This is a genomic window from Bradyrhizobium sp. USDA 4506, from assembly GCF_054058795.1.
In genome coordinates this window covers 5776889-5831173 of the sequence record NZ_JBSSBM010000002.1, presented here as the reverse complement: position 1 = coordinate 5831173, position 54285 = coordinate 5776889, and the positions used below count along the sequence as shown (strand labels likewise).

Sequence of the window (54285 nt, the reverse complement as noted above, 5' to 3'; positions counted from 1 at the left end):
CGGCTTCGCGCCATCGGCCGGGGGCTGGGTGTTCGCGGCGGTGCTGCTGGTGATTCTGTTCGGCACCGTGTTCGCGGCCGTCCACCATGCCGAGATGATCGCCGAGCGGATCGGCGAGCCGTTCGGCACGCTGCTCCTGACGCTCGCGGTGACGATCATCGAGGTGGCGCTGATCTCGACCATCATGCTGGGCGACACGCCGGCGCCGACCCTGGCGCGCGACACCGTGTTCGCGGTGGTGATGATCGTCTGCAACGGCCTGGTCGGGCTCTGCATCTTCATCGGCGGCATCCGCTACCGCGAGCAGGATTTTCAGATCACCGGCGCCAACCTCTACCTCAGCGTGCTGTTCGTGCTCGCGACCATCACGCTCGATATGCCGAATTTCACGCTCACCGCGCCGGGCCCGATCTATTCCACGGCCCAGCTCGCGGTGATCAGCGTCGTGACCCTGCTGCTTTATGCGGTGTTCCTTTATACCCAGACCATCCGTCACCGCGATTATTTCGTCAGCGACGCCAACGAGGCGGCGGCGCATGGCGAGGTGATGTCGGACCGCATGACGGCGATCAGCGTTGCGCTGTTGCTGGTTTCGCTGCTGGCGGTGGTGCTGCTGGCGAAGAAATTCTCGCTGGTGGTCGATGTCGTCACCGTCAAGATCGGCGCGCCGCCGGCCTTTGCCGGCCTGGTGGTGGCGGCCCTGATCCTGTTGCCGGAGAGCGTTGCCGCTGTGTCGGCGGCGCGCAAGAACGACCTGCAGAAGAGCATCAACCTCGCGCTCGGCTCGTCGATCGCCACCATCGGGCTCACGGTTCCCGCGGTGGCGGTAGCCGCCTATGCGCTCGACAAGCAATTGGTGCTCGGGCTCAGCAACCAGCATATGCTGATCCTGCTGCTCACCTTCATGGTCAGCATGCTCACCTTCGGAACCGGCCGCACCAACATCCTGTTCGGGCTGGTTCACATGGTGGTGTTCGCCGTGTTCGTGTTCATGGTTTTCGTGCCGTAGAGCATGATCCGCTTAAAAAAATTGGAGAAAATGACGATGCTCAGTGCCAAATCGGATGTGCAGGTGGATACGGCGGAAGTCCGGGTGACCGAATGGCGCCTCGCGCCGGGCAGCGCCACCGGCCACCACACCCATGAGATGGACTATGTCATCGTTCCGATCACGGCGGGCGAGATGACGATCGTGGCGCCGAACGGCGAGCGCTCGAAGGCGCAGCTCGGAGCCGGCAAATCCTATTTCCGCAAGGCCGGGGTCCAGCACGACGTGCTCAACGAGACGGCCAGCGAGATCGTGTTCCTCGAGGTCGAACTCAAGCCCTGACGCGGCGCGAGAACCAAGCAAGGAACCCTGCACCCGCCGAATGGCAGGTCCGAGCCGGCGCGGCTGTGGAAATTCATAACCCGTTAACGGCTGCGCGATGATCTAGCAGGCGGATGCGGCCTGCGCAGGGGACGCCTCCGGCTGAAACCAAAGCGACACCAAAGGTGACGTCGGAACGGGGGTTTGCCACCGATCCGACGCAGTTGATCCCTGAATGTGCCTCAAAGTTCCAGCATGTAATACCGGGGTGGGGAGTGGCAGGTCATGCTGAGTTACCTGAAGAAATTTGTGATGGACATCTTACCCTCGGTGGCAGCGACCATCATCGGGGCGTACATCGTTAATCACTACATCGTGGCCAAGCCGGAAGCACCGTCAGCCGCAGCCGTGACCGCCGCAGTCAATCCCAAGGCAGATCCGAAAGCCGCCGCCAAGCCCGCCACCGTCGTCAGCAGCCTCCCCGAAGCCGGTGTGAAGGCCAAGGGCATGTCCGAGCGCACGCTGATCGAGCGGTCGGCGTCCGAGAAGGCCACCGTCACCGAGAAGCCTGCCGAGAAATCGGCCGAACCCAAATCGGCCGACGCAAAGCCTGACGTGCCGGCCGATACCGCCAGCATCCCGGCCGACACCCGCCATCATCCGGCGGCGCCGAAGGCCGTCGCGAAGGTCGCGCCCGCCGCGCCGCAGCCGGCCGCGCCCGCGACGTCAGCCGCACCGGTCGAGGCTGCTGTGACGCCTGAGGAAAGCCGCGACGCCAACGACCTCGCGCGCGCCGCCATCGAGCGGCTGCGCAAGGAGCGTCCGCAGGAGGCAGCGCGGTCCCAGGATGCCACGCGCACCGATCTCGCTCGCCTGCCTGAGGCGCAGCGTCCGGCAGCCACATCGGCGATCCGGCCGTTGCCGCCGCCGATCATGGTGTCGAGCCCGTCCACTGACAATGTCGATCAATCCTCGCAGCCGCGTCCGCCCTATGCCGGCGGCGGCCAGGATTCCAACCGGCTGACGCCGCCGGCCGACATTCCGGTCCCGGTGGTGCAGGCCCCGCTCGACCTGCGCGCCGAGGCGATCATGCCGGCGCAGAAGAACGAGCGCACGTCGGTGACCGACGACATGTTCTCCGGCATGAAGTCGATGTTCCACGCCGTCCTGCCGAAGTAGCCGCAGCGCCGCTCGATCGTTCCTGACGGGTTGTCTTCACGCCAAGCGCTAGCCGCCGGTGCGCGCCAGTCCGCTGCGCGCATTGCCGTCGCCTGGCCGCAGCGCGAGCGCGCGATTGTAGGACGCCGCCGCCTTGGCCTTGTCGCCGAGCCGCTCATAGGCCTGGCCGCGCGTGCTCCACGCCGCAACATTGCCGGGATCGGCCTGCACCGCCTCGTCGAGATCGCTGGCGGCCTGCTTGGCCTTGTCGAGCGCGAGGTAGCTGGTGGCACGGCCGATCAGGGGCTCGGCCTTCTGCGGCGACAGCCCGCTGGCTGCCGTGAAATCGTCGATCGCCTGCTGATGCTGTCCGCGGACCTGATAGATCAGGGCGCGGCCGTAGAGCGCCTGGATGTTGTAAGGGTCGGCCGCCAGCGCCTGTTCAAACTCCGCCATCGCCTCGTCGAGCTTGCCGGAGCGCGCCAGCACCTGAGCACGCGTGGTGTGATCCTTGGCGCTGTTGACGTCTTGCGGGGTGATGGTGTCGGCGGCGGGCTTGTCGGCGGTGGCAGCGGGCTTCGGCTTGTCGTCCGAGGAGCCCCATGAACCGAGGTCGAAGGAGCAGCCGCCGAGCGGCAGGCCGAGAACCACTGCAATGATGACGAGATGCGGCGCGCAACGGCGGTGCGCGGGTCCTGGAAAGAGCGGGCGGGATACCGGATCAGCCGTCATGCAAAATGCTCTTGCCGGTCGCTTTGCATGGGTACCCCGGAACGCGGCGTGCTTCAAAACGACAACGCGGGCCCGTGGCCCGCGCTGTTAGACTTCCATACAGGCAAAACGGTTCAGCGAGGGCCGCGACCGGCGCCTGCACCGCCCGGACGGCCGCCGCGGTCGCCACCGGGGCCAGCGCCGAACACTGGCTTCGGCTTCATCGGCAGCAGGCCTTCGCGCTGCAGCTTCTTGCGCGCCAGCTTGCGTGCGCGGCGCACGGCTTCGGCCTTTTCGCGGGCCTTCTTCTCAGACGGCTTTTCGTAATGACCGCGGAGCTTCATCTCGCGGAAAATGCCCTCGCGCTGCATCTTCTTCTTCAGCGCCTTCAGGGCTTGGTCGACATTGTTATCGCGGACGAGAACCTGCACGCGGCATCCTCTTTTGAATTGATCGGTTCGGAATTCTGGCGAGGTGAAGGGGCGGCAAAAGGCCTGCCTCTTAACCCTAGGCGCGCGCATGTATCAGACAAACGCGCAGATGTCCACCGGTCGAGTGACTTTCGGGCCTAGTAAAGCCACGAAATAGGGCGAAAATGCCATTGTGCGGCCCCGATTTGGGTGGTTTGGCGCCCAGATGAGGGCCGCTCCCGGCGTTTTGGATAACCCGGACATTGGAAATAGGGGAGATGCGAGATGGAGATGAAGAAATACGCTGCCGAGGCCATCGGTACGTTCTGGCTCACATTCGCTGGTTGCGGCAGCGCGGTGATCGCGGCCGGCTTTCCGCAGGTCGGGATCGGCCTGGTCGGCGTGTCACTGGCCTTCGGGCTGAGCGTGGTGACCATGGCCTATGCGATCGGCCATATCTCGGGTTGCCACCTCAACCCGGCGGTGACCGTCGGGCTCGCCGCGGGTGGGCGTTTCCCGGGCGGCCAGGTGCTGCCCTACATCATCGCGCAGGTTGTGGGCGCGATCATCGCGGCCTGGCTGCTCTATGTGATCGCGAGCGGCGCGCCCGGCTTCGATGTCAGCAAGGGCTTTGCCTCCAACGGCTATGACGCGCATTCACCCGGCCAGTACAACATGGTGGTGTGCTTCATCACCGAGGTGGTGATGACCATGATGTTCCTGTTCATCATCATGGGATCGACCCATGGCAAGGCGCCCGCCGGCTTCGCACCGCTCGCCATCGGCCTCGCGCTGGTGATGATCCATCTCGTCAGCATTCCCGTCACCAACACTTCGGTGAATCCGGCGCGCAGCACCGGGCCGGCGCTGTTCGTCGGCGGCTGGGCGCTGGGACAGCTCTGGCTGTTCTGGGTCGCACCGCTGATCGGCGGCGCGCTCGGCGGCGTAATCTATCGCTGGCTCAGCGACGAACCGACCGGCATCGTCGCCGGCGCGAAGACGGCGTGATCGGCGAGAGCGTTTTCGAGCGAAGTGGACGCCGGTTCGCGTGAAGAAAACGCGTAAGCAAAAATCCAGAATATCGGTTCTGATTGAATCAGAACCGATGCTCTAATGGATCGTGGTTGCCACGATCCCATTTCCATCGATGCGACGAAGGCGGCTATGGGCCGCGTGTGGAATTATCCCTTGCGGGCCGGCGTCACTTCGGTGACGTGCCCCATCTTGCGGCCGGGGCGCGGCGTGCCCTTGCCGTACAGATGCACCGTGGCGCCGGGAACGGTGAGCCACTGCTCGTAGCTCAGGATGTCGTCGCCGATCAGGTTGGTCATGACGACCTCGCCGTGGCGCACCGGCTTGCCCAGCGGCCAGCCGGCGATCGCGCGGATGTGCTGCTCGAACTGTGAGATCGAGGCGCCGTCGAGCGTCCAGTGACCGGAATTGTGCACGCGCGGCGCGATCTCATTGACCAGCACCGTCGCCTTGCTGCCGTTGCCGGGCACCGCGAACATCTCCACCGCGAGCACGCCGACATAATCGAGCGCCGAGGCGATCTTTTCGGCGATCGCGCGCGCCTGCACGGCAAGCTCATCGGGGATTGCGGCCGGCGCGCGGGAAATTTTCAGGATGTGGTCACGATGCTCGTTCTCGGTGACGTCGAAGCATTCGACTTCGCCTGAAGCGGAGCGGGCCGCGATCACCGAGATCTCGCGCTCGAACGGCACGAAGGCCTCGAGGATGGCCGACTTGGTGCCGAGGTCCTCCCAGACCTGCTCGAGATCGTCGCCGTCGCGGATGATGGCCTGGCCCTTGCCGTCATAGCCGAAGCGGCGGGTCTTGATCACCGCTGGCAGGCCGATGCGTTCGATTGCCGTGCGCAGCGTGTCGACCGAGGACACGTCGGCGTAGTTGGCGGTGCCGATGCCGAGCTTGCTGATGAAATCCTTCTCGATCAGCCGGTCCTGCGTGGTCTCCAGGATTTTGTAGGCCGGCAGCACCGGGCGCCGCGCGGCGAGCACCATCGCGGTCGCGGCCGGGACATTCTCGAATTCATAGGTGACGACGTCGACGTCGTTGGCGAACAGTTCGAGCGCCTCGACGTCGGCATATTCCGCGCAGGTCGCGTTCTGCACCACGTCGAACGCCGGGGAGTCCGGATCCGGCGAAAACACCTGGCAGCGGAGCCCGAGGCGCGCCGCGGCCATCGCCAGCATCCGGCCCAATTGTCCGCCGCCGAGGATTCCAATGGTGTCGCCCGGCTTCAGCTTCACTGCGTTCGAAGCCGTCACGCCGCGCCCTCCGGATGCTCGTTGACCGCGTCGGTCTGCTGCTTGCGCCAGGACGCAAGGCGGGCCGACAGAGCCGGATCGTTGAGTGCGAGCACGCTCGCCGCGAGCAATGCGGCATTGATCGCGCCGGCCTTGCCGATCGCCAGCGTCCCGACCGGGACGCCGGCCGGCATCTGCACGATCGAATAGAGCGAATCGACGCCTGACAGCGCCTTCGACTCGACGGGAACCCCGAACACCGGAAGCTCGGTCAGCGCGGCCGTCATGCCCGGCAAATGGGCGGCGCCGCCGGCGCCGGCAATGATCACCTTGTGGCCGGCTGCCTTGGCGCCCTTGGCAAAGGCATAGAGCCGATCCGGGGTGCGGTGGGCCGAAACGATGCGCGTTTCGCAGGCCACACCGAGCGCAGCCAGCGTCTCGGCGGCATGGCGCATGGTTTCCCAGTCGGACTGACTTCCCATGATGATGGCGATCGGAGCGGTCATCTCTTCAATTCTGTGCAGGAATCCAAAAGCATAGGCCGATTATAGGGACGGCCCGGGCGTCATCCAAGGCGTGGCAAGGGAGTTAGAATGGACTATCCTGTCTTGGTGAATCCCGGCAAGCCTTCATAAGCAGGCCTCAACAAGGATGCGCATGAAGAAGAAGACGACGTCGGCCGCCTCCGGGGCCGCGAAACGACGGAAAGGCGCGCCCGCCGCGCGCAAATCCAGGCCGGGCAAGACTGCAGCCAAGCGGGCTGGCACCAAACGGGCTGGAACCGGAGCTTCCACGCGAGGCGCGGTCGCATCCGGCGACAAATCGACCATCCGCAGCTTGCGGGCGCAGCTGGCGCGGGCGCAGGCCCGGATCGAGGAGCTGCAGGCCTCCGCCGAGACCGACTTCCTGCTCGACATCTTCAACCGGCGCGGATTCGAGCGCGAGCTCGCCCGTTCGCTCTCCTTCATCAAGCGCTATCAGGCCTCCGGTGCGCTGATCGTGCTCGACGTCGATCGCCTCAAGCCGATCAACGATGCCTTCGGCCACGCGGCGGGCGACGAGGTGCTGAAGGCGATCGTTGCCGCGATATCGGATCAGGTGCGCGCTTCCGATGTGATCGGCCGTCTCGGCGGTGACGAGTTCGCCGTGCTGCTGTGGAATCTCAGCGAGATCGATGCCCGGGCCAAGGCGGCTGCGCTGGAAGAGGCGATCGATCGGTTGACCTTCATGTTCCGTGACAGCCAGGTCACCGCAGGCGCCTCCGCGGGCGTTGCGATCCTCACAGCACATTCGGATATCGATCGCGTGCTCGATGAGGCCGACCGTGCGATGTATGTGCGCAAGGCGCAGCGGCGCCACGAATCCCGAGAATTATAGCGTGCTGAGATCCTCCGGCACATTGCCGTAGGCCCGCAACAGCTTGGCATCGCCGAATTCGCCGATCGCGGGATCGCCGGTGCGGCTGAACGCGACGGCGCCGATGCTGCCGGGCATCCGCGACATGGTCTCCGCGCGGCGCAGCGCGACCGCCGAGCTCTGGCATTCCTCGGCATTGCCGGCGACCGGCGTGCCGTCGTCGTCCTGCATGAAGGGCAGTGCCACGTAGTAGGTCACATCGGCCATCGCTGTGCTCCCGAAGGGTTAGAGCGTTTTCGAGCGAAGTGGGTACCGGTTCGCGTGAAGAAAACGCGCCAAAACAAAAATCCAGAGCCTCCGTTTCGTTTCAATCGAAACGGAAGCTCTAGGCGGCGTCGCTCGCCGCCCGGGTCTGCGCCGGCACGCAGCCGGCGGTGATCGCGGCCTGCAATTCCTCAAGCTCGGCTTCCAGATATTCGTTGGCCATGATCAGCGCCTTGATGGTGCTGCGCAGGTTGCCGTCGCACATCGCGATCGCCTGATCGCAGGCCTTCTCGTAGCGGCTGTTGTCGGGCAGGGAAGGCGGTGCGGACATGGCGAAACTCCGTCTGATGGCTGGCGGCTGGGCCGGCATGTTCTCTTTTTGTTCATGTGGAGTCAAGCGCCGGGAAACCGCCTTGCGTCCGTTGCCGCGAACGTGAAGCCGGCGAGGCGCTGTGGATGACGGGGAAAACCGCCGCCCGGTCTGAACCGGAAGCGCCGAAGCGCGAAGGCCCGCGCCGCGGCACGCGTCAGGCAATGATGTCGGGCGTGATCTGGTCTTCGATAAAGGCGATGCGATCGCGCAGTTGCAGCTTCCGCTTCTTCAAGCGTTGCAGCATCAAGAGATCCGGCGCCGGCGACTGATGCAGCGCGTCGATCGCGGCATCGAGGTCGCGGTGCTCTTGTTGCAGCCGCGCGAGCTCGGCGATTAGTTCGCGCTCATCCTGATCGTTCATGGTTGTGTATTAACTGATAAGCACGATGAGGTTGTTACGGCGGAAGTCGCCGCTCGCCGGAATATCCTCCTTGAACGCGCGCCGCGCAAGCCGGACCGGTTCCATAGTCACGATTGGTTACAGATAAACCGAAATGAGTGCGTGCGGCATTTCGCGTCCCCCATCGACAGCGCCGTCCACTCGTGTACACTCGGCGGTCCGGATCGAACCTGAGGTTTAACGCACCGAGGAGTGTTCGCAATGGCAATACAGGCCCATCTCATTGAGCTGGAGCGTAAACACAAAATACTCGAGAACGAACTGCACGAAGCGCTCGTTCACCCCTCTGTAGACGACCTGCATATTTGCGAGCTGAAGCGCCGCAAGTTGATGGTCAAGGATCAAATCGAGCGGTTGAGACTGTCCGCCGACGACACGGTCCACTAGACCGCCCCCCTGCAAATTAGCAAATAGCCTGGCCTTTCACCGAGGGATGAACGCCCAAGCGCGCGCGCATCCCCCGGGAGGCCTTACTGTATTTGCTCAGAGTTCCGCCAGCTCGCCGACATGGTCGGCGACCGCGAGCGATGACGTCAGTCCGGGCGATTCGATGCCGAACAGGTTGATCAGGCCCGCGACGCCGTGATCGGCCGGCCCCTGGATCAGGAAGTCCTGGGTCGCCACCGCCGGCGGCACGATCTTGGGGCGGATTCCCGAATAGCTCGGCATCAGCGCGCCGTCCGGCAGGGCCGGCCAGTATTTCCGGATCGCCGGATAGAACCGCTCGGCCCGATCGGGGTCGACGGCGTAATCGATGTGATCGATCCATTGGACGTCGGGCCCGAACCTCGCCTGACCGGCCATGTCGAGCGTCAGGTGCACGCCGAGCCCGCCGGGTTCTGGCACCGGATAGATCAGCCGCGAGAACGGCGCCTTGGCGCTGCAACTGAAATAATTGCCCTTGGCCAAATAGGCCGTTGGAATCAATTCGATCGGCATGCCCTCGACGTTGCGCGCGACTGCCGTCGCGCCGAGTCCGGCGGCATTGACCAGGATATCGCAGGCCAGTGTCATCGGCGCCGCGCCGCCGGCCTCGATCTCGAAGCCGTCGGCGGTGGCCCTGGCGTGGAGCAGCGGCGTATGGAAGGCGAACGCCGCCCCGGCCGCCTCGGCGTCACCGCGCAGCGCCAGCATGTAAGCATGGCTGTCGATGATCCCGGTCGAGGGCGACAGCAGCGCTGCGTCGCAATTCAGCGCCGGTTCCAGCGCGCGCGCCGCCTCGCCGGACAACAGCTGCATGTCGTCGACGCCGTTGGCCTCGGCATGCGCGCGGATCGACTGCAGCTTCTCGGTCTCCGCAGGCGTGGTGGCCACGATCAGCTTGCCGCAATTCTTGTGCGGGATGCCGTGCTCGGCGCAGTAGCGGTAGAGCGCCCGCTTGCCGCTGACGCACATCCGCGCCATCAGGCTGCCGGCGCGGTAGTAGATGCCGGCGTGGATCACCTCGCTGTTTCGCGACGAGGTCACCGTGCCGATCCCCTCGGCCTCCTCGAGCACAATCACTTCGCGGCCGGCCTGTGCCAGCCGCCGCGCCACGGCGAGGCCGATCACCCCCGCACCGACGATCACGCAATCAACCCTGTCCATCTCGTCCTTCAGGTCCGAAAATTTCCGCCCGGCCACGCCATGACCGTTGCCGCCAACATCGTTCAGCCGATCCGGTCGCTTTGGGCAAGTGCTTATTAGGCAAGTGCTTGGGCCATCTCAAAAAGTTGGGAGGCCATGCCCTGTTAGTGGAGCATTAATCATGTCAGGGCAATTGCCATAAATTAAGTCAGCATTTTCCGGTTGCATCAGTACGCGTTTACCCGATCCAAACCGCCGGAGCCGGACACTCGCTCCGGAAATCCGCGGGTGATCGATGGCTGGCAGGAAGGTGCAGGCGGGCGGGAAGAATTCGATTCCGGCAAGGGCCGTGCTCTGCCTGATTGCCGCCGTCGCGCCGTGCGCTGCAGCCCGGGCCGGCACCGGTGCGTTCGCGCCGTCGAGCTATCTAGGCAGCCTCGATCCCGGCCTGGTCTGGGAGCTCCTGATCGGCAGCGTGGTGGTCGCGTCCTTTTTCGGCGCGGTCGGGCTGTGGATCCTTTCGGCGCTGCGCAAGGCCAAGCGCGCGCAATTGCGGCGCAACGCCTTCGTCTCGTCGGCCCTCAACCATTTGAACCAGGGCGTGGTGATGACCGATGCGCAGGAGCGCATCGTGTTCTGCAACGACCGCTATCTCGACATCTACGGCCTGTCGCGTGCCGACATCAGGCGCAACATGACCGGCGTCGAACTGCTGGAACTGCGCCGCGACCGCGGCGTGCTCGACCTCAGCGCCGAGGATTTCTTCGTCAGGGCCGCGGCGCCCGACGGACTGGTTACCGAGCTGCCCGGCGGCAGGTCGGTGCTGGTGAAGTATTTTCCATTGCCGAACGGCGGCTCGGTCGCGACCCATCTCGATTGCACCGACCAGCGCAAGCTGTCGCGCAAGCTCGCCTCGACCACGCAATTCCTGGAATCGGTGCTCGACAATGTTCCCGTCTGCGTCGCGGCCAAGAACATCGAGGACGGCCGCTACATCTTCGCCAACCGCGCATTCGAGCGCTTCTCGCGCTTCTCGCGCGATCACATCGTGGGCAAGCGCGCCGACGAGATCTTCCGCCCCGAGACCGCCGCCAGCATCGACACCGCCGACCGCGCGGCGCTGAACGCGGCGGAAGGCTATCACCGCAGCGAATTCTTCGTCGAACGCGGTTCGGACAAGCGGATCCTCGCCTCCAACCGCGTGATCGCCCGCAACGAGGCCGGCGAGCCGGAATTCCTGATCGCGCTGTTCGAGGACGTCACCGACCGCCGCTCGCTGTCGCGCGAGCTCGAGAACAACAAGAAGTTCCTCGAGCTCGTGGTCGACAACATCCCGGTCTCGCTGATCGTGCAGCGGGTCAGCGACGGCCGCTACCTCCTGGCCAACCGCAGCGCCGAGACGATCCTCAATCGCCGCCGCGAGGACGCCGCCGGCCTGACCGCGTCCGACATCTTCAATGCGCGTGAAGCCAAGCTGATCATCGCCCGCGACGAGGCCGCGATCAGGAAGCGCAGCATGATCGCCGAGGAGCATCCGATCTCGACCAAGGACGGCCTGCGGCTGTTCCTGACCCGCCGCATGACCGTGCTCGACGATGTCGGCGAGCCGCAATATCTGATCAAGACCCATGAGGACGTCACCGACCGGCGCCAGACCGAGTCGCGGATGGCGCACATGGCCTATCATGACGGCCTGACCGATCTGCCGAACCGCGCCGCCTTCCTGCAGGCGCTGACCCAGATGATCGAGGCCTGCGATGGCACCGACGAGGAGTTCGCCGTGCTCTGCGTCGATCTCGACGGGCTGAAGGAGATCAACGACGTCTACGGCCATGCGATGGGCGACAAGGTGCTGGTCGAGGTCGCGCAGCGTCTGCAGGCCGTGGCGCGCGGCGGCGTGGTGGCGCGGCTGTCCGGCGACGAATTCGGCCTCATCATCGACGGCAAGCAGCCGGTGGCCGGCATCGCGCTGGCCGAGCAGGCCGCCGAGGCGCTCGGGCAGGATTTCCTGATCGACGGCAAGTCGGTGCGGACCGGCCTCACCACAGGGATCGCGGTGTTCCCGGACAACGGATCCGACGCGGCGTCGCTGCTGGCCAATTCCGGCGCGGCGCTGTTTCGCGCCAAGGCGAAGTCGCGCGGCACGATCTCGATCTTCGAACCGGAGATGGACCAGCAGATCCGCGATCGCCGCGTGCTGCACCAGGAGCTGTCGGTCGCGATCAAGAATGGCGAATTGTCGCTCTACTACCAGCCGCAGGCCGCCGCGGGCGGCAGCGTAGCGGCCAGCCAGATCATCGGCTTCGAGGCGCTGGCGCGGTGGCACCATCCGGTGCGCGGCTTCGTGCCGCCCGGCGACTTCATTCCGCTCGCGGAAGAAAGCGGCCTGATCGTTGAAATGGGCGAATGGATCCTGCGCGAAGCCTGCCGGGAGGCGGCCTCCTGGGCGATCCCGCTGCAGGTCGCGGTGAACCTGTCGCCGGCGCAATTCACCCATGGCGACCTCGTCGGCCTCGTGCATTCGATCCTGCTCGAGACCGGGCTCACGCCGGACCGGCTCGAGCTCGAAATCACCGAGGGCGTGCTGATCGAGGATTTCGACCGCGGCCTGTCGCTGCTGCGGCGGCTGAAGGCGCTCGGTGTCCGCATCTCGATGGACGATTTCGGCAGCGGCTATTCCTCGCTGAGCTATCTGCAGGCGTTTCCGTTCGACAAGATCAAGATCGACCGCGCCTTCGTCATCAATCTCGGCCGCAACCCGCAATCGGCCGCGATCGTGCGCGCGGTGATCGATCTCGGCCACGGCCTTGAAATGTCGATCGTCGCCGAAGGCGTCGAGACCGAGGCGCAGCTCGACTTCCTCGCCGAAGAGGGCTGCGACGCGGTGCAGGGCTATCTGATCGGCAGGCCGGCTCCGATCGGTCAATTCGCCGCGCTGGTCGGTGGCGACCAGCTTGCCGAAACCGTGCGCAGAGCCGGGTAATTTGGCCTGAATGGTCGGGCTGGCACGGCCGGCTGTGCTTGCCATCCGCTGCATGCCCGGCTACATCTCGGCCCACCACTTCATTTCAGCCGAGAAAGGAGGGCCGCGTCGTGGCGAGATACACCGATCCCCACCTCAAGCGTGGCCCCGTCAACGCCCTGCAGATGCGTTTGCAGGGCTGACCGGAAACTCGCGCTAAATCCTTCCTGGTCTGCCCTTCGTGGCCGTGCAGCGTCGAACGTTTGAGCGTTCGCGCCTGCACATCAATCCCTCGCCGCGCTTCGACCCGCACATCCGATGATGGCTGGACGCCTCGGGATGTTGCGATTGCCGGCAAGACCAGAGAATTGATCGTGACCCTCATCAATGTCCGTAGTCTCGGCGTGACGCTGAACGCGCCGCTGTTTTCCGAACTGAATTTTGTCGTTAATGCCGGCGACCGGATCGGCCTCGTGGCCGCCAACGGCCGCGGCAAATCCACGCTGCTGCGCTGTATCGCAGATGCGATGGAGCCTAACGAAGGCGATATCACCCGTGCGCGCGGACTGACCGTCGGCCATGTCGAGCAGGATGCGCCGCCCAAACTCCTGGATACGCCGTTCCATGCCGCCGTGCTCGAGGCGCTTCCCGGCGAGCAGCGCGCCAGCGAGGGCTGGCGGGTCGACGTCGCCTTGCAGTCGCTCGAGGTGCCGGAGGAGCTGTGGACGAGACCGCTGAAGCAGCTGAGCGGCGGATGGCTGCGGCTTGCGGTGCTCGCCCGCGTGCTGGTGACCGAGCCCGATGTGCTGCTGCTCGATGAGCCGACCAACCATCTCGACCTCGCCAAGATCGGCCGGCTTGAGGCCTGGCTGAACGCACTGCCGCGCGAGATGCCGGTGGTGATCGCAAGCCATGATCGCGCCTTCCTCGATGCGACGACCAACCGGACGCTGTTCCTGCGCCCGGAGCGGTCGCAGCTGTTCGCGCTGCCCTATACCGCGGCGCGCGCTGCGCTCGACGAATTCGATGCTTCGGACGAGCGGCGCTATCGGCGCGACATGAAGGCCGTGCGGCAACTGCGGCAGCAGGCCGCGAAGCTCAACAACCTCGGCATCAATTCCGGCAGCGACCTTCTGCTGTCGAAGACCAGGCAATTGAAGCAGCGCGCCGAGAGACTGGAGGAGACGGCGAAGCCCGCGCATCTGGAACGCTCGGCCGGAACGATTCGGCTCGCCAACCGCGACACCCATGCCAAGGTCCTGATCAGGCTGAACAACGCCGGGATCGCCACGCCCGATGGCAGGCTGTTGTTCGGGACCGGGCAGCAGTTCATCTGCAAGGGCGACCGGATTGCGCTGCTCGGGCCGAATGGCGCCGGCAAGACCCGGTTCGTCGCGGCGCTGCGGCTGGCGATCGAGAATGCCGCAGCGGCACCGGCCGAGATCCGGGCCACCGAGTCATTGGTGCTTGGCTATTGCGACCAGGCACTGGCGGATCTCGCCGATAGCGACACGCCGATGCGCATGCTGACGCGGCGCTTCGAGGTCGGTGATCAGCGGGCGCGCGGCCTGCTCGCCGGTGCCGGGCTCTCGATCGAGATGCAGGGCCGTCCGATCGGACAGCTGTCGGGCGGGCAGAAGGCCCGCCTCGGCATGCTGGTGCTGCGGCTCACCCAGCCGAACTTCTATCTGCTCGACGAGCCGACCAACCACCTCGACATCGAGGGTCAGGAGGCGCTGGAAGACGAGTTGATGGAACAGCAGGCCAGCTGCCTCCTGGTGTCGCACGACCGCCAGTTCATGCGCACGGTGGCCAACCGGTTCTGGGTGATCGACGGCAGGAAGCTGATCGAGGTCGATGGACCGGAACAGTTCTTTGCCGCGGCCGGCGCGGACTAGCGCGTGATGGAGTCAGGTTGGATAGCCGTCGCGAAGACGGTGTGCCTCTCCCGCTTGCGGGGCCGTCGCAGGAGGAGCGCTGCCAAAATATCGAAAACAACCCCATGCAAAGTAGCCGGCGGCGGCCGGCGTTCGGGCAGGTTACTTGACACGTCGGGCCACTCAGGGGCATTATTCCAATATTCCGAAATCATGCAAGCGTACGCACGTCCCCGGCAAGCGGGAAGGTGAGTGTGCCGTGATTCACCCGGACATCATGTCGTTCAGCGCCGCGCCTTGACGCATTTTTCGTGCGAACCCGTCTTTTGTTCGCATGAAAATGCGATAGGCGTTGCGCATGGCGGACTATGACGTCGCGATCATCGGCGGTGGCCTGAACGGCACGAGCATTGCCCGTGATGCCGCCGGCCGCGGCCTGCGCGTGATCCTGCTGGAGCAGGGCGATCTCGGTTCCGGCGCATCGCAGGCTTCGCCGCGGCTGGTCCATGGCGATCTGGCCGGGCTGGAACGGCGGGAGTTCTTCCGCGTCCGCAGGGCATTGAGGGAACGCGACGTGTTGCTGCGCATCGCGCCGCATCTGGTGCGGCCGGTGCGCTTCGTGATCCCGGCGCATGCCGAGGAGCGGCCGCCGTGGCAGCTGCGGTCGTTGCTGCTGCTCTATGAGCGGCTGACTTCGCGCAGCGGTCTGCCGCGCTCGGCGACGCTCGATGTCACCCACCATCCGGTCGGCAATGCGCTGAAGCGGCCGTTCGGAACCGCGTTCGAATATTCCGACTGCGTCGTCGACGATTCCCGGCTCGTCGTGCTCGCCGCCGTCGATGCCGCAGCGCGCGGCGCCGATATCCGCACCGGCGCGCGCGTGACCCGGGGCGAGCGCGGCGAGACCTGGCGGCTGGTCGCGATCGACCGCGGCTACCGGCGGGCGATCACGGCGCGGGCACTGGTCAACGCGACCGGCGCGTGGACCGCCTCGGTCGCCGACATCGTGCTGCGCGTGCCCGCGCCGCAGCTTGCGACCGTGCAGATCAGCCAGATCGTGGTGCGCCGCCTGTTCGACTGCGACAACGTCTATGTGTTTCAGAACCCTGACGGCCGGTTGATCTTCGCCAGTCCCTACGAGCGCGACTTCACCCTGATCGGCAGCGTCAGTCATCCCTTCAAGGGTGATCCGGCGGTTGTCGCAATTGATGTGCGCGAGGAGGCCTATCTCTGCGACGCCGCCAATCGCTACTTTCGCGAGCAGATCGCCCCAGTGGATGTGCTGCGGACCGCCTCCGGCGCCAATTCCGTGGTCGCGCCCGCGCGCCGGCACTTGAGCGATGGCGCAACACTGCTCGATGTCAGGCGCGGCAAGGCGCCGCTGCTCACGATCTTCGGCGGCGACGTCACCACCGCGCGGCGCCGCGCCGAGCGGGCGGTGTCGGAGTTCACGCGGTTCTATCCGATGACGCCGCGATGGACCGCAACGGCGCCGCTGCCGGGCGGCGAATTCGCGTGGCAGCGCTTCGAGACCGAGGTCGACATCGCCCGCGACCGCTGGCGCTTCCTCGGCGAGGCGCAGGCGCGGCGGCTGGTGGCCGCCTATGGGCTGAATGTGAAGGACATTTTGGGAGACGCCAAAGAGAAGGCCGATCTCGGCCCGGCCTTCGGTCCCGAACTGACCGGCGCCGAGGTGGGTTACCTCATGCGCAAGGAATGGGCGCGCTTTGCTGACGATATCCTGTGGCGCCGCTCCAAGCTCGGGCTGACCATGCCGCAAGCCGCTCGCGACGCGCTTGCGGCGTTCATGGCGAAGGTGGATTAAGCCCCGCTATTTACTGCCGGGCCGCCTCCTGTGACCAGGCGAGGTCGCGCCGGGACGGACGGCGATGCAGCCGCTCCGAGATCAGGCTCGTTGCCTGCCGGCCCTGGCCGGCGCGCAGGCACGCGACGATGAAGGTATCCTCCCACAATTCGCGTTGCGCATGGCTGCCGCCGATCCGCACCAGTTCGGGCATCAGCGGCGCAAGGATCCGCACGGCGTCGTGGTGATCGCCGGCGGCGAAGGCCGCGATCCCGCGGCCGAGCCCGATCGCCGCGGGGCCGGGCGCCAATCTGCCGTCGGCGTCGCGCGTGGCCATCTCGACCAGCCGCGCCTCGAGCGCGTCGTTGTTCGTCGTCGCTGCGACCAGCGCGTGGTGCACGTCGGCGAAATGTGCGCCGGCCTTCGGGAAGTAGCCGTCGCCATAGGCGGCGACATCCTTCCAGTGCTGCTCGAGACCGGTCTTGCCGGCGACCGTCAGCCGCCAGAGCAGCGAGGCCGTGTCGGTGAAGATATTGAGCGGCGGATAGGGGCGGCCCGCCGGCTTGATGTGCTGCTCGTAAATGTCGAGCGCGCTGTCGGCGTCGCCTTCCTCGATCGCGATCAAGGCGAGGTGCCAGGCGAGATGGCCCTGCAGGAAGCTGGTGCGATCATTCGCCGGCAGCCAGGCGGAGAGGAAGCTGCGGCCTTCCGCCGCGTCGCCCTGCTCGAACAACGCATGCGCGATGGCGTGCGCGGCGCCGGCGTTCTCCGGCTTCAGCGCATAGCCGCGCTCGGTGATGGCGCGGCCGGACACGACATCGCCGGCCTCGGTCTTCGACCAGCCGAGATAGGTGAGGAACCACCAATCGTCGCCATAGACGCCGGCGTAACGTTCGCAGACGGCAAGCCGTGCGGGTCATGATCGGGCCGGCCGGAGAACGCATAGAGGCCGAAGGCGCCGAGCAACAGCGACAGCACCTGCGCATCACGCGGATATTCGGTGAGATGCCGTTCGGCTTCCGTCACCGCCTTCCTGGGCTGGCTCTCGATCACGGACGCCAAGATCTCGATGTGCTGGCGCTCGCGCGGGCTTGCGGCCGCGGCCAGCTGCCGTGCATCGGCCGCCTTGGCGCGGGCCTTGGCGCCTTCCATGTTGAGCTGGTGCACGCGGGCACGGCCGATATGGGCCAATGCGAAATCGGGGTCCTCGGCGATCGCCGCCTCGAACGCCGCATCGGCGCCGTGCAGCGCCGCCAGCATGCGATCGACGCCGTCGACATAGTAGGCGGCGGCGCGGTCCGAGCTCGTCGTCAGCGGCAGGCCGTAGCGGTCGTGAATCATCGGTTGCCCCTCGAATTGGCTGCGAAGTCTAGCAGAGGCGTGGACGCCGACAATATTGCGGGAGATGTCCGTGAGGCGGTTGAGCCGGTGGCGATCCGCCGCTAGCTTGCCGCCAGAATCGGACCTTACGGGGAATCGGGGCTGACGGACGTGACATCGGGCGAAGCGAGTGCGGATGCGGCAAGGCCGTTGCCTGAACCGGCCGTCCCGGACATGCCGCTGCTGCGGATCGAGGGTGTCGCCAAGTCGTTCGGCAATTTCCGCGCGGTCGACAAGCTCTCGCTCGATATCCGCGCCGGCGAGTTCTTCGCGCTGCTCGGCCCGAGCGGCTGCGGCAAGACCACGCTGCTGCGCATGCTCGCCGGCTTCGAGACGCCGGAGGAGGGCCGCATCCTGCTTGGCGGCAGCGACATTGCCCAGGTGCTGCCGCATGAGCGGCCCGTCAACATGATGTTCCAGAACTACGCGCTGTTCCCGCATCTGTCGGTGCGCGACAACATCGCCTTCGGTCTGAGGCGTGCCGGCATGGCGCGCGGCGATATCGCGGCCCGCGTCGCCGAGATGGTGGCGCTCGTCAAGCTTGAGGGGATGGAGAAGCGCAAGCCCGACCAGCTCTCCGGCGGACAGCGGCAGCGCGTCGCGCTGGCGCGCTCGCTGGCGCGGCGCCCGCAGGTGCTGCTGCTCGACGAGCCGCTCGCCGCGCTCGACAAGAAGCTGCGCGAGAGCACGCAGGCCGAATTGATGGAGCTGCAGCGCCGGCTCGGCATGACCTTCATCATCGTCACCCACGACCAGGAGGAGGCGATGACGATGGCCGGCCGCATCGGGGTGATGGATGCCGGCCGTCTGGTTCAGGTCGCAACCCCGCGCAATCTCTACGAGGCGCCGGCCTCGCGCTGGATCGCCGAGTTCGTCGGCGACATCAACCTGTTCAACGGCGAGGTCACGTCCCGCGAGAACGGGCGCCTGACGGTCGCGACGGCTGATGCGGGCAGGCTGGCGGTCAGCGAGCTGTGGCCGCCGGTGACCAGGCAGGTCGTCGCCGTCGCGATCCGCCCCGAGAAGGTGAAGCTGTCGCGCCGCGCGCCGGCAACGGACGGCGGCGCGTCGCAGGCGATCAACTGGCTGGAGGGCGTCGTCACCGACGTCAACTATCTCGGCGGCGTGACCAGCTATCGGGTGAAGCTGGAGACGGGCGCGGTGGTGCGCGCGTCGATGGCCAATACCGCGCGGCTCGACGTCGATGCCTATCTCGCCGGCCAGCGCGTGGTGGCATGGTTCACCGCCGACGATTGCCTGGTGCTCGAGCAATGAGCGCGCGCCGCATCTTCGCCCGGCCGGCGCGGCTCGCCGCGATCGCGCCCTATCTGTGGATGGTGCTGTTCTTCCTGGTGCCGTTCGGCTTCGTGCTGAAGATCAGCCTGTCGCAGACCGCGATCGCGCAGCCGCCCTATACGCCGGTGTTCGATTTCACCGAGGGCCGCGCCGCGCTGGCCGCGGCGTTCGCGCAATTGTCGTTCGACAATTTCCGCCTGCTGATGTCGGACAATCTCTACATCCTATCCTATCTGCGCAGCCTCGTCGTCGCGGTGACCGCGACGCTGATCCTGCTCCTGATCGGCTATCCCATAGCCTACGGCATGGCGCGATTGCCGCAGCGTTGGCAGGGCGTGGCGATGATGCTGGTCATCGTGCCGTTCTGGACCTCGTTCCTGATCCGCATCTATGCCTGGATCAATATCCTGCAGCATGACGGCCTGCTCAACCAGGTTCTGCTGGCGCTGCACATCGTGTCCGCGCCGGTGGTCTGGCTGTCGACCGACAGCGCGATGTATCTCGGCATCGTCTATTCCTACCTGCCGTTCATGATCCTGCCGCTCTATGCGACGCTCTCCAGGATGGACGCGTCGCTGCTGGAGGCCGCGGGCGATCTCGGCGCCTCGCCGTTGCAGGCGTTCTGGCTGGTGACGTTCCCGCTGTCGCTGCCCGGCGTCGGCGCCGGCGCGCTGCTCTGCTTCATTCCTGTTGTCGGCGAGTTCGTGATCCCCGACCTGCTCGCGGGTTCCAACTCGCTGATGATCGGACAGACGCTGTGGCTCGAGTTCTTCACCAACAAGGACTGGCCGGTCGCATCGGCCGCCGCGGTCGCCTTGTTGCTCCTGCTGGTGCCGCCGCTCGTGCTCTACGATCGCCTGCAGCGGCGTCAGCTCGAGGCGGGCCGCTGATGGCGCGCACCGTCACCAGGCTCACCCGCTTCAACATGACGTCGCTGGCGCTCGGGCTGGCGTTCCTCTATCTGCCGATCGTCATCCTCGTGATCTACTCGTTCAACGCCTCGCGGCTGGTGACGGTGTGGGGCGGATGGTCGTTGCGCTGGTACCGCGAGTTCTTTGGCGACCGCGCCATGCTGGAGGCGGCGTGGATGAGCCTGTCGGTCGCCGCGGTGTCGGCGACGCTGGCGACACTGCTGGGCACGCTGGCGGCGGTCGGGCTGGCGCGCGGCGAGCGGTTCCGGGGGCGGGCGCTGTTCTCCGGCATGCTGTATTCGCCGCTGGTCATGCCGGAGGTGATCTCCGGCCTGTCGCTGCTGCTCCTGTTCGTGGCGCTCAATGCCGAGCGCGGGTTCTGGACGGTGACGATCGCCCACACCACGCTGACGATGTGCTTCGTCACCGTCGTGGTGCAGTCGCGCCTCGCCACGCTCGACCGCAGTCTGGAGGAGGCCGCGATGGACCTCGGCTGCGATCCGGTGCGAGCGTTCCTCCTGGTGACGCTGCCGCTGATCGTGCCGGCGATCGTCGCCGGCTGGATGCTGGCCTTTACGCTGTCGCTCGACGACGTCGTGATCGCGAGCTTCACCACCGGCCCGGGCTCGGCGACGCTGCCGATCCGGATCTATTCCGAGGTCCGGCTCGGCGTGAAACCCGAGATCAACGCGATCTGCACGCTGGTGATCGCGCTGATCGCCGTGATCATCGTGATCGCCTCGTTCGCCTCGAAACTGTCGAGCGCGCGCGGCGAGAGCGCCGCGCCGCTGTAGTTTCCGTCATTCCGGGGCGATGTGAAACATCGAACCCGGAATCTCGAGATTCCGGGTCTGGTGCTAGCGCACCATCCCGGAATGACAGCGCGTCACGACTTGACGGCGCCGGCGGTCAATCCGCCCACCATGTAGCGCTTGAAGGCGTAATAGACCGCGGCCGGCGGCAGCGCGTAGATGAAGCCGGTGGTCATCAGGAGCTCCCACGGCGAGTCGTCCGCGGCGAGGAAGTTGCCGAGCGCGACCGGCAGCGTGATGTCGGTGTCCTTCGACAGCAGCAGGAAGGCGTAGAGATATTCGTTCCACGCGAGCAGGATCGCGTAGGTGCCGACCGCGACCAGCGACGGCATCATCAAGGGCACGTAGACCAGGCGGAACAGCTGCAGCGTGGTGGCGCCGTCCATCGTCGCGGCCTCGTCGAGCTCGACCGGCAGCTTGTCGGAGGCCTGCTTCAAGACCCAGATCGCGTAGGGCGCGGCGATCGTCACCATCGCGAGGATCAGCGACCAGTGATTGTTGAGCAGGCCGTAATTGCCCATGGTGCGGTACATCGGCACGGCGAGGAACGCGGCCGGAATGAAGTAGGTGAACAGCGCCATGTTCATGACGGCGCGGCCGCCCGGCACGCGCAGCCGCGAGATCGAGAACGCGGCGGCGGTGGCGACGAACAGCGTCAGCGCGCCGACCGCGAGCGCGATCACGGTCGAATTCCAGAACTGGATCCAGAAGTCGCGCAGGAAGTAGTGCTGCTGATTGAACACGATCTCGAAATTGTGCAGCGTCGGATGCGTCGGCCACAGCTTGCCGGAGAACGCGTCCTCCTTGGGCGAGATCGCGAACACGAACATGTGGTAGATCGGGATCATGGTCCAGATGAAGACCGGGATGCCGATCAGGAGCAGCTTGGCTTCGGTGCCGACTTCGCGGAGGGTGGGCAGCTTCATCGCGACAACCGTTTCATCATGTAATAGACCAGCGGCAGCACGAACGGCATCGCGCAGACGATCGAGGCCATCGCCAGCGAGAGCTGGTCGAGGCGCAGATAGCGGATGCCGAGGGTCGACAGCACGTGGGTGAGGTCGGCGGGCCCGCCGCCGGTGAGCAAATAGACGCTGTTGAAGTCGCCGAGCGTCCAGATCATCGAGAGCAGCGTGCACGTGACGTAGAGCGTCTGCATCGACGGCCAGGTGATGTAGCGGAATTTCTGCCACCAATTGGCGCCGTCGACGTCGGAGGCCTCGTACAGATCGTGCGAGATGGCGAGCCGTCCGGTCAGCAGGATCAGCGTCCAGAACGGCAACGACTTCCAGATGTGCACGCCGATCGCCATCGCCAATGCGACCGACGGATCGTTCAGCCAGTTCGGGCCGTCGTCGCCGGTGAACTTGAAGATCAGCTGGTTGACCACGCCCCATTCCGGATTGAGCATGAAGCGCACCGACAGGATGGTCGGGATCGAGGGTACCGCCCAGGGCAGGATGAAGATGACAGACAGCCACCTGATCCAGGGCCGCTGCTGGGCGAAGAAGCCGGACAGGAACAATGCGATCAGCATCTTGATGTTGATGCCGATGACCAGGAAGATCAGCGTGTTGATCGCCGCGCGCGCGAAGATCGGGTCGTGATAGAGCGCGACATAGCTCGCAGGATGGCGCGCCAGCCACAGGCCGTAGCCGACCGGATAGACCACGAAGGCGAGGAAGACGAGCAGATAGGGCGCGAGCAGCACGATGCCCCAGACCTGCGGCGGCGACAGCCGCGCCGACAACGGCGGCGAGGGGACATCGGATGCGGAGAGTGTGATCGCCATTCGGTTACTCTAAGATGTCGCTTACGTCGTCGATGTCGCCTACGTCGTCGTCCCGGCGAAGGCCGGGACCCATAACCACAGGGCCCGGCCGTTGCCAGAAAGCCGTCGACCAGCCTGCTCCCAAATTACTGCCTCGGCGTATGGGTCCCGGCTTTCGCCGGGACGACGCGGAGCAAGTGTCGGCAGTGCCGGTCATCGTTGATGTTACCCCGCGACCTGCTTGATGCGGGCGATCAGTTCGTCGACGGCCTTGTCCACCGGCACCTTTTCGCTGACGACGCGGTTCATGGCCTTGGCCCAGACGTTCTCGTTGTTGAGGATGGTGAACTTCCAGTTCTTGGTAAAGTCGAACGGCGCAGTGCCGCCGGTGAACTGGGTCCAGACCGCTTTGCGATGCCGGTCGGCCTGCCAGAACGGGCTCGCCTGGCTGGCCTTGGTCACCGGGAACCAGCGGCCGAGCGCACCCTCGATATAGGGCCGCACGTTGTCTTCTTCGAGCAGGAAACTGATGAACTGCTTGGCCTCGGCCTTGTTCTTGGCATTGGCGAAGATCAGCCCGGTCTTGACGTCGGAGCGGTAGCGGATGGTCGATCCGTCCGGCGCCTTCGGGAAGGACGCCGTGATGATGTCCTGTTCATAGGCCTGCTTGCCGGCGGCGCGCTGCGCATCGGTCAGCGCCGGGTTGGTGGAATCCTCGAACCACTTCGCCGCGATCGAGATCGTGAAATTGTGGGTCATCACGATCGTCTTGTTGTGGAAGGCGACGTTGTTGTCCGGGTCCTTCCAGGTCGTCGAGGAGGGCGGCGTGCAGCCCTTGATGTAGGTGTCGGTGTAATCCTTCAGCGCGTGGATCAGGCCGTCGCGCACCTTGGGATCGTCGACCAGGAGCTTGCCGTCGTCGTCGACCAGCTTGATGTGGTAGGCGTCCATGAAGGTGTAGAACGACTGGAAGGAGTCGGTGGATTCCACGCCCATCGGCTGGCCGACTGCATAGATGCGCTGGCCGGTGGCCTTGCGGATCGCGGGCTGCACCTTGTCGCACCAGAACGTCCAGTAACCGTTCCAGTCGTTCGGGATGTCGCTCTGCTTGAAGCCGGCCTTCTCCAGCATGTCCTTCCAGATCTGGACGTGCATGCTCTGCTGCTTCAGCGGGAAGCCGTAATAGGACCGCTTCTTGGCGACATCGTCATAGAGCTTCGACGCTTCCAGCGTGTTCGGCGCAAACCGATCCTGGATCGGTGTCATGACGTCCGAGAGGTCCTCGAGCTTGCCCTCGTAGGCCCACTTGCCCTGGGCCTGCACGTCGTAGGTGTCGGAATAGGCGACGTCGGGCACGGTGCCGGAATCGAGCGCGGCGACCGTCTTCGGAATCATGTCCTGGATCGCGTATTGCGACAGTTCGACCTTGATGCCGGTCTTGGCTTCGAATTTCTTGATCGTCTCGAGCAGCGCGTCGTCTTCGGATTTGTAAAATCCCTTGCCCCACCAGACGGTGATCGTCTTGCCCTGGGCGAGAGCGGGTGCAGTTGCGGCGAACAGGCCGACCGCGGCGACCGCAATTGATAGCGCACCGATAACCTTGGATCTCACGTTGTTCTCCCTCATGAGGCCGGCTTTTTAACCGGTTGGAGAAAACACTAGCGCATGCCCGTGACCCGATAAAGATGTCGCGCCGCCGACTTGTGTAGGGGTTTGCGGCGAGCGCGTGGATCGGTCCCGGTGCATCGATGCGCAAAGTGAATGGATTCGATCAGTTCGACTTCGCATTCTCGGCCGACGCCGCCGGTGCGCCGCCGGGCGCGCCTGCCGCAGCATCGGGCGCCGCCGCGGGCCGTGCGGCTCCTCCGCCGGTGAAGCGCTCGATCACCGAGCGCACCGCGTCGCGGGTCTTGCGATCCTTCACCGCATCGAGCAGCGGGGCGGAGGCCGGCGAGCGGCGGATCAGGCTTTCCGGATCGGGGAAGATCAGCGGATCGTCCCACGGCCCCTGGATCACGAAGGGCAGATCGAAACCGTTGCCGCCGGCCGATGCCGAGGTCAGGCTGGCGACGCCCTTGAGATCGTATTCGCGCGACGGCACCGAGGCCGTGCCGGTCAGCGTGATCTTCGCCGTGGGGCTTTCGACATGAATGTCGTCAGCGGTCGCGACGCCGTCGGCGAATTTCACCGAGATGCTGAGATTGTCGTAGGGCGTCGAGCCGGAGCGGAAATTGCCGCCGCCGGACAGCGGCCGCTTCTCCAGCCGCTTCAACAGCTGCTCGACATTGAAGCCCGCGATCGCGCCGTCATGTCCATTCAGCGTCGCGGTGCCGTCGAGCGACGACGCGAGCCCGAACGGGCTCGAGCCCGAGGCGGTCAGCGAGACGTTCAGGTTGCCGCGGCCGGACAGCTTGTTGATGCCGAACAATTCGCTGGCGCAGGCCTGCAGATCGACATCGGTGAACTGGAATTGCGCCCGGACATCGGCGACCGCATCCGAGCGCGCGATCGCGAACGAGCCCTTGGCGATGCCGCCATACATCTGCGCCTCGCCGACGCTGAGCGCCAGCGCGCCGCCGCGCAGATTGGCGCCGAACGCGGTGCGGCCGAGCTTGGACGGGCCGACCGTGACCTTGGCCGCCGACAGGCGCATGTCGAGATCGGTCGACGACAGCGAGGAAAGGTCGAACAGCTGCCTGTTCCAGTCGCGCTGGCCGCTGGCCAGCAGGCGGAACGTCGAGATGTAAGGCGTGAAATCGAGGTTGCCGGCGGCAAGCGTCGCCTGCAGCGTCTGCCGGCCGTTATTGGCGTAGGTCATCACGCCCTCGGCGACGTTGCCGTCGAGCTCGACATTGACATTGGTGAGCGCGACCGAGCCGCCGACCACATTGGCGCGGGCCTTCAGCGCGAAGCGGCCGAAGCCGCCACCGCCGCCGGGCGGGGCCTGGCCCATCCAGCGCAACGCGTTGCGCAGCGACGGTGAGTCCATGGTGGCGACGCCTTCCATCATCAGGCTGGTGCGGTTGGCGACGGTTCCGTCGAAAGCAACTTTCAGCGGCGCGCTGGCGAGCCGTGCCTTCAGGCCGGAGCGGTCGCCCGACAGCAACGCGACGAAGTCGCTGGCGCTGATCGAGCCGTCGACGCGTTCGCCGCGCCAGTCGAACTGGCCGGTTGCGGCAAAGGAACGCGAGATCGAGGGCCAGGCCAGCGACAGGTCGATATCGCCGAGCTGCTCGGAGATGTTGTTGGTGCCGTCCTGGTAGTTCAGCTCGCCGTCCTGGATCCGGATTTCGGAGAACGACACCTGGTTCTCGGCGCCGGGCGTCATCGCCTTGGCGATGGTCTCGACGAACGGCGTCCAGTTGCTCTCGCCGGCGCCGTCGCGGACCACATGGATATGGGGACGGAGCATCATGACGTCGGCAATCTCGAACCGCCGCAGCAACAGCGGCAGCAGGCGCAGATTGGCGGTCAGCACGTCGACCTGCAGGGCGGGACCGATGGTATCGGCGCCCTTCAGCCCGACATTATGAAAGGAGACGTAGCTGCCCGGAAAAACCGAGACGTCGATCGGGCCGTTGACGACGAGTTCGAGCCCGGTCACGGCGCGGATCTGCGCCTCCACCGCGCGCTGCAGCGCGTCCCGGTTGAGGAACCACGACGTTCCGACCAGCCCGACCAGCGCCAGGCCGAAAAGCGCCGCGATCGGCATCCCCAGGCGCTTAATTCCTTGGGCCATCGTCAATGACATATCCGGGTCGGGTTGAATTTTGTCGGGTCGTCGTCGAACACAGCGGGCTCTCGCCGGAGGCCCCTGCCAACCCACGCAACTTGAAGGGTTTTCTTGTCGCTTTCAAGGCCATGTTGCTGCCGCGGGCCGCCGCCCGTCGCCGCACCGGGCCGTGATTGACGCATTGCGAAGATTTCGCCTAATAATCCGGTTTGCCACAGCCGTTCCGCGCCCTCCATCAGGTATTCGCTGCATGAACAAAGTTTATCCCGACGCCAAATCGGCACTCGATGGTCTCCTCAAGGACGGCATGATGATCATGTCGGGCGGCTTCGGCCTCTGCGGCATCGCCGAGACCCTGTCCGACGCGATCCGCGAGTCCGGCGTCAAGGGCCTCACCGTCGTCTCCAACAATGCCGGCGTCGACGGCATCGGCCTCAGCCGGCTGCTGGAGACCCGCCAGATCAAGAAGATGATCTCGTCCTATGTCGGCGAGAACAAGCTGTTCGCTCAGCAGTATCTCGCCGGCGAGCTCGAGCTCGAGTTCAACCCGCAGGGCACGCTGGCCGAGCGCATCCGCGCCGGCGGCGCCGGAATCCCGGCCTTCTACACCAAGACCGGCGTCGGCACGCTGATCGCCGAGGGCAAGGAAGTGAAGGAATTCGACGGCGAGAAGTACATCATGGAGCGCGGCCTGTTCGCCGACGTCGCCATCGTCCATGCCTGGAAGGGCGATACCGCCGGCAACCTGGTCTACCGCAAGACCGCGCGCAACTTTAACCCGATGATGGCCACCGCGGCGAAGGTCACCGTCGCCGAGGTCGAGCACCTGGTGCCGGCCGGCGAGATCGATCCGGACCACATCCACACCCCCGGCATCTTCGTCAAGCGCATCATCGAGGTCGGGACCGGCACGAAGCGGATCGAGTTCCGCAACACCCGACCGCGCCCCGCTGCCTAAAACCCATTTCTTCAGGAGAGCCTCATGGCCTGGACCCGTGAACAGATGGCCGCCCGCGCCGCCAAGGAGTTGCGCGACGGCTATTACGTCAATCTCGGCATCGGCATTCCGACGCTGGTTTCGAACTACATTCCCGACGGTATCGACGTCAGCCTGCAGAGCGAGAACGGCATGCTCGGCATGGGCCCGTTCCCCTATGAGGACGAGGTGGACGCCGACCTCATCAATGCCGGGAAGCAGACGGTGAGCGAGCTGCCCTCGACCAGCTATTTCTCGTCGGCCGATTCCTTCGGCATGGTGCGCGGCGGCCATATCGATCTGTCGATCCTCGGCGCCATGCAGGTGGCGCAGAACGGCGACCTCGCCAACTGGATGATCCCCGGCAAGATGGTGAAGGGCATGGGCGGCGCCATGGACCTCGTCGCCGGCGTCAAGCGCGTCGTGGTCGTGATGGAGCATTCCGCCAAGGACGGCCCGAAGCTGCTCAAGCAGTGCAACCTGCCGCTGACCGGCGAGCGCGTGGTCGACATGGTCGTCACGGATTTGGCGGTGTTCACCATCGACAAGCACGGCAAGGACGGCATGGCGCTGATCGAGCTCGCTGACGGCGTCACGCTCGACGAGGTCAAGGCCAAGACCGAGGCCGAATTCCGCGTCGCGCTGAAGAACACCTGAGATGATCGGCGCGGGACGATCCTCGATCCGTCCCGCACGATCCGACGACGCCGGCTTCATCGCCCGCACTGTCCTGGCCGCGCAGCGCGGCCAGTTGCCGCGCGGCTGGTTCGACATCGCGCTCGACCGGGGCGAGGCGGAATGCCTGGCGTTCATGACACGGCTCGCCGTGGCGCGGGTGCGGTCATGGTATCACGTCGCCCATTTCCTGATTGCTGAAGTCGATGGCGTGCCGGCCGCCGCGCTGTGCGCGATGCCGGCATCCGGAACCGTCGTCGCGGCACGTGCGGCGATCGACGAAGTCGCAGCAGAGACCGGCACCGATGCCGATGCCATCGTCGCGCGCGGCGGCTATGCCCGCAACTGCTGGGTGCAAGGCGGCGAGGGCGACTGGCTGATCGAGCATGTCGCCCGACAAGCGTCCCATCGCAGCGGCGGCCTGGTGCAGGACTTGATCCGCCGCGCACTCGCCGACGGCAAGGCGGCCGGTTACACGCAGGCATCGATCTCGTTCCTGATCGGCAACGACGCGGCCGAACGCTGCTACGCCAGGGCCGGCTTCGCCTTCGCCGAAGAGAAGTGCGACGCCGCCTTCGAGGCGATGACCGGCGCGCCTGGCTTTCGCAGATTTGCGCGGGCGATGTGAGTGGGGCGCACGACGACCGGCCCGCATATACATCTGTCGTCCCGGCCTAGTGCGCAATTGCGCACGGGGGCCGGGACCCATACGCCGCGGCGGATGTTGCAGGCGGGACTCGTCGTTGCAATCGCGCATGACAATTCGCATCGGTGGTTATGGGTCCCGGCCTTCGCCGGGACGACGGTGAGTGTGCGGCACGGTCCGTAAGTCAACGCCCGCATTCTCGCGACATGGTTTGTCCGAGTTGACAGGTTTTTGCTGAGTTGCGCGTCGGGCAGTAGCACGGCGCTTCACATTCGGCGCCCGCCGTCGCCGGCTTGTCCGGTCGTCCATGCAATGGCAGAATTGCACCATGTTGTGCAAAATCGGACACGGGCCATGCCACTCATCCGGATCTGGGTCTATGACGGCATCCTCGCTTCGGGCGTGGCGGGGATTGTCGACGTGTTCACCGCCGCCAACTCGGTGACGGCACGGCGGCCGCGACGTCGCAACGGCATGCCGTCACAGCTGCGGTGGCGCGTCGAATCATTGAATGGCCGGCCGGTCCAGACGGCATCAGGCCAGGTCATCGGCGTCGATGGGCCGATCGGCGCGCGGTCTTCGGCAGACGCGGTGGTGATCCCGGGACCCTTCGTCGGCGATATCGAACGCTTCTTCGCCCGGCTCGATACCGTCGAGCCGCTGCTCGCGGCGCTGCGCCGGCAGCATGAGCGCGGTACCCTGCTCGCGTCCTATTGCACCGGCAGCTTCATCCTCGCCGAGGCCGGCCTGCTCGACGGCAGGGTTGCGACCACCCATTGGGCGAAGGGACGGACATTCGCGATGCGCTACCCGGCGGTGGATCTGCGCGTCGCCGAGATCCTCACCGAGCAGAACCGGATTGTCTGCTCGGGCGCGGTGACCACCTCGCTCAATCTCGCGCTTCGGCTGGTCGAGAAGTTCGCCGGTGCCGATGTCGCCGCCGAGACCGGCAAGCTGATGCTGATCGACAGCAATCGCATCTCGCAGGCACCCTATGCCAGCCGCGCGCGCGACACGCAGCACTCCGACGCGCTGGTGGCGCGGGCGCAGAGCATGATGGAGAAGTCGCTACAGCGAGGCTTCAGCCTTGCCAGGCTGGCCCGGGACCTTTCGGTCAGCGAGCGGACCCTGAACCGCCGCTTCAAGCTGGCGGTCGGCGAGGCGCCCCTGCAATATCTCCAGGCGCTGCGGGTGGATGTCGCCAAGCGCCTGATCGAAACCACGCGGCTGAAGCTCGACGCGGTCAGCGCGCGCGTCGGCTACAACGATCTGTCGACCTTCCGTCGGCTGTTCAAGCGCGAAACCGGGCTTTCGCCCCGCGAATACCAGCGCCGGTTCGTGCGCAAGGCTCCCGCCGCCTGAGAAGGCCGTGTCCGAATTTGCCCTGAAAATGGCGATACTGCCACTGCTGCCGGGAGTGCGCCGCGCATAGACCTCCTGCTGTCAACAACAGGAGGTCGCCTCAATGCCGATGATCGACGTGACAATTCCCGAAGGAGCCCTGAAGCCGGAAGCGGAAGCGCGGCTCATCAAGGAGCTCGGCGATATCCTGATCGGCCACGAGGGGTTCGATCCGGCGAACAAGGTTGCGCAAGGCGTCACCGTTGTCTTCCTGCATCGGCCGGCCGCCGTTTATGTGGCGGGCCAGCCATCGCCATCGCCACGATTTCGCATCGTCCCGACGGTCCCCGAGGGGCAGTACACCGAAGCCTCGCGCGCGGCCTTGGTGAAGGACGTCACCGACGCGGTGGTGCGCGCTGCCGGCGGTTCGTTCGAGGATGTGGCGCCGCAGGTCTGGGTGTTTCCGACCGAGATCCCCGACGGCCAGTGGGGCAGCCGTGGCGTCATTCGTCCGCTGCCGGACATCCAGGCCTTCATCGCCGGCGAGCACGAGCGCAAGGTCGGCGAGGCGCGTCTGGCGCGACGGCGGCGCGTCAAGGCGCTGGAGTTGCTTGCGGGCGCGCTCGACGCTGCCCGCAAGGGCGTCGACTGACGCGGGCACAACCATGACATCCGACACGCATTTCAGGCTCGCGGCGGTCCAGGCCGCCGCGGTGCCATTCGATCGCGACGCCTCGCTGGAGAAGGCCTGCCGCCTGATCGGCGAGGCCGGCGCCATGGGCGCGACGATTGCCGCCTTCGGCGAGACATGGCTGCCCGGCTATCCCTTCTTCTGTCACGCGCCGACCGGGCCGAACACGTTTCGCGCGATGGCCGAATATCTCGACAACGCGGTCGAGATTCCCTCGCCCGCGACCGATCGGCTCTGCGTCGCCGCCGAGGCCGCGGGACTGGATGTCGTGATCGGCGTTGCCGAACGTGATGCCGTGACCAAGGGGACGGTCTACTGCACGCTGCTGTTCATCGGCCGCGAGGGACGGCTGCTCGGCCGCCATCGCAAGCTGAAGCCCACCTTCAACGAGCGCTCGGTGTGGGCCGATGGCGACGCGGCGGGCCTGCGCGTGCATGAGCGGCCCTATGGCCGGATCAGCGGCCTCAATTGCTGGGAGCACAACACGATGCTGCCCGGCTATGCGCTGGCCGCGCAGGGAACGCAGATCCACGTCGCTGCGTGGCCGGGGCGGGAGCCCGCGGTGGCGCCACCGTCGCCGACGCCGCTCTGGCCGCGGCAGTTGTTGCTGTCGCGCGCGTTCGCCTCACAAGCCGGCTGCTACGTCATCGCGGTCGGCGGCATGCGCTCGCACGAAATCACGCCGGAACGTTACCGCGAACTCTCGACGATCGAGTACAGCGGTGACAGCGTCATCATCGATCCGCGCGGCGAGGTCATCGCCGGTCCGGCGCAGGGCGAGACCATCCTGATCGCGGACGGCTCGCGGGAGGCCGTGCTCGCCGCCAAGGCGCTGTGCGATATCGGCGGCCATTATTCGCGCCCCGACCTACTGCGGCTGATCGTGGATCGCAATCCGCAGGAGCGGGTCATCGACTGCGGCTTCGCCGGGCGTGTCACGCCTGAGATGTGGGAGTGACGCGACGGCGCGGGTAGCCCGCGCCGTCAAGCTTGTCGCGAGAAAGGTCGCTCCGCCTCACGAAGCTTCCTGCGGAATTGCGGATGGTGATTCCTCGCCCTTGAGCTCCTCGAGGCTGCGGTGCCGCGGCTCGATGCCGAGCGCCCATACGGTGATGATCTGCACGACGAGCAGTCCGATCATCAGGGCCATCACGCCGGCGACGCCGCGCGCTTCGAACAGCATCACGACCAGGAATGGTGTCACGATGGTGGCACCTCGACCGAGTGTGTTGACGATGCCGGATGCCCGCAGCCGCACCTCGGTCGGGAACAGTTCGGGAATATAGATGCCGAACAACAGCGCGACCAAGACATAGATCGGCACGGTCAGCGCGAAGCCGACGGCCGGCAGCAGGAACGGATCCGAGATCATCGGATAGATGACGCCGAGGATGATCGAGATCAGCGATGCGCCGATGATCGTGGGCTTGCGGCCCCAGCGGTCGGCGGTCAGGGCGCCGATCGCCGAGCCGATCGGCGCGCCAAGCGCCATCAGCAGCGAGTAGCCGAACGAGGTCGCGACGGACAGGCCCTGCTTGATGAAGAACACCGGCAGCCAGGTCACGAAACCGTAGAGCAGCGTATTGATGGTAATCAGGCATACCGCGCCGACGATCATGCGGGACAGCAGCGGCGCAGCGAACAGCGTGGCGAGATCGGGCGACACCGGTGCCGGCGTTGCAGCCGCGGGCGCCGGCAAGGGCTGACCCCGGGAAGCTTCCTTCTCGATCGCCTGCATCAGCGCCTCGGCCTCGGCGGTGCGTCCCACCGCCTCCAGCCAGCGCGGCGACTCCGGCAGCGACTTGCGCAGGTACCAGACGATCAAGGCGCCGACGCCGCCCAGCACAAACATCGCGCGCCAGCCGAATTGCGGGACGACGACTGATGCGACCAGCAGTGCGATGGGCAGGCCGGTCACGACGCAGACGGCGGTGAAGCCGAGCCACTTGCCGCGGCTCCGGGCCGGCACGAACTCGGTCATCGTGGAGTAGCCGACAACATTTTCGGCGCCGAGACCGACGCCCATCACGAAACGGCAGGCAATCAGAAAGGCCATGTTTGGCGCAAACGCCGCCGCCAGGGACGCGATGCCGAACAGCAGCAGATTGAACTGGTAGGTGAAACGCCGACCGTAACGGTCGCCGAGGAAGCCGGTGCCGAAAGATCCGAGCATCATGCCGACGAAGGTTGCGGAGATGAACGCGGCGTTTTGGGCGAGCGTCGAGAATCCGGTTTTCAGCGTCACGCCGAGCACGGTGCCGGCGATATAGATGTCGAAGCCGTCGAAGAACATTCCGATCCCGATCAGGATCATGATCCGGCGATGGAATGGTCCGATCGGTAGCCGATCGAGGCGGCTCCCGGCATTGACCGATGTCGACATATGCGCTCTCCCCTTGACTGTTTCCTCGGTGATGCGGCCCGCCATCTGTGGGCGATTTGCCGCTTTGCTCGACTGCGGCTAGTTCAACCGGCGCTGGCTGGCCGTGTCGCGGTACCAATCGAACGGCTGTTCGTGGGTCGCGACCATCACGCTCTTGGTGTTGAAATGGTCGTCGAAGCTCTCAGTGCCGCATTCCCGGCCGATGCCGGAATCGTCAACGCCGCCCCAGGGCGAGGCCGGATCGAGCCGGTGGTGGTCGTTGATCCAGACGATCCCGGCCTTGACCGCCGCGGCCACGCGATGCGCGCGCGCGACGTCGCGGGTGCGAATGGCGGCGGCGAGGCCAAAGGGAGAGTCGTTGGCGAGCCGGAGCGCGTCGGCCTCGTCCTTGAAGGGGGTCACCGAGGTGAAGGGACCGAACACCTCCTCCTGGAAGATCCGCATGTCGGATTTGACGTCGGCGAACACGGTCGGTTCGACGAAATAACCGTTGTCGTGGCCCGCGACCTTTGCGGCCACGCCGCCGGTGAGCAGCCGCGCGCCGTCTTCATGACCGTAGCGCGCATAGCTGAGAACGCGGTCGCGCTGGCGTGCCGAGATCACCGGCCCAAGTTGTGTGTTCGGATCGAACGGATCGCCAATGCGGATGGCGCGGGTCTTGGCCTGCAGCTTTTCGACGAACTCATCGTAGATCGAGGCCTGCACGATATGGCGCGACGCGCAAACGCAGGTTTGGCCGGCGCCGATGAAGGCGCCGAACGCGGCGTAGTTGACGGCGCGGTCGACGTCGAAATCGTCGAATATCATCACCGGCGTCTTGCCGCCGAGCTCCATGGTCTGGTGCGCGAACACCTTCGCTGCGGCACTGCCCGCGATGCGGCCGGCTTCGGTCCCGCCGGTCAGCACAAGCTTGTTGATGTCGCCATGCTCAGCGAGCATCTTGCCGGCGCTCTGGCCGAGGCCAAGCACGATGTTGAAGACGCCGGGAGGCAGTCCGGCCTCGCTGAAGATCTGGGCGAGCTTCAGTGTCGTCAGCGGCGTGTATTCCGATGGCTTGACCACGGTGACGCACCCGGTCGCCAGCACGACGGCAAGCGACTTGCACAGGATCATGAGCGGGTGATTGAAGGGCGTGCAGTTGGCGACGATTCCGATCGGCGTGCGCAGGGTGTAGTTCAGGTACGCGCCTTCGACCGGGATGACGGAATCACGGCGCGACAGCGCCAGTCCGGCGAAGTAGCGGAGGAAATCCGGCAGGCGCGACAGCTGCGCGCGGGTTTCGTTGACGGGACGGCCGTTGTTCAACGTCTCCAGCCGGTACAGCGTGTCGAGATTGGCCTCGAACGCGTCGGCGAGCCTGTTGACGAGCCGGGCGCGCGCCCTCGTGTCCATCCCGCCCCACGCCTTGCCTTCGAATGCAGCGCGCGCGCTCCTCATCGCGCGGTCGATATCCGCGGCGGTCGAATTCGGAATCCGGGCGATGACGTCGCCGGTCGCGGGATTGCGGACGTCGAGCATCTCGCCGTCTCCGGCCTCGACCTCGCGTCCGTCGATGAAGTTGCCGTGGATCTCGACGTCGATCGTCGCGGGCTTCGACGGAATGTTCATGATGACCTCTCTTCGACGATGACGGCGTTGCGCTTGAGTGCCGGCAGCACGCGCTTTTCGGTTGCCGCGATGTGAGCCTTGATGATGCGGGCCGCGGTGCGTGCCTCGCGCCGCTGCATGGCGTCGATCAATGCGACATGCTCGGCGACGAGCTTCGCCGGGTCGTGGCCCTTCAGATTGGAGATGCTGACGCGCACCAGCCGATCGGCCTGGCCGATCAGGTCGCAGAGCGTGGTCGCCATGCGGCGGTTGCCCGATGCGTGCGCCAGCGCCGAGTGGAAGCCGCGATTGTAGGTGATGAAGTCCTCATGGCTGCCGGAGAAGCGGCGGAATTCATCGAGTGATTTCAGGATGCTGTCGGGCGCGCTCTCGATTGCTTCGGCGACGCAGGCCGGTTCGAGCGCAAGGCGGAAGCGCAGCAGATCGCGGGCGTCGGACAGCGAGATCGGATTCACCCGGTAGCCCTGGCGGGGCTGCACCGTCACGAGGTGCTCGCGCTCGAGCCGCAGCAGGGCGTCCCGGACCGGCTGGCGGCTGACGGCGTAACGCTCCGCCAAATCCTGCTCTCGTATTTCATCACCGGGAGCAAGCTGACACGATAAAATATCAGATCGCAGGCTTTCGTAGATATTCTCGCGGAGAAGGATCATCTTATTGGATCTCCTGCCCAGTAAATGCAGCTTGTGAAATATCACGTCAAGCTGAAATCCTTGAAATCCGGGTGATTTGATTTATCAATCGTCCGCAGGGGCGCTTTGGAGCCCCGATGCGCGAATTTCGGGCGCAATTTGAAAGAGAGCGACGATGGACAGGCTTTTGGCCAACCGCACAGTCAACGCAGCCCAGTCGGGCGAAGGGCCGCCGCTGGTCCTGTTTCACTCGCTGCTGTCGGATCGCGCGAGCTTCGATGCGATCGTGCCGGAACTTGCCCGGTCGTTTCGGACCATCGTGCCGGAACTGCCGGGATTTGGTCGGTCGAGCGCGGTTGAGGGTGGCCTTGCCGCGATTGCCGACCGGATGGCGGACGCGGTGCATGACGCGGCTGATGGCACGCCGGCCGTCGTGCTCGGCAATGGTTATGGCGGGTTCGTCGCGCTGCAGATGGCAATCCGCCACCCGGCGATCGCGAGCCGGCTGATCCTCGCCGACAGCGGTGCGGCGTTCTCCGAGCCGGGCCGCGAGGCGTTTCGCAACATGGCCAGGGTTTCACGCGAGAAGGGGCTCGCCGCGATCACCGACATTGCAATGCGCCGGCTGTTCGCACCGGATTTCCAGGCACAGCATCCCCCGCTGATGCAGGATCGCCGCGACGCATTCCTGCGCACCGATCTCAACGTGTTCTGCGCGGCCTGTGACGCGCTGGCGAGCCTCGATCTTCGTGCCGAACTACGCAGCGTGACCGTACCGACACTCGTCGTGGTCGGCGAATATGACGAGGCGACGCCGCCGCCGATGTCATACGAATTGGCAGGCGGCCTGCCGAGAGCCAAGCTGAGGGTCATTCCGGGATGTGCGCATGTCCCGCAACTGCAATCGCCAAAACTGTTCCTCGATACGATCGGCGATTTCCTGGCGATCAAGCATAACGCGCCCGCCTGAGGCACGCACAAACGGCTGGATCGCGCCGCGGGTCACGCGGCGGCGTGCCGACAATTTGGGCAGAACGCCCAGCTAATGCCGTTTGACGCGACAGCATCTCTGCCTAGTCTGACTGGAGACGGAGATGAAACATGCGAGCGATCCTTGATCACTGCACCGGCGGTCGCAGGCGCAGCTTGCCGGCGGGCACGGATTTCATCGAGGAGGGCGGCAAGACCGGTCATCTGTTCGTGCTGCTCGAGGGCAAGGTGGAAGTCGTCAAGGGCGACAGCCTGGTCGCCGTCATCGACGAGCCCGGCGCGGTGTTCGGCGAGATGAGCGTGCTGCTCGACCGGGCGCACAGCGCCAAGGTGCGCACGGCCTCGGATTGCGTCTTGTACGAGTTCGACGATGCGGCCTCGTTCCTGCGCCAGCAGCCGGCGGTGGCGCTGCTGATCGCGCAGCTGCTGGCGCAACGGCTTCATGTCGCCACGACCTATCTTGCCGACCTGATGCACCAATATGCCGATCACGGCACCCACCTGGCGATGGTCGGCGAGGTGCTGCAGAGCATGATCAACCTGCCGCCGATGCAGGTCGCGCCAGGCTCGGATCGGCAATCCGATCCAAGGATATGAGCCAGTCCGGCGCCTCGTGCACGGGAGCCGCCGGCCGCGACAGCGGCGCCTTGAGATCGATCATCTGCGCATCGCCGGCGGCGAGCCAGAACGCCTTGTCCTGTGCGAGATCGAGCACGATGTAGACCGGTGGACGGCCGGGCTGCAGGCCGGTGTTGAACACCCAGGTCGCTCCGATCCGGTCGAACCACGAGCCGCTCTGGATGAACGGCGACTGATGCACATGGCCCGAGATCACCAGCGCCGGATGGTGGCGCTCGATCCAGCCGAGCAGCTCGGCGTCGCCGAAGAAGCGCTTGCCGCCCCAGCTGGTCGGCGAATCCGCCGGCGGGGCGTGATGGACCCAGACCCAGCGGCGGTGCGGCACCGCGGCTGCCGCGCGAAGCTGCTCGTCGATCCGCGCCTTGACCAGCGGGCCGTCCCACCACGGGCACACCGTGAACAGCGTGTCGCCGATCGTCAGGTTGTCGCCGTCGCAGGCGACGCCGAACTCCCTGATGCCGGCGACCCAGCGCGCGATCTTCTCGCCCTCCGGGTTGCGCTCGTCGAGGTCGTGATTGCCTGAACAGAAGATCACCCGCGTGAGATCGGCGAGCCGCGACAGGTATTTCGTGACGACGACGATCTGGGCGCGGAAATCGACCGCCGAGCCGAGGTTGAGCGCATCGCCGGCGAAGATCACGAGATCGAATTGCGGTGCCGCCGCCAGCAGCCAGTCGAACTGCGGCAACGAGTAATGCAGATCGGCGACGACAAGACAGCGCATCGGTGAAATCCGAATGCCCGGAAAACGGGCGGGGCCGCACGGCAATGAATTCAAACAAGCCGAATCGCAGCAAGATCTATGCCGCGCCGCGCGGATCCGACGCGACAGATGTTCGCAGTGTCCTGGAATCGGCCGGCAAGAGCGCGAAGGGCGGATCGCGGCTCACGCCCTTGCTGTGGCGTGGGCGAAGGTCACCTCGATCAGCGTGCCGGTGCGGCCGCCGGTCCGGATCTGGAATTTGGCGCGATTGGCTTCGACCAGCGCCTTGGTCAGCGACAGGCTGACGCCGCCGGAGCCGGCCTGATCTGAAGGCGTCGGGGCGCGGAACGGCTCCAGCGCGGCGGCGACCTCGTTGTCGTTGAGACTCTGCCCGGTGTCGCGCACGCGCAACATCACCTCGCCGAAATCCGACAGCGCGGTCGAGACGATCACCTGGCCGCCGGCATTGGCGAGATGGATCGAGTTGCCGATCAGGTTCAGCGTGATCTGGCGCAACGCGCGGGCGTCGGCGACCACAGGCGGCAGCGTGTGGGCGAGCGAGGTGCGGATGATGATGCGCTCGCGGTTGGCTTGCGGCTGCATGACCGCGACGCAGCTCTCCACCATCTCGTTGAGGTTCTGGCTGGTGAAGGCGAGGTCGAGCTTGCCGGTCTCGATCCGCGACAGGTCGAGCAGATCGTTGACGATCGCGATCACCCGCTCGCCGGAGGCGCGGATGTCCTTCATGTATTCGACATAGCGCTCGTTGCCGAGCGCGCCGAAGCGCTCGCCGATCATCACCTCGGCAAATCCGATGATGGCGTTGAGCGGCGTGCGCAGCTCGTGGCTGATCCGCGCCAGCATGTCGGACTTGGCGTTGGCGGCGCGTTCGGCGAGCCGCCGCGCCTCGCGCAATTCGCCCTCGCTCTTCTTCGTTTGCGACAGATCACGGAACACCGCGAAGAAGTTCGGTCCATCGGCGCGGGTGCGGCCCATCGTCGCCGACAGCGGGATGATGCCGCCCTGGCGGACGCGGCCGAGCGTCTCGCGGCCATGGTCGAGCAGGCTGGCGACGCCGGCCGATTTCAGGCTGGCAAGATAGTCGAAGATGCCGTGCTGGCTTTCCGGCGCGAACAGATCGGCGAGCTTGCGGGTGACGAACTCGTCGCCGTCATAGCCGAACAGCGCCTCGGCGCTGCGGTTGCAGGAATGGATGTTGCCGTCGGCATCGAACATGATGATGCCTTCGGCGGCGGTGTCGAGGATCGCGCCGAGCTCTTCGGCGTCGGCCTGGCCGGCTTGCGGCTCAGCCGGCGCAAGCAGCGGCTCGGCGGCCGCCGCAGGCTCCGGCTCGGACAGCGCGGCGGCGATCGAGGCATCCTCGTCCAGCGTGCGCGAGAAGATCAGCGCCAGCGCGGAATCGTCGTCCCAGGTGATGGTGTGCAGCCGCGCCTCCGCGGACACCGACTGCGCACCGTGCTCGGTGCTCTGGTTCGCGGAGATCGTCACCGGCGTGCCGGTGCCCGACGTGCTGCTCGCCTGCGAGACGCCGGGCTCGACATAGAGCGCGTCGAGGCCGCCGGCGGCTTCCAGCGCGTGCAGGCTGTCATGGCCCATGCGCGAGAGGAAGGCGCGGTTGGCATAGAGCAGGCGGTCGAGCCGGTAGATCAGGATGCCGACCGGCAACAGATCGAGCAGCGCGCGGTCGCGCCGGGAATCTGCGCGCGGCGCCGGCTCCGCCGCAGTCAGCCAGCTGGCCTTTGGCGGATCGGCCGGCGGCTCCAGCTGCGCGACCGTCTCCTGCAGTGCCACCGCCGCTTCCTGCGGCGGTTCGGTTGCGGGCGGCGCTTCGGCGAGCGGCTCGGCCGGCACGCTGTCGTCCGTTGTCGCGGCGAGGCCGGCCTCGTTTTCGAGCCGCGCCGACAATTGACGGGCGAGCTCGTTGAAGGCGTTGTTCTCGACCGGCGTCAGCGACGGCGGCCGGGTGTCGCCGGCGGGACGGAACGGCACCACATTCGGTGGCGGGTCGTGACGCACTTCGTGCGTTTCCTCGTGCGTTTCCACGGCGTGATCCGGATCGGCTCGGTGTGAAGTCTCTGCGGCTGTCGGCTCGGTCAATTCCTCGGGTGGTGCTATGGCGGTCGTGTCGGGCGGCGGCTCCGCGTGAGGCGGAGGATTGTCCTGTGGCGCGGCGGGCCCGGGCGGCGCAACGGTGCGCGGCGCCGGCGCGACATCGGCCGACAGCGATTGCGGCGCGAGCGTGCCGCTGAAGAACTCATAGCGGCGCAATGCGGCGAGTCGCGCAAGCCCGTCGAGGTCGCGACACACACCAAAGCCGCGGTAGCCGGCGAAATTCCTGGCACGATCGAACACCGGCAGGCCGGACAGTTCGACCGGCAGCCGGCCGCCACCGTCGACCGGCCAGTGCAGCGTGATGCCGCTCCAGGTGTCGTGGCTGGCGAACGCCTGCATGACGCGGCCCTCGGGATCGAGGCCAAAGCTCTCGGCGATGTCGCTCCACAGCCGGCCGAAGCCCGCCGCGGTGTGCAGGCCGATCAGGCGGGTGAATTCATCGGAGCCGAGCGAGAAGCGGGCCTCGTGGTCCATCTGCCACATGAAGCGCAGCGGATGGCGCCGCACCGGCAACGGCTCGTCGAGCCAGGATGGTGGTGGCACCGGCGCCAATGTCGCGGGCTCCGGCTCGGCGGCGGGCGGCGGCGCGGGCGCATCCGCGATCGCATAAGGCGAGGGGGCGGGATCGGCCGGGGGCGCCGATATTTCCGGCGCGTGCGTGCGTGCCGTCTCTGCGAGATCAGGCGCAGGCTGTTCGACCGGCGCTTCAGCGGGTGCTTCGATCAGCGCTTCCGACAGCGGCTCCTCGACGGCGGGGCTTTCGTCGGGCGTGGTGTCGAGAGGTGCAGTCTCGACGGGCGTCGGCTCTGAATGCGTGAGTTCTGCCGACGCAAGTGGCGGGGCAAGAGGCGTAGGCTCTTCGATCTGCGCGCCGTCCGTCACTTCGATCAGTGCTTCCGACAGCGGTTCCTCGGCGGCAGGTGTTTCGTCTTGCGTGGTGTCGAGAGCTGCGGTCTCGACGGGCGCCTCTACGTGCGCCGCCTCTGCTGCCACGGCAGATGGAGCAGCATTCTCAGGTTCGGATTTGGCCGCGCTGACGATCGGCTCGATCGTGACGCGCTCTTCCATCTGCGGATCCAGCGCGTCGAACAGTGTGAACGCGATCGGTGCTGCGCAGGCCGTCGCGGGCGCTTCGTCATGCGCAACGGCTTGTTCGATAACTGCAGGTGCTGGCGGCGGCTCTACGGCCATGGCCTCTTGCTGCGCTGGCGCTGCGGGAGCCGGTGCTTCGCGCGCCGGCGTCTCCGGCTCAACCGGCGCAGGCACGATCGGCGCCGGCCTTGCGGCGAGATGCGCCGCCGGCTTGATCAACGCGACCAGCGCGCGATCGGCGCCGTGCCCGATCCGCTGCAGCACGACGCGGCCGATCGCAACGCTCGCCGCCGCGCGGCCCTGCGCCAGCGCCTCCCCGCGCGCGGCATCGAGACCGGCTTCGGTGAGGTCGTGCAGGCCGGGCAGCGTACGCGCCGCCTCATTGGTTGTGACCAGCAGTCCGTTGCTGGTGAAGGCGGCGGCCGGACGCGGCAAGCCCTGCAGCAGCCGCTGCAGGCGTTCCGCGAGCGGCATGCCGCGGCCGGTCGCATTGAGCGCCGTCATCAGGATGCCATGGCTGCCGTCCGGCAGGTCGATCCGGGCGCAGCCGCAGGTCGCGAGCATGCCGGGCGCAGCGCCGAAGCCGCGCAGCCGCTCCAGCCGGACCGCGCCATTGGCGTTCAGGCTGTGGCCGAGCCGCGCGACCTGGCGGCGGTGCGGATCGGCCGGGCCGAAGCCGCGCTTCGCCAGCTCGGCGCCGTTGGCGGCACCGAATACCTGCGCGCCGACCGGATTGGCCCAGAGAATCCGCGCGCCGTCGGCCGCCCACAGCCATGCCGGCAGGGCGCCCGTCGCATGATCCGCCAGCCTGACATCGCCGAGCGCCTGGATCTGGAATTCCGCGTCACTCATCACGCAAGATTTGACCGCATGGGTTTGGCTTTCTTCCTTAAGCTCAGCCGAAGGCCCGGCAGCCGCAGGACGACAGCCTTAACAGAAGGTTAGTATCGCAACTGGGGAACGGCAGGTCCATGTCCGCAGCGAAACTGCCCAGCCTTAAGCCGGGATAACGTTAACTTGGCTGAACGATCCACAGCCGTTTGGCGTTGTCGGGCAAAGCTAGGTTGCTGCGAGCCGCACGATGCGGAACCAGGCGGCGCCGCGTCACACCTGCGATTGCAGTGCCACGATATATTCTGCCGTCTATCTTGCCCTGGGCCCGCAGGGCCAAGCGGCGGGCCGATCAGCAAGCGAGGGAGAGCGACCATGAGCGACAACGGGCGTGACCATTTCGAGATCCCCAAGTTCGAGATTCCCAAGGATATGCGGTCGATGGCGGAGGCGAGTTTTGAGCAGGCGCGCAAGGCGTTCGAGCAATTCGTGACCAACGCCAAGGACACCGCCGGCAAGATCGAGGAGCGCAACGCCACGGTGCGCGCCGGCGCCAAGGATCTTTCGACCAAGGCGCTGTCCTATGCCGAAAAGAACGTGCAGTCGTCGCTGGACTACGCCGAGGCGCTGCTCAAGGCCAAGGACCTCAGCGACGTCATGCGGCTGCACAGCGAATATGTGCAGGGCCAGATGCGCTCGCTCGCCGAGCAGGCCAGCGAGATGGGCCAGGCCGTCAGCCGGGCCGCGATGGACGCGGTCAAGCCGAAGAACTGACGAGGCGCATTGGCCGCGGCCGACCCTGGCGCATTCAGCCTCGGTCGGCCGCGGTAATCTTTTGTTCCGTCAGATAAAAAATGTGGCGTCGCACGCGATCTTACGTTGCGTTGCACAAAATTGACATGATATGGGTGTTTATTAGGCGCGCCCGACGAAGGGCACTCCCGTGAATCAAGGCAGCGTGATCCATTTCAGCGCTCCCGGCCTGATGGGCTCCGGGACGTCCGCAATGGTCACATCTACTCACCCGTTGCGAAGGATTACACGTATGACCAACCCGTCCGATCCGTTTTCCGCCTCGATCATTCCGTTTGAAGTTCCCGAGCAGATGCGCGCGTTCGCCGAGAAGGGCGTTCTGCAGGCCCGCGACAGCTACGCCAAGTTCAAGGATGCTGCCGAGACCCACAACTCGACGGTCGAGGCCGTGTTCACCTCGGTGAGCAAGGGCGCCAGCGAGTATTCGGCCAAGCTGATCGAGTTCTTCAAGGCCAACACCACCTCCTCGCTCGACTTCGCCCAGGAGCTGTTCAGCGTGAAGTCGCCGACCGAAGCGGTCGAGCTGTGGACGTCGCACGCCCGCAAGCAGTTCGAGACCTACACCGCGCAGGCCAAGGAACTGGCCGAGCTCGGCCAGAAGGTCGCCAGCGAGACCGCCGAGCCGATCAAGGCCAGCGCCTCGAAGTTCTACAAGCCGGCCGCCTGATCGCTGCCGTTTGGGAGACCAGCGAAAGGCCCGGGCCGAAGCGGTCCGGGCCTTTTTGCTGGCCAGGGCCCCGTCAAGCGGCCCGACATAACAGCGGAAATCGGCGCGTTACGGCCTTGCCAAAGCGCGGCGTTGCACCTAGTTTCCGCCCGAAATCGCCGCCCCGCTTGAGCGGGCCGCGCGTCAGGATGCAGTTGTAGCTCAGTTGGTTAGAGCGCCTGTCTGTGGAACAGGAGGTCGGTGGTTCGAGCCCACCCAACTGTACCATCCGCAAGATCACTCAGCGCGAAATCGCAAGATCAGACCATCGCAAGGTCGCTCGCCCTTATCGCCCGGCGTGTCATCGCGTCCGCTTGCACTTCTCTGTCCCGTCACCCAAACTGGCTGACACGACGCCTTAACGACGCCTAGTGACACCTTTGGGGGGATGCATGGGGATCGCCGGTTCAAGGAGTTTTTCGTTTGCGTTGATATCATCCGTCGCCCTTGCGGCGCTGCTGCTGCCGGGCCGAAGTGAGGCCTACACGCCGGATCAGCAGCAGGCCTGTACGCCGGATGCGTTCCGGCTTTGCAGCCCCGAGATTCCCGACGTCGATCGCATCACGGCCTGCATGATCAGGAACAAGGCGCAGCTCTCGCCGGCCTGCCGCGTATTCTTCCGCGCAGGTCCCGAGGCGAGCGAGCGCGTGGAGCGGCGGCCTGCCAAGCGGAAGGTCTCCAAATCGCACAAGGCGAAGAAGCCGGCCCACTGACCTGGCTCTCATCGCGCGCAGGCGAGGGTCTCTGATCGGGCGCGTTATCGTCACGCGAACCGGTGTCCGCCTTCACCTCGCCCCGCGTGCGGCAGGGGTGTCCGGGGAAATTCAGGCATAGCGGAGCTCCATCTGGTCAGGTGAGATGGTTGATTTCCGACGGCTGGGGTTGATGGGCGGAGGTTTGTCGATGGCAGCGAGGGATCGACGCGTGAGCAGGAGCTGGCCGACGAGTTCGGCGAACCTGAGCGGGAGCATTTTGATGCAGTTGGTGTGAGCGGCGATGCGCAGCAGCAGGTAGGCAATCATCGCAGCGAGCACCTGAAGGCGGATCGCGTTGTCGTTGGCGCCGAGGAACTTGCGAATATCGAGATGCTGCTTGATCCAGCGGAACAGCAGCTCGATTTGCCATCGGCTCTTGTAGAGGGCGGCGATCTCGACGGCGCTACGGACAAGGTCGTTGGTCAGGAGTGTGATCTTGCCGCCTTTCTCGCGTCTGATCTTGATGCGGCGGAGCGGGATTGGAAGGCGCGAATCGCCCTTGCTGGTGAGCTTCACCTCGTCATCGGCAAGGATTTCGAAGCCATCCCCGTTACGCTTGCGGATGGCGCGATGCCTGAGCGAGCGAAGACGGATGCTCGTCTTCGCCCGGGTAACGAAGAAAGCCTTGCTATCATTGATCTTCTGCCACCAGTCGAAACGGCAATAGCCCTTGTCAAACACATAGGTGGTGGCGGGCTGGATTGGGGTCTGTCGGCCGATCTCGATGTCATTGACGTTCGCGGCCGTCATCTCGACGCAGGTCGGGACATCGCTCCTTGGGTCGTAGACGACATGCAGCTTCATGCCGCGGATGCGGCCGTTCCACGTCGCCCAACTGCAGACCTTGCCGAGCGGGATCGGACTGGCGTCGATCAGACGCACCATCTCCATGCCTTCACTCCGCAGCTGGCGACGCGCCATCGCCGACAGCGCCGCAAAGGTTTGCGCGAAAATGCCGATCGGACGGCGGGCATTGGCATCGGACAACGTCGAGCGCGACAGCTTGCCGGTTCCCAAGTGATAGTGATGCTGCGAATTGGCGTTGAAGCCAGTCACCACCCCGCGCAGACTGCTGTTGCCGCTAAGCTGGGCATAGATCAGCGCCACCAGATGATCCCAGCTCCTGAACGACTTGTCGTAGGCATCCCCGTCCAGACGATCCACAACCGTCTGAAACTGCCGTCGATTGATCGGTTCAAGCAGCCTTCCAAAAATGCTACCGCGATATCGCATGCTCGGCCCTCTGTGTCTCGACAACCAGAAAAGACCGATTTGCCTCGGTCCTGCCGAGCATGCACCGCGACACAGTGAATCATTCCCCGGACACCCCTGCGCGTGCGGGGAGAGGCGTAGGCCGCCCTTGGCGGCCGTTCTCAAGAACGCCGAAGCGGAGCTTCGGCTATGACGCATCGCCAGATGCGTTCCGGGTGAGGGGGAGTCTCCGCAAACGCAGCTATCGCCGGATACGCGGAGGCCGCCCCTCACCCCAACCCTCTCCCCGTAAGAACGGGGAGAGGGAGCACAGCGCCGTCGCGGTCAATCCAATCGCTTCGCGCGAAAATGCGCGATAGATCGTTTGGCCGCGATTTCAAGTCGGTCATGCGCGACAGACTGACGCCTTGTGACGCTGTCACGCAGCATCATCTGTGGGGCTTGTGTGGTTTGCCAAATCTGTTCCGCCTGTGGAACGGATGGAGTGGGACGAGTGAGCGAATACTACAAGCAAGAGATCGATCGGCACTTCGCCTGGTTCGAAGCCAAGCTGCCGGATAAGCCGGCGCGCTTCGTCGCGTGGCTGCGCAAGCCGTCGTCGCGCTACGTGCGGATTCCGCTCGCGATCCTCCTGATCATCGGCGGCATCTTCAGCTTCCTGCCGGTGCTCGGACTCTGGATGCTGCCGCTCGGACTCCTTTTGTTCGCGCAAGACGTTCCGTTCCTGCAGAAACCCACTGCGCAATTGCTCGGCTGGATCGAGCGCAAGTGGATCGAGCGCGAGCGCGCGAAGGCTGCCGGAAAACGCTAGGCACCGAGTCAAATCAAACGCTTAGCGCTTCCATTTGCGGTTGCGTTATAAGTTCGGTGTGACTCAAAAAGCAAAACGCACCGGTAATCTTGGCCACTTTGCGGATTGCAAGAAATTTTTTCTTTCGCGAATCAGCGTGCTGATTCATTTTCGCCTCCTGGGGTCAATCTGGAGGCCAACGTATGAACGTGATTGTTTTCGCTTCGCGTAAGGGGGGCTCGGGAAAAAGTACCCTGGCTGCTCACCTCGCCGCGCAAGTGCACAAGGCAACGAAGCCCTGTCTGCTGATCGACGCCGATCCGCAGGGCTCGCTGACTCTCTGGCACAAGCTGCGCGGCACCAACGAGCCGGCGATCAAGACGGCAGTGAACTCGGTCAGCGGGATCATTGCCCAGGCCAAGCGTGACGGCATCGAGTGGGTGTTCATCGACACGCCGCCGAACCTCTCGGCCGTGGTCGACGACTCCATCAAGAACGCCACGATGGTGATCATTCCGGCGCGGCCCGGCGTGTTCGACGTCAACGCCGTGCAGGAAACCATCCAGACCTGCCGCTCGATGCGCAAGCCCTATGCCGTCGTGATCAACGGCGCGCCCGCGCAGCGTGACGGCGCCGAAAGCCGCATCGTCGCGATCGCGCGCGAGGCGCTGGCGAAATTCCGCGCACCGGTGTGGAGCGGCCAGATCACCAACCGCGCCGATCTTCTGATGGCGCTCGGCCAGGGCGAAGGCGCCCGCGAATATTATGCCGAAGGCCGCGCTGCCGCCGAGATCAATCGGCTGTGGGCCGCAATCGAACGCTCGATCAGGGCGATCCGCGGCACGGCGTCGGCGTCCGGTACGATGCACAAGCAGGCGGCGTAACAACGCCGTTTTGGTTTGAAATGGAAAGAACGCGCGGCTCCCGCGCGTTTTTTGTCGTCGAGAATATTGGAGTCATTCCGGGGCATGCGAAGCATGAGCCCGGAATCTCGAGATTCCGGATTCGATGCTCACGCATCGCTCCGGAAATGACGGAGGGGATGCCCTCACGCCACCATCAGCAAATAAAACACGATCACCGGCGCCAGGGTCAGGATCACCGACCAGATGCCGACAGCCCATAAAATATCCTCGGTCGTAAAGCCCGGCTCGGCACCCGGCCTCACGGCAACAAAATTCCTGGAATTCACGACGCCCCCGCGTTGGTCTTGGCAATGCGGAAGGCTGTACGCGAGTGGTTTTAAAATCCCGGTTGGAATTTCGCGGGCATTTGCGCGCGGGTGCTACTTCGGATTAACCACAGCCCCGCGGTCGGTCGCGTTCGGCCGGGTGCCGTTCGCTTCAGTGCATTGCTCCGTCCCGATCGCGGATCGCTCCGAGATGCTCGTTGATCCGGAATACGATCAGGATGAACTCGGCGGCGATGCGCGAGAACACGATGCCGACGAAGACGCTCGCGATCGACGCGAGCAGCTGGATGAATCCGACGAACGGGCTGATCGCCATCGCCGTGAGGCTCCACAGGATGCCGGAGATCCCGAACAGCACGATGACCGCGATCACCAGCCAGTAGAACGTCTTGATGATCGTGGGCGTGATGAAGCGGTCCCACTGAAACAGATCCTGGAAATCGAACATCATGGTTCTCCCGGCCAGCCGAAATATGATTCGCGTCTCGTTCATCCTACTGCGTGACCGCCGGCGTGATCACTTCATCCCGGGAGCCTGCGCCGCAGGCGTCCGTCGGGACGAGGCTTTCGCCGGGCCAATGGTTCGGGACGGCGCCAGGCGCCTCCGCGACCAGAGGGATCGATACCGCAGAAGCCCATTCGGTCTCGCCAAAGGCGAGCCCCGGACCGGGCGCCGGCAGTCCAGGGGCGAGCTATGCGAGTGGGCCGGTTGTGATTGCCGCAAATAACGGCCACAATCGGGCTTCCCTCCGGCATATCCTCACCCAATGACCACGCTGACCTTCGAAGACTTCAAGCCCGGCCGCTTCGGCACGTTCGGCCCGCGCCATGTTTCACGCGAGGAGATCCTCGCCTTTGCCGCCGAATTCGACCCGCAGCCGATGCATCTCGACGAGGAGGCGGCGAAGAAATCCATGCTCCGCGGCCTGTCGGGCTCGGGCTGGCATCTCGGCTCGCTGATGATGCGGATGCTGTTCGACGGCTTCATCGGCCGCACCGCCTCGCTCGGTTCGCCCGGGGTCAACGAGATGCGGTGGGTGGCGCCGCTGCGTCCGGGCGACGATTTGACGCTGGATGTCGACGTCGTCGAGGCGCGCGTCTCGAAGAGCCGGCCCGAGACCGGCATCGTCACTTTCAAGGGCACCATCCGCAACGCGCGCGGCGAGATGCTGTGCGAGATGGAGTCGCCGATCATCGTCAGCCGCCGCGACGGCGCGAGCGCATAGGAGAGGTCATGCGCTTTTTTGAAGATATCGAGATCGGCGCGCGGCGCGAGTTCGGCTCCTTCACCTTCACGCCCGAGGACATCAAGCGGTTCGCCGCGCAGTTCGATCCGCAGCGCTTCCATCTCGACGAGGAGGAGGGGCGCAACTCGCTGTTCGGCGGGCTCGCCGCATCGGGCTGGCATGTCGCCAGCGTCTGCATGAAGCTGCTCGTCGCCGACGGCAAGCGGCTCGCCGCGGAAGCCGCCGCGCGCGGCGAACAGGTCGCGGTCTGGGGGCCGTCGCCGGGCTTCCGCGAACTGCGCTGGATCCGCCCGGTGCTGGCAGGCGATACCATCAGCTTCACCAACCAGGTCGAGACCAAGCGCACGTCCGAAAAGCGGCCCGAATGGGGCATCCTTCAGGCCCGCAACACCGGCGTCAATCAGCGCAACGAGGTGGTGTTCTCGTTCCTCGCCACCGCTTTCGTGCCGCGGCGGAATCCCGGTTCCTGATGTTGCTCGCGCGCCTCTGATGTTGCCCGGACGCCATGGTTAGCGAATGACTTCTGCTGCCGACGCAGTTGTGCGTTGCGTGGAACTCAGTTTTTGCTAACGCATTCTGAACCTTTGTCCCTGCCTTATGGTTTGAGGGCACGGACATCTGGCAAGAATGACTGGGGATACCATGGCAGATCGCAGCGCGCTGAAACTCGTCGGCATTATCTTCGCGACGGTAACGGTTGTGGTGATGCTGGCCACCGGAATGGTCGTGAAGGGTTTTGCCGACGGCAATTATTCCTTCGAGACCACCGCGAGCATCGACCGCTGATTGACCGTCTGTAACTCCCGGCGCTCGAGGGAGCGCAGGTGGCGTGCATTTGCGCTTTTCAATGTGATCTGTCGGCAGGCTGCGTCACATTTCTTCCAAGCTTCAGTCTAACGATTCCAGATCAGCACCATCACGACGGTCGCGGCTGCCAGGATGCCGATGAACCGGATCATGATCGTGCCGATGCCCTGCTGCGGCTGGCGCAGCGGAATCGGATCGGCGGCGTTGTCCGGCCGGACGCTCTGCATGACTTCGTCTCCAAATGGATGCCCGGCAGCGCGCGGTCCGGACGCGAATTCCGGATTGGACGCGGGCTCGACATCCCAAGTTCAAATCGGCTTCTGCAAAAATTGACGTCCCGGAGTTTACACCGCGCTGAATAACGAATCGTTCTGCGCTGAATCAGGCCGCAAAGCGAAGCCGCCGCCCCCCGTTCAGGAGGCGGCGGCGGTCAGTTTGGGAACCTGAGCTGTATCAGCTGTTGCGCAGGCCGTCGGCGGCGCGCTTCCACTGCGAAACGTTGTCGGCGATCATGCGCGTCGACTTCATCGCGGCCTGGCTGAGCTGGGCATAGCCGGAAATCTCGCGCTGGACGCGCTGGCCCTCGGCATGCAGCAGGTCACGCAGGCTCTCGAGCTCGCCGATCAGCTTCTCGATCTCGGCGAGCGAGGTGCCGGCGACGCGCTGGATCAGCGAGTTGACGTTGCTGACGGTGGCATCGGTGTTGGTGTCGGTCGGCGCGGTCTCCGGGCTCGCCACCGGCCGGCGCAGATAGGCGATATCGTTGCGCACGAAGTCGCGGATCCCGGCTTCGACTTCCGAGACGGCGGCGAGGTTGGTGTCGACCTCGGACGTCGTTTCGACTTCGGCTTCCTCGGTACGGTTGGTGGCGTTCATCGGCTTTCCCCTTGTTCGCAATGGCGAAGCGCGGCTTGTCCCCCGCACGACGAATTGATGAAGTTACGGACCTATCAGTGCCGCCGAATTTGACCGCATCTGGGCCAAGTTGCGGCAATGCCTGATCATTTAACGCGATAGAGCTAACAGACCGTTCACCATGAGCGCTTGTAGCCGGCGCTGATGCTCTTGCTGGTGGTGCCCTGGGATGTCTCGCCGACCGAGCCGGAGACGGTAACGCCGTTGAACAGCTTCTGCTCGGCGCCGATCCGGCGCAGCCATCTGTCGTCGGAGGTCGACAGCGTCTGGCCTGCCGTGATGCTGGTGCCGGTGTCGTTAACGGACAGGCTCGCCGACTGATCGGTGTCGTAGCTGCGCGAGGGGTGGCTGATGATGCCGGGCACCGGGACCACGCCCTGCTGGATGAGGTTGTAGCCGTTCTGCAGCGTCAGCGAATATTGCTCCGACAGCGGCACCGACTTGCTCAAGGAGGTGCCGACCTTGCTCTGGTCGGCGGAGGGATCGACCCGCGCCTCGACCGAGGTCTTGTCCCAGATCGAGGCCACGCCGCCGGTCGAGATCGCGGCCCAGGCCGAGCCGCCGGACTGCGGCAGGCTGCCGCCATTGGCGAGCCGCTCCGACAATTGCTCCGACGTCGTCATGGTGCCTTGCCTTGCGACCGTCATGTCGGCGCCGATGCGGGTGTCGAGGAATGGCGAGATCGACTGCTTGACCGACACCGCCGACGAGCCGTTGGCGTTGTTGTTGGTCGACCAGGATGGATCCTTGCCGGCGACGCTGGCGGGCCTCGCCGCACGCTTCGGCGCCAGCGTGGGCAGGCTGGTGGAATCGGTGTCGAGCTGGCTCCAGTCGAGCTTGCTCTCGTCGATGTCCTTCAGAATGTCGGCGTCATTGGCATTGGCCGCCGGCGGCTCCTCGTCGGCCGCAGCCTCGGCGTTATCAGCTGCGGTATTTTGAGCAACGGTGTCTTGGGCGGCGGGAGCGATCTGCCACGGCGGGGTTTGCGCGGCGGCCGGCAGCGCCATCGCCAGGCTGAAGCCGGCTGCCAGCACCGGCAGTCTTGCCCAGCCAAATCGTAATGTGAAAGTCATTCCCAGCCCACAAATTCCAGAGCCGCAGCATGCATTGCCGTGCCGCAAAATTGTGGCATCGGCGCTCTGAAAGCAAGTGATCAACGCGTGATCGTCATGTCCGGGACAAACGCGCGGCGCGTTCGCGCGGCGCGTCCCGAGCGCGGCCGTTCGGGGCTGGCAAAACAGGCCGCCGCTGCCGGGGCGCCTGAACGCGAAGACGCGCTTCGCGCTTTAGCGCCCCGGACATGACGAAGGCGTGAAATCGAAAAGCCGTCAGACCGCGATGCGCGGCAGATGGATCGGGTAGCCGACGGTCTGCTCGACGAGGTCGAAACTGTCGACCAGCACGCGGAAGCTCGTCAGCTTGCCGGCCCTGAACTGCGCGAAATGCGCGATCCGGAGCGAGATCGGCTTGTTGGAGTCGAGTGCCGTCAGCGAATAGCGCAGCATCGAGGCTGCGGAATCCACGCCGAGCATGATCTGTTCCCGGTCGAAGCGGTGAACCCTGAGGTTCTCGCCGATCTGCCGGATCACCTCGAGCACCGCGGCCTTGCCGCGGCGCGCGCCGAAAAAGGAAAACAGGTCGATCGGCCCATAGATGGACCATTCGACCTCGTCGTCGAGCAGCGGCTCGATATCTGCAAGCTGGCGTTCGTTGATCGCGCGATGCAATGCGCGCGAAAAACGCCAGAGACTATGCTCTGTCATTTTGGCCTTGTCCTGAAACTGGATTTTCAAACGCAAACGGATGGCAGGGGGTCAGCGCCGACGCCTTGCCAGGTTGCTGCACATCGCTATTGCGGCCTGAAATAGTGCCGAACGGCAAAAACGCAAATGACTTTTTTGCAATGCACAATTGCGCCGAATTTTACCCGAATGTGACCGCCGACCTCTGGATTCCGGTTCCGACGCGCTTTTTTGATGCGAACCGGCATCCACCCCGCATCACGTGCGGGGCAGGCTTCGCGCGAAAACGCTCCGGTCGCCGCAATTCAGCGGTCGCGCTGCCGCACCGGTTGCCGCTCGATCACGATCTCGGCGTCGCGGATCGCCACCACCGCGAACAGCAGCGCGCCGCCGATGCCGCCGATCGCGGCGCCGAGCGGCATGAAGGTGAAAAACACCAGCGTTCCGCTGTCGATACCAGAGGTTCTGGCCAATCCGATCCAGCTAAGCCCGGCTCCGATGCCGAAGGCGGCGCCGCCAAGGGCGCCCAGCGCCAGGCCAAGCACAGCGAGCAATGCGATTTTCATGGTGATTTCAGCCCCGACCGCAACAAGCCCGGTAATAAGTCAGCGCCGGGCCGTCGAGGTTCAACGCCGGCGTTGCGAATTTGCCTGCACGATGTCGTCGTGCCCGGTCAGCGCCGCCGCGACGTCGCGCTCCAGCACCTGCTGGACGAGGTCGAAGGTGTCGATGATCTCGCGGATCTCGGTGATCTTGCCGTCGCGCAGCGTGTAGAACACCGCCACATCGAACTGCACCACGCGGGCGTTGTTGCGCTTGCGGAAGAACACGCGCAGCTGCGCGGCGACTTTGTCGCCCTGGGTCACCACGATCGGCGCCTCGTAGCGCATGTCCGAATAGCGCTCGTGGATCGTGGTCCACATCTGGCGCAGCGCGGCCTTGCCGCGGTGCTGGCCCATATGCGGGAGAATGTCGATCGGGGCGTTGGCGAGAAACGCGACGTCGTCGCTGCAGCGATCGAGCGCGCCCTCGATGCCGCCGGCATAATAAACGTCGAGGAAGTTCAAGACGCGCTGCCGGTTCAAATCCTCGCCCATGATCGACTCCGCCGGTCCGACTCGCTCTGGCCCGGCATTGTGAACCGGAGCATTCCACAATCAAACAACATATGTTTGACGCGCGAGACGCGATTAGGTTCGGCAACCAGCGCGTGCATTGTGGCGCAAAATGCATGCGGCGCGCCGGTTCGCGCAATGCGACGACGGGCGGCTGTCGCGGTGCAGGCGGCGGTTTATTCCGCGCCTGCGCCGCTTAAATCTTCGCGCCCGCGGCCTTGCCGCGGCGCCGCCGGCCCGTATGCTTCGCGGCGGAAGGCGGCCGAACAGAGCCGCCCCGATGGGGAGAGACCAATGAAGCGCATCACCCACTTCGCCGCGATCCTGTCGCTGCTGGCATGCCCGGCGATCCCGCCCGCCTTCGCACACACGCCGCAGCAGCCTGCCCACCAGCTCTACAACGAAGGCGACCTGAAGCTCGAGAGCGGCGAGGCGATCAAGGATTTCTCGATCTCCTACGTCACCCACGGCACGCTGAACGCGAAGAAGTCGAACGCCATCCTGGTGGTGACCGCGATCTCGGGCAATCATCACCGGCTCGATTTCATGATCGGCCTCGGCAAGGCGCTCGACCCCGACAAGTATTTCATCGTCTGCACCGATGCGATCGGCAACGGGCTGACCACGTCGCCGAGCAATTCGAAGGCGCAGCCGCGGATGCAGTTCCCGAAATTCGCGATCCGCGACATGGTGGAATCGCAGTATCGGCTGATGAAGGAGAAGCTCGGTATCGACCATGTCGTCGCCGTGGTCGGCCCCTCGATGGGCGGCATGCAGGCGCTGCAATGGGGCGTCAGCCATCCGGACTTCATGGACGCGCTGGTTGCGATGGTGCCGCTTGCGAAGACGCCGGCCTGGTCGGTCGCGGTGATGGAGGCCTCGCGCAAGGCGATCATGAACGATCCGGCGTGGAAGGACGGCAATTACGAGGCGCCGCCGGAGAAGGGCCTCAAGCTGTTCCGCGATATCGTCGCGCTGCTCGCGGCGCGCACGCCCGACATGTATGCGGCGCAGTTCAAGTCCGGCCCCGACGTGCTGCCCTGGATGGCCGAGCAGGAGACCGCGCTGTGGAAGCTGTTCGACGCCAACGACTGGATCTACCAGAGCTGGGCCTATGACCGGCACGATGTCGGCACCACGGCCGGGTTCGGCGGCGACACCGCGAAGGCGCTGGCTTCGATCAAGGCGAAGACGCTGATCCTCACCGGCACCAAGGACCTGCTCAACCCCGAATTCGAGCCGAACCAGATGGGCCAGAACATCGGAGGCGTGACCATCAAGACGATCAGCCCGG

At 65.4% G+C, this 54285-nt stretch carries 57 protein-coding genes and 1 tRNA gene (2 of these 58 only partly in view); 30 read left to right on the top strand and 28 right to left on the bottom strand.

Annotated features, from left to right (window positions below; genetic code table 11):
• The 3 genes from ACVIHF_RS29770 to ACVIHF_RS29760 form a co-directional block, all read left to right on the top strand.
• Positions 1 to 1009: the 3' portion of a calcium:proton antiporter gene (locus tag ACVIHF_RS29770; protein ID WP_456778910.1), read on the top strand. 89 nt of this gene lie to the left of the window's left edge; only the last 1009 of its 1098 coding nucleotides appear in the window; its start codon lies beyond the left edge, outside the window; its stop codon occupies positions 1007 to 1009.
• Between the two features lie 36 nt (positions 1010 to 1045).
• Entirely contained in the window at positions 1046 to 1330 is a 285-nt protein-coding gene (locus tag ACVIHF_RS29765; protein WP_028340624.1) for a cupin domain-containing protein, read from the top strand.
• Between the two features lie 264 nt (positions 1331 to 1594).
• The gene (locus ACVIHF_RS29760) at positions 1595 to 2488 is read left to right on the top strand and encodes a hypothetical protein (RefSeq protein WP_438074873.1); all 894 of its coding nucleotides are present in this window, start codon (positions 1595 to 1597) and stop codon (positions 2486 to 2488) included.
• 48 nt (positions 2489 to 2536) lie between these two features.
• Here the strand turns inward: ACVIHF_RS29760 and ACVIHF_RS29755 are convergent, their stop codons facing one another.
• Together ACVIHF_RS29755 and rpsU are read right to left on the bottom strand one after the other, a co-directional pair.
• Positions 2537 to 3199 carry a tetratricopeptide repeat protein gene (locus ACVIHF_RS29755; RefSeq protein WP_456792975.1) on the bottom strand — a complete coding sequence of 221 codons (663 nt, stop codon included), beginning with the start codon at positions 3197 to 3199 and terminating at the stop codon, positions 2537 to 2539.
• Positions 3200 to 3312: 113 nt separating this feature from the next.
• Positions 3313 to 3609, bottom strand: a complete 297-nt coding sequence (gene rpsU, locus ACVIHF_RS29750) for a 30S ribosomal protein S21 (protein WP_021078544.1) — start codon at positions 3607 to 3609, stop codon at positions 3313 to 3315.
• Positions 3610 to 3873: 264 nt separating this feature from the next.
• Between rpsU and aqpZ the strand changes: the two genes are divergently transcribed.
• Complete coding sequence (aqpZ, locus tag ACVIHF_RS29745) at positions 3874 to 4596, top strand: aquaporin Z (protein ID WP_057019013.1); 723 nt, start codon at positions 3874 to 3876, stop codon at positions 4594 to 4596.
• Between the two features lie 173 nt (positions 4597 to 4769).
• On the opposite strand, the gene ACVIHF_RS29740 is transcribed toward aqpZ, so the two are convergent.
• Positions 4770 to 5876 carry a 5-(carboxyamino)imidazole ribonucleotide synthase gene (locus ACVIHF_RS29740; RefSeq protein ID WP_456778911.1) on the bottom strand — a complete coding sequence of 369 codons (1107 nt, stop codon included), beginning with the start codon at positions 5874 to 5876 and terminating at the stop codon, positions 4770 to 4772.
• Positions 5873 to 6361, bottom strand: coding sequence for a 5-(carboxyamino)imidazole ribonucleotide mutase (gene purE / locus ACVIHF_RS29735; protein ID WP_310882568.1), 489 nt, complete (start codon positions 6359 to 6361; stop codon positions 5873 to 5875). The genes ACVIHF_RS29740 and purE overlap by 4 nt, the downstream gene beginning before the upstream one ends.
• A 145-nt stretch (positions 6362 to 6506) precedes the next feature.
• On the opposite strand from purE, the gene ACVIHF_RS29730 reads away from it, so the two are divergent.
• Positions 6507 to 7232: a GGDEF domain-containing protein gene (locus tag ACVIHF_RS29730; protein WP_456778912.1), complete on the top strand. Its 726-nt coding sequence runs from the start codon at positions 6507 to 6509 to the stop codon at positions 7230 to 7232.
• Here the strand turns inward: ACVIHF_RS29730 and ACVIHF_RS29725 are convergent.
• The 3 genes from ACVIHF_RS29725 to ACVIHF_RS29715 form a co-directional block, all read right to left on the bottom strand.
• Entirely contained in the window at positions 7227 to 7478 is a 252-nt protein-coding gene (locus tag ACVIHF_RS29725) for a hypothetical protein (protein ID WP_283067990.1), read from the bottom strand. The genes ACVIHF_RS29730 and ACVIHF_RS29725 overlap by 6 nt on opposite strands.
• A 118-nt stretch (positions 7479 to 7596) precedes the next feature.
• Positions 7597 to 7806, bottom strand: coding sequence for a hypothetical protein (locus ACVIHF_RS29720; RefSeq protein WP_028336001.1), 210 nt, complete (start codon positions 7804 to 7806; stop codon positions 7597 to 7599).
• A gap of 196 nt (positions 7807 to 8002) precedes the next feature.
• On the bottom strand, positions 8003 to 8209 hold the full coding sequence (locus ACVIHF_RS29715) for a YdcH family protein (RefSeq protein WP_016847372.1): 207 nt from the start codon (positions 8207 to 8209) through the stop codon (positions 8003 to 8005).
• Positions 8210 to 8449: 240 nt separating this feature from the next.
• On the opposite strand from ACVIHF_RS29715, the gene ACVIHF_RS29710 reads away from it, so the two are divergent.
• Entirely contained in the window at positions 8450 to 8635 is a 186-nt protein-coding gene (locus ACVIHF_RS29710) for a YdcH family protein (RefSeq protein WP_016847370.1), read from the top strand.
• A gap of 96 nt (positions 8636 to 8731) precedes the next feature.
• Here the strand turns inward: ACVIHF_RS29710 and ACVIHF_RS29705 are convergent, their stop codons facing one another.
• A complete protein-coding gene (locus ACVIHF_RS29705) occupies positions 8732 to 9835 on the bottom strand; it encodes an NAD(P)/FAD-dependent oxidoreductase (RefSeq protein ID WP_253606828.1) in 1104 nt (367 codons plus the stop codon).
• A gap of 274 nt (positions 9836 to 10109) precedes the next feature.
• Here ACVIHF_RS29705 and ACVIHF_RS29700 point away from each other — a divergent pair, with 274 nt between their 5' ends.
• The 3 genes from ACVIHF_RS29700 (at position 10110) to ACVIHF_RS29690 (ending at position 16478) form a co-directional block, all read left to right on the top strand.
• On the top strand, positions 10110 to 12797 hold the full coding sequence (locus ACVIHF_RS29700) for a sensor domain-containing protein (RefSeq protein ID WP_310882570.1): 2688 nt from the start codon (positions 10110 to 10112) through the stop codon (positions 12795 to 12797).
• Between the two features lie 353 nt (positions 12798 to 13150).
• Positions 13151 to 14674: an ABC-F family ATP-binding cassette domain-containing protein gene (locus tag ACVIHF_RS29695; protein ID WP_456792974.1), complete on the top strand. Its 1524-nt coding sequence runs from the start codon at positions 13151 to 13153 to the stop codon at positions 14672 to 14674.
• A gap of 337 nt (positions 14675 to 15011) precedes the next feature.
• Entirely contained in the window at positions 15012 to 16478 is a 1467-nt protein-coding gene (locus tag ACVIHF_RS29690) for a glycerol-3-phosphate dehydrogenase (protein WP_456792973.1), read from the top strand.
• A 10-nt stretch (positions 16479 to 16488) separates the two neighbouring features.
• On the opposite strand, the gene ACVIHF_RS29685 is transcribed toward ACVIHF_RS29690, so the two are convergent.
• Together ACVIHF_RS29685 and ACVIHF_RS29680 are read right to left on the bottom strand one after the other, a co-directional pair.
• Positions 16489 to 17271 carry a hypothetical protein gene (locus ACVIHF_RS29685; RefSeq protein WP_456792972.1) on the bottom strand — a complete coding sequence of 261 codons (783 nt, stop codon included), beginning with the start codon at positions 17269 to 17271 and terminating at the stop codon, positions 16489 to 16491.
• Complete coding sequence (locus tag ACVIHF_RS29680; RefSeq protein ID WP_456778917.1) at positions 17232 to 17798, bottom strand: hypothetical protein; 567 nt, start codon at positions 17796 to 17798, stop codon at positions 17232 to 17234. Before ACVIHF_RS29680 ends, ACVIHF_RS29685 begins: the two co-directional genes overlap by 40 nt.
• A 141-nt stretch (positions 17799 to 17939) precedes the next feature.
• Here ACVIHF_RS29680 and ACVIHF_RS29675 point away from each other — a divergent pair, with 141 nt between their 5' ends.
• From ACVIHF_RS29675 to ACVIHF_RS29665, 3 genes are read left to right on the top strand one after another with little or no spacing between them, the layout of a single operon-like run.
• The gene (locus ACVIHF_RS29675) at positions 17940 to 19112 is read left to right on the top strand and encodes an ABC transporter ATP-binding protein (protein ID WP_456794134.1); all 1173 of its coding nucleotides are present in this window, start codon (positions 17940 to 17942) and stop codon (positions 19110 to 19112) included.
• A complete protein-coding gene (locus ACVIHF_RS29670; RefSeq protein WP_456792971.1) occupies positions 19109 to 20023 on the top strand; it encodes an ABC transporter permease in 915 nt (304 codons plus the stop codon). The genes ACVIHF_RS29675 and ACVIHF_RS29670 overlap by 4 nt, the downstream gene beginning before the upstream one ends.
• Positions 20023 to 20838: an ABC transporter permease gene (locus tag ACVIHF_RS29665; RefSeq protein ID WP_092085061.1), complete on the top strand. Its 816-nt coding sequence runs from the start codon at positions 20023 to 20025 to the stop codon at positions 20836 to 20838. Before ACVIHF_RS29670 ends, ACVIHF_RS29665 begins: the two co-directional genes overlap by 1 nt.
• Before the next feature lie 92 nt (positions 20839 to 20930).
• On the opposite strand, the gene ACVIHF_RS29660 is transcribed toward ACVIHF_RS29665, so the two are convergent.
• The 4 genes from ACVIHF_RS29660 to ACVIHF_RS29645 all read right to left on the bottom strand — a co-directional run bounded on the left by ACVIHF_RS29660 (position 20931) and on the right by ACVIHF_RS29645 (position 26366).
• Positions 20931 to 21782 (bottom strand): carbohydrate ABC transporter permease, encoded by an 852-nt coding sequence (locus ACVIHF_RS29660; protein WP_016843362.1) that lies wholly within the window; start codon positions 21780 to 21782, stop codon positions 20931 to 20933.
• Entirely contained in the window at positions 21779 to 22648 is an 870-nt protein-coding gene (locus ACVIHF_RS29655; protein WP_038387345.1) for a carbohydrate ABC transporter permease, read from the bottom strand. The genes ACVIHF_RS29660 and ACVIHF_RS29655 overlap by 4 nt, the downstream gene beginning before the upstream one ends.
• A gap of 204 nt (positions 22649 to 22852) precedes the next feature.
• A complete protein-coding gene (locus ACVIHF_RS29650; protein WP_456792970.1) occupies positions 22853 to 24238 on the bottom strand; it encodes an ABC transporter substrate-binding protein in 1386 nt (461 codons plus the stop codon).
• Between the two features lie 160 nt (positions 24239 to 24398).
• On the bottom strand, positions 24399 to 26366 hold the full coding sequence (locus tag ACVIHF_RS29645; RefSeq protein WP_076829623.1) for an AsmA family protein: 1968 nt from the start codon (positions 26364 to 26366) through the stop codon (positions 24399 to 24401).
• A 244-nt stretch (positions 26367 to 26610) separates the two neighbouring features.
• Between ACVIHF_RS29645 and ACVIHF_RS29640 the strand changes: the two genes are divergently transcribed.
• The 6 genes from ACVIHF_RS29640 (at position 26611) to ACVIHF_RS29615 (ending at position 31647) form a co-directional block, all read left to right on the top strand.
• Entirely contained in the window at positions 26611 to 27318 is a 708-nt protein-coding gene (locus ACVIHF_RS29640; protein WP_253606839.1) for a CoA transferase subunit A, read from the top strand.
• A gap of 24 nt (positions 27319 to 27342) precedes the next feature.
• A complete protein-coding gene (locus tag ACVIHF_RS29635; protein WP_018268725.1) occupies positions 27343 to 27993 on the top strand; it encodes a 3-oxoacid CoA-transferase subunit B in 651 nt (216 codons plus the stop codon).
• Between the two features lies 1 nt (position 27994).
• Positions 27995 to 28639 (top strand): GNAT family N-acetyltransferase, encoded by a 645-nt coding sequence (locus ACVIHF_RS29630; protein WP_456792969.1) that lies wholly within the window; start codon positions 27995 to 27997, stop codon positions 28637 to 28639.
• Positions 28640 to 29011: 372 nt separating this feature from the next.
• Positions 29012 to 30019 carry a GlxA family transcriptional regulator gene (locus ACVIHF_RS29625; protein ID WP_456792968.1) on the top strand — a complete coding sequence of 336 codons (1008 nt, stop codon included), beginning with the start codon at positions 29012 to 29014 and terminating at the stop codon, positions 30017 to 30019.
• Positions 30020 to 30122: 103 nt separating this feature from the next.
• Positions 30123 to 30650, top strand: a complete 528-nt coding sequence (locus tag ACVIHF_RS29620; protein ID WP_456792967.1) for a tautomerase family protein — start codon at positions 30123 to 30125, stop codon at positions 30648 to 30650.
• Positions 30651 to 30663: 13 nt separating this feature from the next.
• Positions 30664 to 31647: a carbon-nitrogen hydrolase family protein gene (locus ACVIHF_RS29615; protein ID WP_456792966.1), complete on the top strand. Its 984-nt coding sequence runs from the start codon at positions 30664 to 30666 to the stop codon at positions 31645 to 31647.
• 57 nt (positions 31648 to 31704) lie between these two features.
• Here ACVIHF_RS29615 and ACVIHF_RS29610 read toward each other — a convergent pair whose 3' ends face one another.
• The 3 genes from ACVIHF_RS29610 to ACVIHF_RS29600 form a co-directional block, all read right to left on the bottom strand.
• A complete protein-coding gene (locus ACVIHF_RS29610) occupies positions 31705 to 33072 on the bottom strand; it encodes an MFS transporter (RefSeq protein ID WP_456792965.1) in 1368 nt (455 codons plus the stop codon).
• A 78-nt stretch (positions 33073 to 33150) separates the two neighbouring features.
• Positions 33151 to 34680, bottom strand: a complete 1530-nt coding sequence (locus tag ACVIHF_RS29605) for an aldehyde dehydrogenase (RefSeq protein ID WP_456792964.1) — start codon at positions 34678 to 34680, stop codon at positions 33151 to 33153.
• Positions 34677 to 35330 (bottom strand): GntR family transcriptional regulator, encoded by a 654-nt coding sequence (locus ACVIHF_RS29600; RefSeq protein ID WP_456792963.1) that lies wholly within the window; start codon positions 35328 to 35330, stop codon positions 34677 to 34679. The genes ACVIHF_RS29605 and ACVIHF_RS29600 overlap by 4 nt, the downstream gene beginning before the upstream one ends.
• Before the next feature lie 154 nt (positions 35331 to 35484).
• On the opposite strand from ACVIHF_RS29600, the gene ACVIHF_RS29595 reads away from it, so the two are divergent.
• Positions 35485 to 36279 carry an alpha/beta fold hydrolase gene (locus tag ACVIHF_RS29595; RefSeq protein WP_456792962.1) on the top strand — a complete coding sequence of 265 codons (795 nt, stop codon included), beginning with the start codon at positions 35485 to 35487 and terminating at the stop codon, positions 36277 to 36279.
• Positions 36280 to 36410: 131 nt separating this feature from the next.
• Positions 36411 to 36896 (top strand): Crp/Fnr family transcriptional regulator, encoded by a 486-nt coding sequence (locus tag ACVIHF_RS29590; protein ID WP_016842321.1) that lies wholly within the window; start codon positions 36411 to 36413, stop codon positions 36894 to 36896.
• Here ACVIHF_RS29590 and ACVIHF_RS29585 read toward each other — a convergent pair.
• Positions 36835 to 37662, bottom strand: a complete 828-nt coding sequence (locus ACVIHF_RS29585; RefSeq protein WP_456792961.1) for a metallophosphoesterase family protein — start codon at positions 37660 to 37662, stop codon at positions 36835 to 36837. The two genes, ACVIHF_RS29590 and ACVIHF_RS29585, sit on opposite strands and share 62 nt — an antisense overlap.
• 162 nt (positions 37663 to 37824) lie before the next feature.
• Positions 37825 to 41718 (bottom strand): PAS domain-containing protein, encoded by a 3894-nt coding sequence (locus ACVIHF_RS29580; protein WP_456792960.1) that lies wholly within the window; start codon positions 41716 to 41718, stop codon positions 37825 to 37827.
• 354 nt (positions 41719 to 42072) lie between these two features.
• On the opposite strand from ACVIHF_RS29580, the gene ACVIHF_RS29575 reads away from it, so the two are divergent.
• From ACVIHF_RS29575 to ACVIHF_RS29560, 4 genes are all read left to right on the top strand, one after another.
• A complete protein-coding gene (locus tag ACVIHF_RS29575; protein ID WP_092085090.1) occupies positions 42073 to 42471 on the top strand; it encodes a phasin family protein in 399 nt (132 codons plus the stop codon).
• Between the two features lie 271 nt (positions 42472 to 42742).
• Positions 42743 to 43177 carry a phasin gene (locus ACVIHF_RS29570; RefSeq protein WP_028336028.1) on the top strand — a complete coding sequence of 145 codons (435 nt, stop codon included), beginning with the start codon at positions 42743 to 42745 and terminating at the stop codon, positions 43175 to 43177.
• A gap of 190 nt (positions 43178 to 43367) precedes the next feature.
• A tRNA-His gene (locus tag ACVIHF_RS29565) sits at positions 43368 to 43444 on the top strand.
• A 200-nt stretch (positions 43445 to 43644) separates the two neighbouring features.
• The gene (locus ACVIHF_RS29560) at positions 43645 to 43929 is read left to right on the top strand and encodes a hypothetical protein (RefSeq protein ID WP_309145011.1); all 285 of its coding nucleotides are present in this window, start codon (positions 43645 to 43647) and stop codon (positions 43927 to 43929) included.
• A 111-nt stretch (positions 43930 to 44040) separates the two neighbouring features.
• On the opposite strand, the gene ACVIHF_RS29555 is transcribed toward ACVIHF_RS29560, so the two are convergent.
• On the bottom strand, positions 44041 to 45204 hold the full coding sequence (locus tag ACVIHF_RS29555; protein ID WP_253605569.1) for an IS4 family transposase: 1164 nt from the start codon (positions 45202 to 45204) through the stop codon (positions 44041 to 44043).
• 463 nt (positions 45205 to 45667) lie between these two features.
• Here ACVIHF_RS29555 and ACVIHF_RS29550 point away from each other — a divergent pair, with 463 nt between their 5' ends.
• On the top strand, positions 45668 to 45994 hold the full coding sequence (locus ACVIHF_RS29550) for a hypothetical protein (protein WP_431015605.1): 327 nt from the start codon (positions 45668 to 45670) through the stop codon (positions 45992 to 45994).
• Between the two features lie 182 nt (positions 45995 to 46176).
• Positions 46177 to 46857 carry a ParA family protein gene (locus tag ACVIHF_RS29545; RefSeq protein WP_253606854.1) on the top strand — a complete coding sequence of 227 codons (681 nt, stop codon included), beginning with the start codon at positions 46177 to 46179 and terminating at the stop codon, positions 46855 to 46857.
• Positions 46858 to 47021: 164 nt separating this feature from the next.
• On the opposite strand, the gene ACVIHF_RS29540 is transcribed toward ACVIHF_RS29545, so the two are convergent.
• Complete coding sequence (locus ACVIHF_RS29540) at positions 47022 to 47165, bottom strand: hypothetical protein (RefSeq protein WP_225648038.1); 144 nt, start codon at positions 47163 to 47165, stop codon at positions 47022 to 47024.
• Positions 47166 to 47316: 151 nt separating this feature from the next.
• The gene (locus ACVIHF_RS29535; protein ID WP_028340592.1) at positions 47317 to 47613 is read right to left on the bottom strand and encodes a DUF4282 domain-containing protein; all 297 of its coding nucleotides are present in this window, start codon (positions 47611 to 47613) and stop codon (positions 47317 to 47319) included.
• A 319-nt stretch (positions 47614 to 47932) separates the two neighbouring features.
• Here ACVIHF_RS29535 and ACVIHF_RS29530 point away from each other — a divergent pair, with 319 nt between their 5' ends.
• From ACVIHF_RS29530 to ACVIHF_RS29520, 3 genes are all read left to right on the top strand, one after another.
• Positions 47933 to 48391 (top strand): MaoC family dehydratase, encoded by a 459-nt coding sequence (locus ACVIHF_RS29530; RefSeq protein ID WP_057019033.1) that lies wholly within the window; start codon positions 47933 to 47935, stop codon positions 48389 to 48391.
• An 8-nt stretch (positions 48392 to 48399) separates the two neighbouring features.
• Complete coding sequence (locus ACVIHF_RS29525) at positions 48400 to 48882, top strand: MaoC family dehydratase (RefSeq protein WP_253606855.1); 483 nt, start codon at positions 48400 to 48402, stop codon at positions 48880 to 48882.
• 172 nt (positions 48883 to 49054) lie between these two features.
• Positions 49055 to 49198 (top strand): hypothetical protein, encoded by a 144-nt coding sequence (locus ACVIHF_RS29520; protein ID WP_016841369.1) that lies wholly within the window; start codon positions 49055 to 49057, stop codon positions 49196 to 49198.
• 107 nt (positions 49199 to 49305) lie between these two features.
• On the opposite strand, the gene ACVIHF_RS29515 is transcribed toward ACVIHF_RS29520, so the two are convergent.
• From ACVIHF_RS29515 to ACVIHF_RS29490, 6 genes are all read right to left on the bottom strand, one after another.
• The gene (locus tag ACVIHF_RS29515) at positions 49306 to 49446 is read right to left on the bottom strand and encodes a hypothetical protein (protein ID WP_167350365.1); all 141 of its coding nucleotides are present in this window, start codon (positions 49444 to 49446) and stop codon (positions 49306 to 49308) included.
• Between the two features lie 226 nt (positions 49447 to 49672).
• Complete coding sequence (locus tag ACVIHF_RS29510) at positions 49673 to 50095, bottom strand: hypothetical protein (protein ID WP_016841371.1); 423 nt, start codon at positions 50093 to 50095, stop codon at positions 49673 to 49675.
• A gap of 155 nt (positions 50096 to 50250) precedes the next feature.
• Positions 50251 to 51207 carry a hypothetical protein gene (locus tag ACVIHF_RS29505; RefSeq protein ID WP_456792959.1) on the bottom strand — a complete coding sequence of 319 codons (957 nt, stop codon included), beginning with the start codon at positions 51205 to 51207 and terminating at the stop codon, positions 50251 to 50253.
• A 255-nt stretch (positions 51208 to 51462) separates the two neighbouring features.
• Positions 51463 to 51897 (bottom strand): nuclear transport factor 2 family protein, encoded by a 435-nt coding sequence (locus ACVIHF_RS29500; RefSeq protein ID WP_026193357.1) that lies wholly within the window; start codon positions 51895 to 51897, stop codon positions 51463 to 51465.
• 284 nt (positions 51898 to 52181) lie between these two features.
• Positions 52182 to 52442: a hypothetical protein gene (locus ACVIHF_RS29495; protein WP_028336038.1), complete on the bottom strand. Its 261-nt coding sequence runs from the start codon at positions 52440 to 52442 to the stop codon at positions 52182 to 52184.
• 60 nt (positions 52443 to 52502) lie between these two features.
• Positions 52503 to 52973 carry a nuclear transport factor 2 family protein gene (locus ACVIHF_RS29490; RefSeq protein ID WP_310882585.1) on the bottom strand — a complete coding sequence of 157 codons (471 nt, stop codon included), beginning with the start codon at positions 52971 to 52973 and terminating at the stop codon, positions 52503 to 52505.
• 312 nt (positions 52974 to 53285) lie between these two features.
• On the opposite strand from ACVIHF_RS29490, the gene ACVIHF_RS29485 reads away from it, so the two are divergent.
• Positions 53286 to 54285 carry the 5' portion of an alpha/beta fold hydrolase gene (locus tag ACVIHF_RS29485; protein WP_310882586.1) on the top strand. 119 nt of this gene lie beyond the right edge of the window, so the window shows 1000 of its 1119 coding nt (coding positions 1-1000); it begins with the start codon at positions 53286 to 53288; its stop codon lies off the right edge, out of view.

What these genes read in the sequence shown, in the direction of transcription:
- ACVIHF_RS29765 (WP_028340624.1), top strand. Translation starts at nt 1,046, where the DNA reads ATGCTCAGTGCCAAATCGGATGTGCAGGTGGATACGGCGGAAGTCCGG.
- ACVIHF_RS29760 (WP_438074873.1), top strand. Translation starts at nt 1,595, where the DNA reads ATGCTGAGTTACCTGAAGAAATTTGTGATGGACATCTTACCCTCGGTG.
- ACVIHF_RS29755 (WP_456792975.1), bottom strand. Translation starts at nt 3,199, where the DNA reads ATGACGGCTGATCCGGTATCCCGCCCGCTCTTTCCAGGACCCGCGCAC.
- aqpZ (WP_057019013.1), top strand. Translation starts at nt 3,874, where the DNA reads ATGGAGATGAAGAAATACGCTGCCGAGGCCATCGGTACGTTCTGGCTC.
- purE (WP_310882568.1), bottom strand. Translation starts at nt 6,361, where the DNA reads ATGACCGCTCCGATCGCCATCATCATGGGAAGTCAGTCCGACTGGGAA.
- ACVIHF_RS29730 (WP_456778912.1), top strand. Translation starts at nt 6,507, where the DNA reads ATGCGCATGAAGAAGAAGACGACGTCGGCCGCCTCCGGGGCCGCGAAA.
- ACVIHF_RS29725 (WP_283067990.1), bottom strand. Translation starts at nt 7,478, where the DNA reads ATGGCCGATGTGACCTACTACGTGGCACTGCCCTTCATGCAGGACGAC.
- ACVIHF_RS29720 (WP_028336001.1), bottom strand. Translation starts at nt 7,806, where the DNA reads ATGTCCGCACCGCCTTCCCTGCCCGACAACAGCCGCTACGAGAAGGCC.
- ACVIHF_RS29715 (WP_016847372.1), bottom strand. Translation starts at nt 8,209, where the DNA reads ATGAACGATCAGGATGAGCGCGAACTAATCGCCGAGCTCGCGCGGCTG.
- ACVIHF_RS29710 (WP_016847370.1), top strand. Translation starts at nt 8,450, where the DNA reads ATGGCAATACAGGCCCATCTCATTGAGCTGGAGCGTAAACACAAAATA.
- ACVIHF_RS29705 (WP_253606828.1), bottom strand. Translation starts at nt 9,835, where the DNA reads ATGGACAGGGTTGATTGCGTGATCGTCGGTGCGGGGGTGATCGGCCTC.
- ACVIHF_RS29700 (WP_310882570.1), top strand. Translation starts at nt 10,110, where the DNA reads ATGGCTGGCAGGAAGGTGCAGGCGGGCGGGAAGAATTCGATTCCGGCA.
- ACVIHF_RS29690 (WP_456792973.1), top strand. Translation starts at nt 15,012, where the DNA reads ATGGCGGACTATGACGTCGCGATCATCGGCGGTGGCCTGAACGGCACG.
- ACVIHF_RS29680 (WP_456778917.1), bottom strand. Translation starts at nt 17,798, where the DNA reads ATGATTCACGACCGCTACGGCCTGCCGCTGACGACGAGCTCGGACCGC.
- ACVIHF_RS29670 (WP_456792971.1), top strand. Translation starts at nt 19,109, where the DNA reads ATGAGCGCGCGCCGCATCTTCGCCCGGCCGGCGCGGCTCGCCGCGATC.
- ACVIHF_RS29665 (WP_092085061.1), top strand. Translation starts at nt 20,023, where the DNA reads ATGGCGCGCACCGTCACCAGGCTCACCCGCTTCAACATGACGTCGCTG.
- ACVIHF_RS29660 (WP_016843362.1), bottom strand. Translation starts at nt 21,782, where the DNA reads ATGAAGCTGCCCACCCTCCGCGAAGTCGGCACCGAAGCCAAGCTGCTC.
- ACVIHF_RS29655 (WP_038387345.1), bottom strand. Translation starts at nt 22,648, where the DNA reads ATGGCGATCACACTCTCCGCATCCGATGTCCCCTCGCCGCCGTTGTCG.
- ACVIHF_RS29645 (WP_076829623.1), bottom strand. Translation starts at nt 26,366, where the DNA reads ATGGCCCAAGGAATTAAGCGCCTGGGGATGCCGATCGCGGCGCTTTTC.
- ACVIHF_RS29640 (WP_253606839.1), top strand. Translation starts at nt 26,611, where the DNA reads ATGAACAAAGTTTATCCCGACGCCAAATCGGCACTCGATGGTCTCCTC.
- ACVIHF_RS29635 (WP_018268725.1), top strand. Translation starts at nt 27,343, where the DNA reads ATGGCCTGGACCCGTGAACAGATGGCCGCCCGCGCCGCCAAGGAGTTG.
- ACVIHF_RS29630 (WP_456792969.1), top strand. Translation starts at nt 27,995, where the DNA reads ATGATCGGCGCGGGACGATCCTCGATCCGTCCCGCACGATCCGACGAC.
- ACVIHF_RS29625 (WP_456792968.1), top strand. Translation starts at nt 29,012, where the DNA reads ATGCCACTCATCCGGATCTGGGTCTATGACGGCATCCTCGCTTCGGGC.
- ACVIHF_RS29620 (WP_456792967.1), top strand. Translation starts at nt 30,123, where the DNA reads ATGCCGATGATCGACGTGACAATTCCCGAAGGAGCCCTGAAGCCGGAA.
- ACVIHF_RS29615 (WP_456792966.1), top strand. Translation starts at nt 30,664, where the DNA reads ATGACATCCGACACGCATTTCAGGCTCGCGGCGGTCCAGGCCGCCGCG.
- ACVIHF_RS29610 (WP_456792965.1), bottom strand. Translation starts at nt 33,072, where the DNA reads ATGTCGACATCGGTCAATGCCGGGAGCCGCCTCGATCGGCTACCGATC.
- ACVIHF_RS29605 (WP_456792964.1), bottom strand. Translation starts at nt 34,680, where the DNA reads ATGAACATTCCGTCGAAGCCCGCGACGATCGACGTCGAGATCCACGGC.
- ACVIHF_RS29600 (WP_456792963.1), bottom strand. Translation starts at nt 35,330, where the DNA reads ATGATCCTTCTCCGCGAGAATATCTACGAAAGCCTGCGATCTGATATT.
- ACVIHF_RS29595 (WP_456792962.1), top strand. Translation starts at nt 35,485, where the DNA reads ATGGACAGGCTTTTGGCCAACCGCACAGTCAACGCAGCCCAGTCGGGC.
- ACVIHF_RS29590 (WP_016842321.1), top strand. Translation starts at nt 36,411, where the DNA reads ATGCGAGCGATCCTTGATCACTGCACCGGCGGTCGCAGGCGCAGCTTG.
- ACVIHF_RS29585 (WP_456792961.1), bottom strand. Translation starts at nt 37,662, where the DNA reads ATGCGCTGTCTTGTCGTCGCCGATCTGCATTACTCGTTGCCGCAGTTC.
- ACVIHF_RS29580 (WP_456792960.1), bottom strand. Translation starts at nt 41,718, where the DNA reads ATGAGTGACGCGGAATTCCAGATCCAGGCGCTCGGCGATGTCAGGCTG.
- ACVIHF_RS29575 (WP_092085090.1), top strand. Translation starts at nt 42,073, where the DNA reads ATGAGCGACAACGGGCGTGACCATTTCGAGATCCCCAAGTTCGAGATT.
- ACVIHF_RS29570 (WP_028336028.1), top strand. Translation starts at nt 42,743, where the DNA reads ATGACCAACCCGTCCGATCCGTTTTCCGCCTCGATCATTCCGTTTGAA.
- ACVIHF_RS29555 (WP_253605569.1), bottom strand. Translation starts at nt 45,204, where the DNA reads ATGCGATATCGCGGTAGCATTTTTGGAAGGCTGCTTGAACCGATCAAT.
- ACVIHF_RS29545 (WP_253606854.1), top strand. Translation starts at nt 46,177, where the DNA reads ATGAACGTGATTGTTTTCGCTTCGCGTAAGGGGGGCTCGGGAAAAAGT.
- ACVIHF_RS29535 (WP_028340592.1), bottom strand. Translation starts at nt 47,613, where the DNA reads ATGTTCGATTTCCAGGATCTGTTTCAGTGGGACCGCTTCATCACGCCC.
- ACVIHF_RS29530 (WP_057019033.1), top strand. Translation starts at nt 47,933, where the DNA reads ATGACCACGCTGACCTTCGAAGACTTCAAGCCCGGCCGCTTCGGCACG.
- ACVIHF_RS29525 (WP_253606855.1), top strand. Translation starts at nt 48,400, where the DNA reads ATGCGCTTTTTTGAAGATATCGAGATCGGCGCGCGGCGCGAGTTCGGC.
- ACVIHF_RS29520 (WP_016841369.1), top strand. Translation starts at nt 49,055, where the DNA reads ATGGCAGATCGCAGCGCGCTGAAACTCGTCGGCATTATCTTCGCGACG.
- ACVIHF_RS29515 (WP_167350365.1), bottom strand. Translation starts at nt 49,446, where the DNA reads ATGCAGAGCGTCCGGCCGGACAACGCCGCCGATCCGATTCCGCTGCGC.
- ACVIHF_RS29510 (WP_016841371.1), bottom strand. Translation starts at nt 50,095, where the DNA reads ATGAACGCCACCAACCGTACCGAGGAAGCCGAAGTCGAAACGACGTCC.
- ACVIHF_RS29505 (WP_456792959.1), bottom strand. Translation starts at nt 51,207, where the DNA reads ATGACTTTCACATTACGATTTGGCTGGGCAAGACTGCCGGTGCTGGCA.
- ACVIHF_RS29500 (WP_026193357.1), bottom strand. Translation starts at nt 51,897, where the DNA reads ATGACAGAGCATAGTCTCTGGCGTTTTTCGCGCGCATTGCATCGCGCG.
- ACVIHF_RS29495 (WP_028336038.1), bottom strand. Translation starts at nt 52,442, where the DNA reads ATGAAAATCGCATTGCTCGCTGTGCTTGGCCTGGCGCTGGGCGCCCTT.
- ACVIHF_RS29490 (WP_310882585.1), bottom strand. Translation starts at nt 52,973, where the DNA reads ATGGGCGAGGATTTGAACCGGCAGCGCGTCTTGAACTTCCTCGACGTT.